This window comes from Colwellia sp. 6_MG-2023 (assembly GCF_030547765.1).
GTDB lineage: Bacteria > Pseudomonadota > Gammaproteobacteria > Enterobacterales > Alteromonadaceae > Colwellia.
Map to the genome: position 1 here is coordinate 57,672 of NZ_JAUOPP010000017.1, position 46,977 is coordinate 104,648.

The 46,977-nt window shown below is 35.0% G+C and carries 36 protein-coding genes and 2 pseudogenes; 24 read left to right on the forward strand and 14 right to left on the reverse strand.

What is annotated here, in order from left to right:
* The first annotated feature begins 177 nt into the window (after positions 1–177).
* Positions 178–987: an exodeoxyribonuclease III gene (gene xthA, locus Q4503_RS11895; RefSeq protein ID WP_215972784.1), complete on the forward strand. Its 810-nt coding sequence runs from the start codon at positions 178–180 to the stop codon at positions 985–987.
* 55 nt (positions 988–1,042) lie between these two features.
* Positions 1,043–1,852, forward strand: coding sequence for a 23S rRNA (guanine(745)-N(1))-methyltransferase (gene rlmA / locus Q4503_RS11900; RefSeq protein WP_215972783.1), 810 nt, complete (start codon positions 1,043–1,045; stop codon positions 1,850–1,852).
* A 64-nt stretch (positions 1,853–1,916) separates the two neighbouring features.
* Here rlmA and yfbV read toward each other — a convergent pair whose 3' ends face one another.
* The gene (yfbV, locus tag Q4503_RS11905; protein ID WP_303602402.1) at positions 1,917–2,387 is read right to left on the reverse strand and encodes a terminus macrodomain insulation protein YfbV; all 471 of its coding nucleotides are present in this window, start codon (positions 2,385–2,387) and stop codon (positions 1,917–1,919) included.
* 329 nt (positions 2,388–2,716) lie between these two features.
* On the opposite strand from yfbV, the gene Q4503_RS11910 reads away from it, so the two are divergent.
* The 5 genes from Q4503_RS11910 to Q4503_RS11930 all read left to right on the forward strand — a co-directional run bounded on the left by Q4503_RS11910 (position 2,717) and on the right by Q4503_RS11930 (position 5,822).
* Positions 2,717–3,097 carry an ACT domain-containing protein gene (locus Q4503_RS11910; RefSeq protein ID WP_215972781.1) on the forward strand — a complete coding sequence of 127 codons (381 nt, stop codon included), beginning with the start codon at positions 2,717–2,719 and terminating at the stop codon, positions 3,095–3,097.
* Positions 3,098–3,152: 55 nt separating this feature from the next.
* A complete protein-coding gene (locus tag Q4503_RS11915; RefSeq protein ID WP_303602403.1) occupies positions 3,153–3,524 on the forward strand; it encodes a Spx/MgsR family RNA polymerase-binding regulatory protein in 372 nt (123 codons plus the stop codon).
* A gap of 66 nt (positions 3,525–3,590) precedes the next feature.
* Entirely contained in the window at positions 3,591–4,772 is a 1,182-nt protein-coding gene (dapE, locus tag Q4503_RS11920) for a succinyl-diaminopimelate desuccinylase (RefSeq protein WP_215972779.1), read from the forward strand.
* Entirely contained in the window at positions 4,769–5,524 is a 756-nt protein-coding gene (locus tag Q4503_RS11925; protein WP_252727451.1) for a M15 family metallopeptidase, read from the forward strand. The genes dapE and Q4503_RS11925 overlap by 4 nt, the downstream gene beginning before the upstream one ends.
* A gap of 103 nt (positions 5,525–5,627) precedes the next feature.
* Entirely contained in the window at positions 5,628–5,822 is a 195-nt protein-coding gene (locus Q4503_RS11930) for a hypothetical protein (RefSeq protein ID WP_215972778.1), read from the forward strand.
* Between the two features lie 87 nt (positions 5,823–5,909).
* Here the strand turns inward: Q4503_RS11930 and bamC are convergent, their stop codons facing one another.
* Positions 5,910–7,031, reverse strand: a complete 1,122-nt coding sequence (gene bamC / locus Q4503_RS11935) for an outer membrane protein assembly factor BamC (RefSeq protein WP_215972777.1) — start codon at positions 7,029–7,031, stop codon at positions 5,910–5,912.
* 251 nt (positions 7,032–7,282) lie between these two features.
* Here bamC and Q4503_RS11940 point away from each other — a divergent pair, with 251 nt between their 5' ends.
* The 7 genes and pseudogenes from Q4503_RS11940 (at position 7,283) to bcp (Q4503_RS11970) (ending at position 15,346) form a co-directional block, all read left to right on the forward strand.
* Positions 7,283–7,810, forward strand: a complete 528-nt coding sequence (locus Q4503_RS11940) for a glycine cleavage system protein R (RefSeq protein WP_215972776.1) — start codon at positions 7,283–7,285, stop codon at positions 7,808–7,810.
* Positions 7,811–7,844: 34 nt separating this feature from the next.
* Positions 7,845–8,180 (forward strand): annotated as a pseudogene (gene bcp, locus Q4503_RS11945) (thioredoxin-dependent thiol peroxidase); the annotation flags it as partial.
* Positions 8,181–8,271: 91 nt separating this feature from the next.
* Complete coding sequence (locus Q4503_RS11950; RefSeq protein ID WP_303602404.1) at positions 8,272–9,669, forward strand: site-specific integrase; 1,398 nt, start codon at positions 8,272–8,274, stop codon at positions 9,667–9,669.
* Between the two features lies 1 nt (position 9,670).
* Positions 9,671–12,049, forward strand: a complete 2,379-nt coding sequence (locus Q4503_RS11955; RefSeq protein WP_303602405.1) for a hypothetical protein — start codon at positions 9,671–9,673, stop codon at positions 12,047–12,049.
* A 13-nt stretch (positions 12,050–12,062) separates the two neighbouring features.
* Positions 12,063–14,261 (forward strand): hypothetical protein, encoded by a 2,199-nt coding sequence (locus Q4503_RS11960; protein WP_303602406.1) that lies wholly within the window; start codon positions 12,063–12,065, stop codon positions 14,259–14,261.
* Complete coding sequence (locus tag Q4503_RS11965; RefSeq protein ID WP_303602407.1) at positions 14,258–14,743, forward strand: hypothetical protein; 486 nt, start codon at positions 14,258–14,260, stop codon at positions 14,741–14,743. Before Q4503_RS11960 ends, Q4503_RS11965 begins: the two co-directional genes overlap by 4 nt.
* 135 nt (positions 14,744–14,878) lie before the next feature.
* Positions 14,879–15,346 (forward strand): thioredoxin-dependent thiol peroxidase, encoded by a 468-nt coding sequence (gene bcp, locus Q4503_RS11970; RefSeq protein ID WP_303602424.1) that lies wholly within the window; start codon positions 14,879–14,881, stop codon positions 15,344–15,346.
* Positions 15,347–15,696: 350 nt separating this feature from the next.
* Here the strand turns inward: bcp (Q4503_RS11970) and Q4503_RS11975 are convergent, their stop codons facing one another.
* From Q4503_RS11975 to Q4503_RS12020, 10 genes are all read right to left on the reverse strand, one after another.
* The gene (locus Q4503_RS11975; protein WP_303602408.1) at positions 15,697–16,539 is read right to left on the reverse strand and encodes a hypothetical protein; all 843 of its coding nucleotides are present in this window, start codon (positions 16,537–16,539) and stop codon (positions 15,697–15,699) included.
* Positions 16,526–18,484, reverse strand: a complete 1,959-nt coding sequence (locus Q4503_RS11980) for an AAA family ATPase (protein ID WP_303602409.1) — start codon at positions 18,482–18,484, stop codon at positions 16,526–16,528. Before Q4503_RS11980 ends, Q4503_RS11975 begins: the two co-directional genes overlap by 14 nt.
* Positions 18,485–18,538: 54 nt before the next feature.
* Positions 18,539–21,886 carry a type I restriction endonuclease subunit R gene (locus tag Q4503_RS11985; protein ID WP_303602410.1) on the reverse strand — a complete coding sequence of 1,116 codons (3,348 nt, stop codon included), beginning with the start codon at positions 21,884–21,886 and terminating at the stop codon, positions 18,539–18,541.
* A 17-nt stretch (positions 21,887–21,903) separates the two neighbouring features.
* Positions 21,904–23,301 carry a hypothetical protein gene (locus Q4503_RS11990; RefSeq protein ID WP_303602411.1) on the reverse strand — a complete coding sequence of 466 codons (1,398 nt, stop codon included), beginning with the start codon at positions 23,299–23,301 and terminating at the stop codon, positions 21,904–21,906.
* Positions 23,302–23,306: 5 nt separating this feature from the next.
* Positions 23,307–28,394, reverse strand: a complete 5,088-nt coding sequence (locus Q4503_RS11995) for an AAA domain-containing protein (protein WP_303602412.1) — start codon at positions 28,392–28,394, stop codon at positions 23,307–23,309.
* Positions 28,395–28,526: 132 nt separating this feature from the next.
* Positions 28,527–31,796 (reverse strand): hypothetical protein, encoded by a 3,270-nt coding sequence (locus tag Q4503_RS12000; RefSeq protein ID WP_303602413.1) that lies wholly within the window; start codon positions 31,794–31,796, stop codon positions 28,527–28,529.
* Positions 31,797–31,801: 5 nt separating this feature from the next.
* Positions 31,802–33,313: a restriction endonuclease subunit S gene (locus Q4503_RS12005; protein WP_303602414.1), complete on the reverse strand. Its 1,512-nt coding sequence runs from the start codon at positions 33,311–33,313 to the stop codon at positions 31,802–31,804.
* Positions 33,303–34,919: a class I SAM-dependent DNA methyltransferase gene (locus Q4503_RS12010; protein ID WP_303602415.1), complete on the reverse strand. Its 1,617-nt coding sequence runs from the start codon at positions 34,917–34,919 to the stop codon at positions 33,303–33,305. Before Q4503_RS12010 ends, Q4503_RS12005 begins: the two co-directional genes overlap by 11 nt.
* A 7-nt stretch (positions 34,920–34,926) precedes the next feature.
* Positions 34,927–35,838, reverse strand: coding sequence for a WYL domain-containing protein (locus Q4503_RS12015; RefSeq protein WP_303602416.1), 912 nt, complete (start codon positions 35,836–35,838; stop codon positions 34,927–34,929).
* Between the two features lie 109 nt (positions 35,839–35,947).
* Positions 35,948–36,262 (reverse strand): helix-turn-helix domain-containing protein, encoded by a 315-nt coding sequence (locus tag Q4503_RS12020; RefSeq protein ID WP_303602425.1) that lies wholly within the window; start codon positions 36,260–36,262, stop codon positions 35,948–35,950.
* A gap of 188 nt (positions 36,263–36,450) precedes the next feature.
* Between Q4503_RS12020 and Q4503_RS12025 the strand changes: the two genes are divergently transcribed.
* The 5 genes and pseudogenes from Q4503_RS12025 to Q4503_RS12045 form a co-directional block, all read left to right on the forward strand.
* Complete coding sequence (locus tag Q4503_RS12025) at positions 36,451–36,981, forward strand: hypothetical protein (RefSeq protein WP_303602417.1); 531 nt, start codon at positions 36,451–36,453, stop codon at positions 36,979–36,981.
* The gene (locus tag Q4503_RS12030) at positions 36,978–38,411 is read left to right on the forward strand and encodes a DEAD/DEAH box helicase (protein ID WP_303602418.1); all 1,434 of its coding nucleotides are present in this window, start codon (positions 36,978–36,980) and stop codon (positions 38,409–38,411) included. Before Q4503_RS12025 ends, Q4503_RS12030 begins: the two co-directional genes overlap by 4 nt.
* A 3-nt stretch (positions 38,412–38,414) precedes the next feature.
* Positions 38,415–38,969, forward strand: coding sequence for a hypothetical protein (locus Q4503_RS12035; RefSeq protein ID WP_303602419.1), 555 nt, complete (start codon positions 38,415–38,417; stop codon positions 38,967–38,969).
* Complete coding sequence (locus Q4503_RS12040; protein WP_303602420.1) at positions 38,956–39,207, forward strand: hypothetical protein; 252 nt, start codon at positions 38,956–38,958, stop codon at positions 39,205–39,207. Before Q4503_RS12035 ends, Q4503_RS12040 begins: the two co-directional genes overlap by 14 nt.
* Before the next feature lie 338 nt (positions 39,208–39,545).
* Positions 39,546–39,686, forward strand: a pseudogene (locus Q4503_RS12045) (thioredoxin-dependent thiol peroxidase); the annotation flags it as partial.
* Between the two features lie 143 nt (positions 39,687–39,829).
* On the opposite strand, the gene Q4503_RS12050 reads toward Q4503_RS12045, so the two are convergent.
* Both Q4503_RS12050 and Q4503_RS12055 read right to left on the reverse strand, forming a co-directional pair.
* Positions 39,830–40,900: an AI-2E family transporter gene (locus Q4503_RS12050; protein ID WP_215972774.1), complete on the reverse strand. Its 1,071-nt coding sequence runs from the start codon at positions 40,898–40,900 to the stop codon at positions 39,830–39,832.
* Between the two features lie 49 nt (positions 40,901–40,949).
* Entirely contained in the window at positions 40,950–41,174 is a 225-nt protein-coding gene (locus Q4503_RS12055; protein ID WP_215972773.1) for a sulfurtransferase TusA family protein, read from the reverse strand.
* Positions 41,175–41,408: 234 nt separating this feature from the next.
* On the opposite strand from Q4503_RS12055, the gene Q4503_RS12060 reads away from it, so the two are divergent.
* The 5 genes from Q4503_RS12060 to Q4503_RS12080 all read left to right on the forward strand — a co-directional run.
* Positions 41,409–42,875: a M48 family metalloprotease gene (locus tag Q4503_RS12060; protein WP_252727450.1), complete on the forward strand. Its 1,467-nt coding sequence runs from the start codon at positions 41,409–41,411 to the stop codon at positions 42,873–42,875.
* Between the two features lie 29 nt (positions 42,876–42,904).
* Positions 42,905–43,246, forward strand: a complete 342-nt coding sequence (gene arsC, locus Q4503_RS12065; protein ID WP_215972772.1) for an arsenate reductase (glutaredoxin) — start codon at positions 42,905–42,907, stop codon at positions 43,244–43,246.
* Positions 43,247–43,278: 32 nt separating this feature from the next.
* Positions 43,279–43,680, forward strand: coding sequence for a DUF2069 domain-containing protein (locus tag Q4503_RS12070; RefSeq protein ID WP_303602421.1), 402 nt, complete (start codon positions 43,279–43,281; stop codon positions 43,678–43,680).
* Between the two features lie 36 nt (positions 43,681–43,716).
* Positions 43,717–45,618: a hypothetical protein gene (locus Q4503_RS12075; protein ID WP_303602422.1), complete on the forward strand. Its 1,902-nt coding sequence runs from the start codon at positions 43,717–43,719 to the stop codon at positions 45,616–45,618.
* Between the two features lie 337 nt (positions 45,619–45,955).
* Positions 45,956–46,977, forward strand: a 1,022-nt coding sequence (locus Q4503_RS12080; RefSeq protein ID WP_303602423.1) for a cache domain-containing protein, incomplete at its 3' end; no start/stop codon positions are given.

The window sequence follows — 46,977 nt, forward strand, 5'->3', positions numbered from 1 at the left end:
TTATAACAATAATACAAAAAAGCTCAATAGCTTAAAAAAACTAAATCGGTAACAATCTATTACAAAAGTTAAAAAATAAACATCTTTGAGTAAAAATAGTAAGATCAGGTAATAATTAGGGTTTTTAAAAAAAGTTTCTGTTAGCATATTCAACAAATTTTTTACTGAGTCTGTTTTATGAAAATTATCTCTTTTAACATTAATGGCCTTCGCGCTCGTCTTCATCAATTACAAGCCATTATTGATAAACACCAACCCGATATTATTGGCCTACAAGAAATCAAGGTTCACGATGAGATATTCCCACTTGAAGCGGTTGAAGCCATGGGATATCACGTATATTTTCATGGACAAAAAGCCCATTATGGTGTGGCAATGCTATGTAAAAAACCTGCAATAAAAGTTCAAAAAGGATTTCCTACTGATGATGAAGAAGCGCAACGCCGAATGATCATGGTAGAAACCACTAATGATATAGGCGAAAAGATCACCGTTTTAAATGGTTATTTCCCACAAGGTGAGAATATTAACCATGAAACTAAATTTCCTTATAAACGTAAATTTTATCAAGATCTAATGACTTACTTAAATGAACATCACACCAAAGATGAGAAAATTGTTGTGATGGGTGATATCAATATCTCTCCACTCGATTTAGATATTGGCATTGGTGAGATAAATCGTAAGCGTTGGTTAAAGTCAGGAAAATGTTCATTTCAATTAGAAGAACGTGAATGGTTAGCCAAATTAATGGCTTGGGGCTTTATTGATACTTTCCGTCAACTTCATCCTGAACAGACTGAAAAATATTCTTGGTTTGATTATCGTTCACGGGGTTTTGATGACAATCGTGGTTTACGAATTGATGTTGTACTAGCAACACAAAGCTTAAGTGAACAATGTATTGAATCAGATATTGATTATGAATTACGCGGTATAGAAAAGCCATCTGATCATGCACCAATTTGGTCTACTTTTAACCACTAAATATTTCTATAAAATATTAGCATTAACTATTATACGTTAATGCTAAAGGTAAACTATGTCTCAATTAGAAAAATACCTCTGCCCTCTTTGCCAGCAACCATTATCTCTTATCGGTAAAACTTATTGTTGTGATAATAAACATAGTTTTGATCAGGCTAAACAAGGTTATGTAAATTTGCTTCCTGTGCAATTTAAACACTCAAAAGAGCCAGGTGATAATAAAGCAATGGTTGTTGCCAGAAGAGCTTTTCTTGATAAAGGTTTCTATCAACCATTAGTTGATAAAATGCTTGAGCTTTATCAGCAATATGGCAATACAAGTGCGCCTTTACTTGATGCGGGTTGTGGAGAAGGTTTTTATACTCATCAACATAAAAATGGTACAAATAATGTGTACGGTGTTGATATTGCCAAAGAAACAATAAAAATTGCCGCTAAACGTTATAAGACCTGCCACTTTAGTGTAGGGACATTATCTAAATTAAGTTTTAGTGATAATTACTTTGCTTGGCTTGTATCTGTGTATGCGCCAATTTTAGAAACGGAATTTACACGTATTCTTAGTGAAAACGGCTACCTTTTAACAGTGACCCCGGCTGAAAAACACCTATTTGAATTAAAAGAACTTATTTATGAACAAGCTAACCAGCATGACACGAGTAAGAGTCCTATTGAAAATTTAACGCTCATTGAAGAGCAGAAATTAACATACCCAATGCACTTTAGCAGCAGTGAAGATGTCTTAAACTTATTAGCGATGACACCCTTTGCCTTTAAAGCCTCAAAAGAATTAATGGCACAAATTAAAGCAATGGATCAATTTACTTGCCAGGCAGACTTTATTTTACGTTTATACAAAAAGTAAAAATAATACTTATTCTTTCATTAAAATATAAGTATTAGTGATAAAACGCTTATATGACCTAAAATTATGTATTTCGAGAGGCGTAAGTAATATGCAACAATTGGGCTAAATCAATATATCTTGGGTTTGACGTGGCTAAATCATTAAGGTGTTTATTACTTCCTTGAGTTAATGCTTTTTCTAATCCGCTCCGATACCAAGATGCTAAAGGCGGAGGTAAAATTTTATCCGCTTTAACGCCTAACATCACTAAAGCTTGCACAGGAATAGATAATAAAAAGATTCCATACACTAAAGCTTGGGGTAATGCGTTAATCGCATTATTGATATTACCATTGCCACTAAAAAAGCCAGACGCAAAATAAAGCTGCATAATAACAGTAAATAACGACAATGCAGGGAAATAGCGACAAACAAACCGTGCACTTTGTACCGCACGATAATCAGAAAAATACCGAGCTAATTCGGCTTTTTCAGGCCAAAGCTTACAATATTTTTGACCTAATTTAATGAGGTCTATTACAGATATATTCATATTTAAACTATAGCACTAATGTACAGCCTGGAAAAGTGACTCGAAAATAAACTTAGCATGACAAACTAAAAAAATTATTTTATAGCTTGCATTTTCAACGTTAATAACATCCACAAATGAAGCGCAATCGAGAAAACTAACGATGTGTTAAAAAACAAACACAGCATTAAATCCATTACAATCAATACCTTAAACTTTACCCACATAATTACACACAAAGATGTCCACAGGTTTTGTGGATGTTATCACTACTGCAATATTTTGTCCTTTGCTAGAGTTCATACTAAAAAATAGTTATAATAACGCCTTTAATAAAATATGGATTTACAATGGCTTTAACCTTAAAACGCTTAAATGAATCTTTTACTATTCATCGCTTATCTAAAGAGCGTGACATACCCGATCAAGTTTTTACCGCACCTATTTATTTTATTGCGAAAACGTTTAATGAAGTCTCTATCGTTTTACCTGAAAACATTAAAATTAATAGCGATGCAATTGAAACTAATTGGCAAGCATTAGAAGTTGTTGGCCCATTAGATTTCTCGTTAACAGGAATTTTATCACGCATTGCCACTTTGCTGGCTAATGAAAGCATTAGCATTTTCGCTATTTCTACATTTGATACCGACTACATATTAGTAAAAAAAGAGGCTATTTCGGCAGCAATCGAAACACTTAAATTAAACGATTACAACGTGATTGAATAATTAATTTTTCAGCTACAATTCAATTTTACATTAGGATAATCAACTAGTAACTATTATGACTAAAAAATTAACACTATACGGAATCAATAACTGCGATACAGTTAAAAAGGCTTTAAAATGGCTTACAACAAATAATATCGCGCATCAATTTTACGATTTTAAAAAGCAGCCACTGACAGAGGCTCTATTAACTAAATTTGTTGAACTTAATGATTGGAGTACTCTACTGAATAAACGTAGTACGACTTATCGCAACTTAAGTGATGATATTAAAAATAATCTCACTGATGAAGTCGCTTTTGAACAAGTTATTGCTCAACCTACTTTGTTGAAGCGACCTTTGTTGTTAATAGAGTCATCTGATGAGTCAAGTCAACAGTTACACTTAGGCTTTAAAGCTGAACTCTACCAAAGTATTTGCCAATAAATATCAAATTACCTGTGCAAATTACCTATGATAGCTATGTAAATTATTTATATTTCAAGGATCCTTATGTCTGACCAAACTAGTGATGTGATCAAGCTAGCAATCGATTTAATTTCGCGCCCATCAGTAACCCCTGAAGATGCGGGTTGTCAGCAATTAATGAAAGATAGACTTGCAAAGCTTGGTTTTATTAACGAAACAATGGTGTTTGAAGATACGACTAACTTATGGTCTAGACGTGATGGTAAAACGTTAAATGAAAGTGACCCTATATTCTGTTTTGCAGGTCATACTGATGTTGTTCCCGCTGGAAATTTAGAACTATGGCATACACCACCCTTTGAGCCAACCATTATTGATGGAGTTCTCTATGGACGAGGTGCTGCAGATATGAAAGGCAGTCTTGCTGCAATGCTTGTGGCAACAGAGCGATTTGTTACTGATTACCCTCACTATCATGGCGCTATCACCTACTTAATAACGAGCGATGAAGAAGGCCCTTTTATTAATGGTACCACTCGTGTTATTGATGCATTAGAAGCACGAAATGAAAAAATAACTTATTGTATTGTTGGTGAACCATCAAGTACCGATTTTGTTGGTGATGTGATAAAGAATGGTCGTCGAGGCTCTATTTCGGCAGATGTAGATATTAAAGGAAAACAAGGACATGTTGCCTACCCTGAACATGTTATCAATCCAATTCATATAGCAATGCCTGCTTTAACAGAGCTCAGTCAATATCATTGGGATAATGGAAATGATTACTTCCCTGCCACAAGTTTTCAAATATCAAACATTAATTCAGGTACCGGTGCGACTAATGTTGTCCCTGGGCATTTAACTGCGTTGTTTAATTTACGTTATAGTACAGAGTTAACAGATCAAATTATTGTTCAACAAGTTGAATCAATTCTCAATAAACATCAATTAGACTACGATATAAAATGGACATTTAACGGCAAGCCTTTTATTACCGAACTGGGTAATGAAAAAGGTGATTTTCTAACATCAGTAACACAAGCTGTCAGCTCTGTTACCGGTATAGCACCAAAACTTTCAACATCAGGAGGGACTTCTGATGGCCGTTTTATTGCACCAACAGGTGCAAAAGTAATAGAGTTAGGGCCATGTAATGCAACTATTCATCAAGTCAATGAATCGGTTACATGTGAGGATTTAGAAAAACTTTGTGATATTTATTATACTTGTTTACAGCAAGTATTACTGCAAGATAAAACTGAATGACTGCTATGAGCCCTGGAGTAACTAATAAAAAAATAAGTGGTCAATTTTCAGCGCAAGCACTTGGCTTAACTGATCAACATATCGATTTTTTTGAAAATGCTACGTCACTTAATACAGATAAACCGGCTAATGCAAAAGTATTAGGCATACATAAACTGATGCAAAACGATTACCAAGCATTAGTAGACCATGCAGCTAAAGCAGGTATTGAAATACAACTTGCAAGTGGCTTTCGCTCATTTGAACGACAATTGTTAATTTGGAATAATAAATTTACCGGTAAAACGGCCATTAAAGATATTGATGGTAAAGTAATAAATATTAATAAACTTTCTGAATTTGAGATAATGAATGCTATCTTACTATTTTCTGCTCTTCCAGGTGGAAGTAGGCATCATTGGGGCTGTGATATTGATATTTATGCACCCAATTTATTAGGTGATGATAAATTACAATTAGAGCCATGGGAGTATGCTGCTTCAGGTCCTTTCGCTAAGCTGTCATCTTGGTTAGTAGAGCATGCTGAACAATATGGTTTTTATTTTCCATATGATCGTTTCCGAGGTGGTATAGCAGAAGAACCGTGGCATTTGTCTTACGCTCCACTTGCTAAACAATATCAAGCGATATTGAGTATAGAGTTACTACAAAACTTATTATTAGAAACCGATATCGCAGGCAAAGATACTATAATTGAACATTTACCGGTAATTTTTAAACGTTACATCAATAACGTTAATACAATTTATTGATTGAATAACATTATTTTGTTGGAGACATTGCTAAAATAAACTCAGTAAAGCTTATGATGATCTTATCAATAGCATCTTGCATAACAAATACATAGGATAATACATGGAAAATTGGTTAGCGATTTTAATTATAGGTGTCACGATTGCCTTACTTATTGGTAATTTCAGTACCTTCTATAAAAGCACCAATCATAAAATGCGTAAAAAAGCGTTAAATGATCGAGAAGAAACATTACCAAGAACAAATAAGTCTGAGCATAAAATGCCGACGATTAAGCAAGATCAGTTTAAAAAGTAATATTACGTAAACTAAAAATAATTAAAAATTAAATTTAAAAAAAAAGCGCTGAACCATCAGCGCTTTTTAATATGCAATAGTCTATTTTTAGTAAATATTTTTAAAAGATAACCCTTTTTCCATCACAGGAAATATCAGTTCTAATACTGATAAAGGTAAAGGCTCACCATTAGCATCATAAATAGTCACTGATGTTCTTAGGCTATCGTCTTCAATAGGTGCAAGTACAAATTGATACTTAGCATCATTTAGTTCAATAACAGGTCGATCGTCTCCCCAAATACTAGCCCAAAGACTCATAGTTGGTTTGACAAAATCTACATAATAAATTTTATCATTTTCATTTAAATCGGTAATTGTGAAACCATGATTTTCGAAAAATATAGGCATATTATCCCATAAATTATCTAAACTCATTTCAACAGCATAGGCATTTTCGGCTGCTCTATTTTCACTAATCGTGACCAGTTTTTGGTTCGCACGTACTAAGCGACTTTCTCGCTGTTGTAAGCGATAATTATAATCAACTTGTCCGATCACTTCATTTAACATCGCCATTTCAACACGTTGTTTATCAATAGGATCAATAGTTTTAGTACCACCACGCATATCAGTTTTCATATAATCAATTAAAGAAACTTTTAAAGATAAACTACGGCCATGTGGTTTAAGGTAAAACTCATAACGAAAGCGCATGCTGATAGATTGTTCTATTTCTTTAAACAACCAACCTGTTTCAACTTCTTGATGATACCATTGCGATTCAATGATTTCAGTCGTGCCCCCTACTTCATCATTCTTTTTAGGATCAACATTAACGGTATTATAATTAACACCATCTGAAGTTAACTGTCCAATAAGAGCATCTTTAACAAAGGTAAGTAAGCTTCTATCTTCAAGTACTTTATCAAACCAAATGATAGGATCCGCTGATTCAGGGATCGTTCGTGAAGAATCAGCTAGCGGCAATACCAAAGATGGCGCTCTGATATCCATCTCTTCACCAACAGGGCCTCGAGTATTTACAATACTCGTAATAGCAAATTGCTGTTTTCTTGTTGGTTTATCCAAATTTTCAGGGACAACAAATTCTTTAGACTCTTGTTTTTTTGCATAATCAAAATCTCCCTGCGCCCGCTTACTATCAACACTACTACATGCAGATAATGTTAAGCTGATAACAGAAAAATAAAACAATTGGCGATTCATTAAAACTCCTGAGAAATCCCACTTGGGTATATAATAGTATTCATTTGATGGTTTAAAGCGTAATTGGTTCAATTGTAACATTAAAAAATATTGAGTTTAAAACACATCGATTTATTAGCGCACCATGGTACTTGCCTGTTTTTGCAAACACAAGCCTATTATTATGATTCGTGACGGTTATTTTCCCTATATGGGTACGCTATATTAATTAGATACGTTATAATCTCCCTTTTCACCGACTAGGCAAATAAATGTCTCAATATTTAGTGTTAACCGCTATGGGTTCTGATAGAACAGGCTGTGTTAGCGAATTAACTAAATTAGCAAGTGAATGCGGCTGTAATATTTTAGATAGCAGGATGGCTATATTCGGGCAAGAGTTTACGTTTATAATGCTTTTGCATGGCGATAACCGTGCTATAAATAAGATTGAAACTCGGCTTCCCATGGTCGCTCATGCGCTAGATTTAATCACAATGATGAAACGCACTTCTGGTCACAAAACTTATGACCTTGTTGAACATTATCAAGCGGATTACACCGGTACTGATCAACCCGGTCTACTCAAGGCAATGACTGCGTTTTTTGCCACAAGAAAAATCGATATTTCCTCATTGAAATCTGAAATAGACCCCAAAACTAGCATTATAAGTGCGAGTATTTCCATTGCATTAACGCAAAAAATAAGCATTAATGATATTGAGAATGATTTTTTACGACTTTGCGAGCAATTTGGCGTACAAGGGTGTATAAAAGAAACAACTCACGGGCTTGTATAGTTATTTAAACAAAATTATTTAAGAAAGGATAAATATGAACACCTTAACTATTGGTGATACTGCGCCATTATTTACGTTAAAAGATGAAAATGAAAACAAGGTTGCATTAGCAGACTATATTGGTAAGAAGCAGGTATTGGTTTACTTTTACCCTAAAGCGATGACCCCTGGTTGTACAGTTCAAGCGCAAGCCCTACGTGACAATAAAAGTGAATTAAGTAATCTAAACACTGTTGTTTTTGGTATTTCTCCAGACGAACCTAAACGTTTAGCTAAATTTTGCGAGCGTGACCAACTTAACTTCACCTTACTTTCTGATGTTGATCATAAAGTAGCTGATGAATTTGGTGTTTGGGGGTTAAAGAAATTTACCCCTGAATATTTTTCATGATAGATAACCTTGATTTAAATTTATGATAAACTATCTTTGATATGTGGAAAACATATTAAGGAAACTTGTTGTGATAAAAAGTCAAACAGAAACCTATAATGACATTTATGAAGACTTCCAACTACTTTCAATAAAAGTTGACACCTTAGCAAACATTAAAATTTCAGAGTGCGTTGATAACGATACTGGTGAAATTACTCTTAAGCCACACCTATCCCCATCTAACCGTCAGAAATACCGTAGGAAAACAGATATTATCATTGCACCTGATGGCAGTGTTGTTTACCCACAATCCCTTTACCTTGTTTCTAAATTAAGAGGCGAAGCCGCTGTTAAAGATACCAAGAGTATTGCTAAAGCATTACTGATGTTTACTCGCTATTTAGACTCTACACACTACTCTCAATTTGATGAAAATAATAATGAGATACCGCCTGAGTACTTAACTTATAAAACTCTGAGCAAGTACGAAGAAGAAGGTGCACCTTGGCGCTTTGCTGAATACCTTCTTGCGAACTGTCGTCATGCAAACTCCAATGGAGATGAAAGTTTAGCTCTTAGTACTGCTAGAACTTACATGGGGGCTGTCATAGGGTTTTATAAATGGATGCAAAAATACGGCTATATAAAAAATGATGAAACACATTTAATGACTCACTTTACCGAAGTTGAAAGGTTTATTGGTGTTGATCAGCACGATATGCTTGCTCATACCAAATCAGGTATGAAGCGAGAATATGAAATATCAAACATAATGAAAATGTTCCCAAAGGCAGAGTCCACCCCTCCACATAAAAAATTGAAACCGATGACCTTTGATCATCGAGAGTTATTTGAAAAATATGTTGAACAGTTACCTAAACCTTTCCCTCTGATGTTTAAGTTAATAGTTAGTTCGGGGCTTCGAATTGAAGAGGTAACTCATTTTCCTGCACATGATATTGGCAAAAGTGATTACAGCGGACTTGATGTTGTCCCCACTCCCATAATAGTTACTAAAGGTGGCAAGCCTCGTACTGTCGAAATTCCAGTTGAACTCTATGAAGAGCTAGAGCAATACAAGGAAAGTAAACAACGTGAAATAAACCTAATCAAGAGAAATAAATTGATTGAATCTGGTGAAGAGCGTGATTCTACTAACTATCTTTTTATATCAAATAAAGGAAAGCAATATACAGAAAACACACTAGAAAAACACTTCTCCGCATTACGCACATTGATTCAAGAAGTAGATGCTAGTTGGTATTACCGAGTCCATGATGGGCGTTCAACTTTTGCGACTCATTGGCTTTGGAAAGAGCACCAAAGCAGAGGTGTTGATTACAACTTTCTGATGGATGAATTAGCAGAACTTATGGGGCATTCCAATACAGGCATAACACAGAAATACGTGATATTCATGGATAAACGAGACCATCAATTAAGCATAGCAAAGAGCAAGAACAACAAAATTAACGGAGGTTGGTAATATGGCAAAAAGTCCGCTAACTAAAGGCTCTAAAAAAGCCAAGCCCGTTAGAAATAACAAAAATGTTGTTCCACTCAATTTAACAATCTTTTATAAGGAGTCGATAGATAATAAAATCAGAGAGCTCGATGTCTCACACTTACTGTATCTTGGTGCAGATAAAAATAACGACAAACTTGAAAACCGTACTCCTTACCTAAGAAGCTTTTGTAAAAAAGCTAAAGAATATGTTAATAATGGCAATTCATCAAAAACAGTGAGTAATGTTTATAACGCTTTCGATTCCTATATCAGATTTTGCGATTCAGTTAATGTTAACCCTTTCTCAGAAGTCGGCTATTTAAAGTATGCAGGGAACGATGGTGAGCTAAGGCATCGTGTAAAAGTATATGTCCCATCTAAAAAACTATGGGAAAGACAAAATGGTGATGAACTTGGTATCAAAGAATCAAGTGCCTCGATCATACTTACAGCACTACGCGAAGCTCTATCATGGTGTGGTTTACCTGCTAAGCATTGGATAGTTCTACACAAAGGGTTCTCAGCCATAAAAAATCCAACTAAAGGTTATTCAGATGATGAAGAACAGCTCCTAGTTTCACGCTTAAGTGCGTTGTTTTTCGCTTTAGCACCACAATTAATAGCAGCAAAGGAAGATCACTTAGCGTTACCCAAGGAATTAGCTGTGACTATTGATTTATGTGGGCATCAGGAAGTCATTTTCATTCCAACTAATCTAGAAGCTATTCTAGGTAAAAATAGCAAGAAAGACTGCTTCGTCAAAGCAAGTGCAGCCTTCAACATGGCTATGGGTGCAGCGTATCATCTAATGTGTTTCTTCACTTCACTTAACGATACAAATGTAAGAGCTATCGCTCACCCAATCACAATCCATACCGATGAACGTGATAAAAACCTACAAACAGTAAAAGTGTCTAGTTTTAAAACGAGGTCAAATAAGCACGTTGATGCCATTCTTACAAACTTAACTGATAAGTCACTAGTTAAGTTTGATGTTGATAAAAGGGATGGCGTGACATTTATTAAGACATTAGAAAAATTATCGAGGCTTTATGGAAGTGACAAAGAAGGTGCAGAGTTATTTTTCACATTAAACAACAAAGGTGGAACATATGACAATTTTAATTTAGCCACAATTAATAAGTACCTAAGTTTACATTTGAATCTTGTGTCACCATACCGAGAAAAATGCCTACCTTGGTTCAAAGAGTTATTTTATACCTACCGTAACCATCAATATATAAAACTTAAAACAGTCAAAAATGAGTTTGGAAGATCCGAAGTTAGTAAAGTGATTAACCCAATAAACGTTAAAGCTAAGGCGACTCAAGGAGCAATAAGTGCAAGTTACTGTATTTTATCTTGTTACACAGGTTTATCACTAAAAGGAATCTTACTTCCTCTCTATTATTCAGAAAAAAAACATGACGGTTATGTCACCATCTCATTCAAATATAAAAATGGAACTAATGGCAGCTTTACTATTCCTGCTGTAGATAAAAAACTAATCCAAGATATTGAGAAATTAGCAAATGAACAAGCAGATAAACAACAAAGCAAAAAGAGCGTTAGGTTATTACTTAAGAGAGGTCCCACCAAAGAAGCCCCTCAAGATTGGAATGGTATTTCTCCTATATCATCAAATCTAATGGTAACTTGGTCAATTGAGCCAAACGACTATTTTATTTCACTTCAATCTTCTCGATGGAGAGAAATGACTAGTTCACAGGAGTACGATGATAGCAATATAGGGCGAGTTCAAAGCGCTCTTCAAAATACACTTAACACTATCAACAAACATTACGCGAACGGTGACCCTCGACTCAATCAAAATATACTCTCGCAAAGTGTACAAGTCCTTGAAAGAATGGCAAAAGGCAGCACTCTCGAAAAAGCCAAAAAATATGTTGCTACCATGCACGCTATCCCGATGCTTACACATGATAGATGGCTAAAAAACAAAAAAAACAATAAAGCTAAAACAAACCCAAACGGCATAACATGTAACGGAAAACAAAATATTGAAGGTGGTAACAACTCTCAACGCAAAACGAATAAGGCAATGGGAGTAAAGCTACTATGTGCTGAATATGATATGTGTTACAAGTGCAAGTCAGCCAAAGCGGTTGACGACGTTCAAGCAATCTACAAGCTCATTTCTTTTATTGATGCTTTGAAAGAAGTTTTAGACAGATTTCCTGATGTAAAAGAAAACGTTTTTGAAAAAATTGACGCTTATGAGTACACCCTAGATGGAGCAAGCATTAGTGTTTATGAAGAAGCTATGGCTTTATTCAACAAACATGGACGTCACGCCAGAGTCTCAATCAACCACGCCATTTTGTCTATGTATCGCTAATTAGGAGATTACCATGATAAAACTACATGATCTTGATCGCTTTGAATCTATCAAAGAAGCACAAAACAATGTTGGTGCATATAGTAATTATCTAATTGATGTATTAAAACCTGCTATTGAAAGTGGTATCTGGGATGAATTTGAACACCTTGATATTGGGTTTTCTGTTACAGGCGAGTCATTAGGTAAGATAGGAGATAATAATGCATGGAAGCAGCTTCAACTTTTTTTTGAGCCAAATAACACCGAAGTACTCACTATAGATTTCACGTTAAAAGGAAGTGTAATTGAACGTTCCCTCAGAAATCAACTAAAAGCACTTGCCCTTCAAATGATGTGGTTATCTCCTCATAATTACTCATTTGGAAGTATTTATGGAACTGTTACTGGTTTAAAAAAATTAATACAACCTCTTCTAAATAGTGGTTACAACAGTTTTGAACATCTTGATTTTAAACTTATAGAGTCATGGATATTAATCGACTCTACGGATATAGATTTTGAAAGAGAAAGTATCTATGTAGCTTTAAATAAACTCCTTACCGAAGCAAGAAGTTTACCTTTTGATGTCGCTCTTAAAAGAAAATTAGACCCTGCTCATTTTGGTTTATCACTTAAAGAAGCAGAGCAACACTCCGTTATCCCTCAGCGTTTATATTATCTAGGGTTAAAAAAATCCGAAGAGCTAATTAATAAATTTTATCCATTAAGAAACGAACTTAGCAAGCTGTCTAATTACATTACTACTTACTTTGACAAACTGTATCAAGGGTATGCATCATACCTCATTAGTGATGATTCAATTAGAGTCAACGGTACAATTATATGGCTTATGGCCGCATCAACTAAAAAATCAAAACAAGTAAACACTGCATTTAAAGAAGCATTTTTGGCTCTAGAGTCGCCGACTGAAAACAAAATCAATGAAATATTAAAAATTTATAAGCCAGCTATTAAAAGTGAATATCACTATAAAATCCAGCCTTTACTGACTATAGAAATTGGTGACATAAAAATAACAGGCTTAAATATTGCTCTAACACTCTTTTCAGAGATTAATGGGGGCTGTTTATGGGGTTTACTATCTAGAACAGGCATGCGATCAGATGAAATTTATCATATTAACACAACTAAAGGGTGTACAACAGAAACCATATCAAAACAAACTATTTACGTTATACATGCTGACCTATCAAAAACAGTGAAAGGTATTCAGTCAAAGCAAGATGAATTTGTAACAACAGAAGTGAGTAAAAAGGCTTATGAAATACTGCAAGCTTTACATGAACCATTACAAAGCATTCATACACAAAGTAAATACTTTTTTCACAAAATTAAAGAAGATTACAGTTCCATCACTAAATCTTGTTTAAATAGACACTCTAAAAAATGGTTTCAGGTTAGTCTAGCCGATGAACTCACTCTAACAAACGAAGATATCATTGATTTAAAAATTTCCGACCCCAACCTTACCTTTAATGTTGGTGAAGATTATTGTTTCACTGGACACCAACTTCGACGTTCTTTTGCCTACTATCTTGTTGGGTACGAATTGCTTTCATTCCCTCAATTAAAACAGCAGTTCAGTCATGTATCCTTAGCAATGACACGACTTTACGCAAGAAATGCTAGTAAATTCCAAAAAATTAGAAAAAAAAAGAAAAACCTTGCTTATGCCATTGATGAAGAAAAAGTTGACCAAAAAGCTAAAATTTACCTAAATATTTTCAAAAAACTTGCAAATAAGGAACGAGTAGCTGGTGGTAAAGGCAAAGAATTTGCAAAAAACATGATGAAAACTGAACGCAACCTCTTTAAGGATAAAATTGACAATGACATGCTTTCTCTAAACTATTGGAAAAAGCAGATACGTGATCAAAAGCGTCATATTCATGCGGTAGCGCCTGGAGTTTATTGTACATCTACAGGTTGTAGCTTGCGAACACAGGTTAATCTGATGGAATGTGTTGATTGTAAGAATGATTACATTATCGATGCAGTTTTTGCAGAGGCAAAGCGCAAAGAAGCCGAAATAAATATGCTCTGGGATATTGAACATGATGAGTTAACCGCTCAGACAGCCTCAGAAGCCTACATTAAGATAACTGCAGCAGAACGTATCATGACTGACTTAGATATTGAATATGATCCTGTGGTGCTACCCAAACAAGTACAAGATCTTCTTATACCCTACATAGGAGTAACAGTATGAAGCAAGCAACAAGAAAGAAGTTCCTAGATGCCTTAGAGCGATTGATTAAAGGTGAGCCTGACAATCGAGAATTAAGATTAAAAGCTAAGGCTGGAAAGCTAAAAATCAATGACAGCACGGTGGAGCAAGAAGCAGGACTGTCGGTAGGTTCTCTTCGTAACCATGGAGATATAAAGACCATGGTAAAGAATAAGTCGCTCAATAATCGTGTTGAGCAGAGTAAGTCTACCCAATGCCCTATTGAGCTTTTACAAGAAGAAGTAAAAAAACTAAAAAAAGATAGAACTCAAGCAAATAAAAAGAAAACTGAGTATCACAAATTGGCTAAAAGCCATAAAACAGCCCTTGCAAATCAAGCAGCAAGTCATATAAAAATGGTACAAGTATTAATGGAAATGGTACCAGTTTATGAAAGGGAAAAGGCCATGGACAAAGTTGTAAGTACTCGAGCTGACAATGTGATTGACGGCAAATTCAGATAAAATCATCCTAGCTATTGTTTCCACTAGACAAGACATTTACAACCACCTAAAGTAGCCCTCTTTAACATATTAAAAATGTAGCAAATAGAACGGTGATAAATTACCGTAAAAGCAAACATTGAAATAAGGACAAATATTATGGCAATCGAAGCCGGACAGACTGCACCAGACTTTACCCTAAATGACCAAGATAATAACCCAGTTACACTATCTGAGCTGCAAGGAAAGAAAGTACTAATCTACTTCTACCCACGCGCTTCAACGCCAGGCTGCACTGTGCAAGCTCAAGGACTAAGAGATACCAAAGCTGAATTAGATGCACACAATGTTGTAGTTCTTGGTCTTAGCCCTGATACACCTAAAAAGTTAACAAATTTTATCAACAAACAAGAATTGAACTTCACCCTACTCGCTGATGAAGATCATGCGGTTTGTGAAAAGTACCATGTATGGCAATTGAAGAAATTTATGGGTAAAGAGAATATGGGCGTTGTAAGAACTAGTTTCTTAATCAATGAGTCTGGTGAAATTGAACATGTATTTAACAAGTTCAAAACCAAAGACCACCATGAAGTTCTACTTGACTACCTAAATAGCAAGTAACAGAAAATATGAATAGAGCCTTTAACATATTCAGCTGAAGGCTCAATTGAGCTACTAAAAAGGATTACCTTATTGGTCCTAGGTCAAATATCACGAGCCGAAACTGTGAAGAATTAGTCTCCCTATGTTTAAAAATGATAAATTAAATCTGTATAACTTAACGAGGAAATCACTAATAAGTCATTATAATAACTTGTGAAAACACACTGAGTTTAGGAAATAAATCAAGACCTATCCAAAAGATCAAATCTTATAAATCCTATGTTTTGAGTTAAAGCTACCCAACTAAAACTTTAAATTCAGATCACAGTAATAAAAATTATATATATGCGTATTTTCTGTACTTAATTTTAACCCATGCACTCATGAATAAAATCATCAGATGAGCCTAGTGCACGGTAAATAACTATCTGTCGATGGTTGTAACCTAAGAAGAGTTCTTGATCTTTACATTGTTCATCAATTTTATCTCCAATATTTATATCGAGTCCTTTAAACGACTTAATTGTAGCTTTCAATGTACTGATTATTCCACTACTGCTACCTCTAAACCTTTGCAAAAGATCAAGCTGTTCATAATGACTTTTAATCAGATTAAAAACATTATCAGTCACATTGTCAGGCTGTTCTAAATAGAACCGAGGCATCCAGTTAGCATCAAAATCTACTTTAAGATATTGTGATTGTGGTAAGTCATCTATAAACAAGTTTAAAAATAACAGTGAACCATCTTCCTTAGTATAGTTGTCTGATTTTTTTCTATTGCAAGCTGTGCAGCATGGAAACAAATTTTTTGGGTGAACAGAGTACTCAGGAAACTCAGTCTGACCTAGTACATGATCCATTGAATCAACTTCGTTTATTGTACAATTTTGACAAGTATTTAAAATATGTTCTTTATAATGAGGATGTTTAGTAAGCGTATTTTTTAAAGCCTGTATTCTTTGATTTCTATAATTATATAAAGACTTTAAGTTAACTTTATCATTATCACTGTATGGCATGCTCAGCATTAAAGCTAAAGAGTTCTTATCAAATGCATCATCGTAATCGTCAAAGTACTGAGATTGGGTATCAGAAATTGCTGCGAGCTGTTCTTTAATATCTGGTTTTGCTTTTGTCTTATTTTTAGACTTAACAATTTCTTTGTAAAAAGAGAAAGAATCTTCTTCATAAGCTTTAATTTTGAGCATTATTTTCAACCAAATTCTGTAAGTACAGTCGCACATTTAAACTTACCGGTAACTTATCTTTTTGTAATACTTTCAGTACTTTATCGTAGGACCCATAGTCCTCCACTAGTTTTTTCATCGTTGTCTCATAATACTTAGGAATTGATCTATTACCAAAAACTTCCTCCGTGATTACAGATAGATTTTCTCCAAACGATTCAACACCAATTTTATTAACCGAAGGGACATTTTCTTCTCTAGAGATAACTAAAACGTCTCGAGAAAACATCTCTTGAATAATAATTGGAGAGTGTGTGGCAATAATACAATAAGATTCAAACTCATTAATCAACTCTGCTATGCCGTTCATAAGTTGACTAATTGCATTTGGGTGAAGGTGAGTTTCAGGCTCATCAAATAATAACAAACTATCAAGCCTAATATTAGCGACAATTTCTGATACAACAAAGAGAACGATAGATTGTCCCGAACTTAGAAGTTCTCGAGCTTTATCAAAACCGTGCTTATCAAAATACAGCTTTATGCTATCTTCTGGATCTGGCTTAATAAATAGCTCTATTAATTCGGCATCTAAAAAATTAGAAATAACTTTTTTCCACTTTTCTAACCGTCCAAGCTTGTGAATTTTTTTCCAAGTATTATGAAACTTTTGCAGCTGCCCTAGCTTAGTTCTAAGCACTCCTTTTTCATCTCTTAAACCACAATAAACATAATTAAAATTTGATGTCTTTTTGGGTAATTCAAAATTATCGAACGTGCTATATGAAACCGCAATAATCTTGCTATAAATTGGTTTTTGAGGAATTAATAATTCACTATTTTCTTTTGCTATCTCGATCGGCAATGAAGTAAGTAGTTGCGTTTTTCCTGCTCCATTTTTGCCTATTAGAGCAATCATTCTTTTTGGTAAAGCGCCATCTGTTGAAAAGTGAAAAGGAACATCAATACTAAAGTCAGAATATTTAGGATGGAACTTATATGTAAAAGCATATAGTTTATTTAAATCAGCGCCAGAAACCATTGGTTTTGCTATTCTATGTATTCTTTCAGCTTCATCATCTCTAGTTAAAGAGCTTTTAAACACATCCAAATTTTCAAACTCTTCAGAGATTTCAGTGAAAAAAGCAGCATCTTTTAATGAATAAAGTATCGATCCAATATTTTTACCAAACATTTCATGTAAGTTATTGTAATAATCCTCATCTTGCCCTAGAGAAACAAATTCTTCCCCTAAAGAATAAAATTCAGATGGTAAAACTCTCATTGTATAGTTATTGTTATTACTCGCTATTTTCAAAGAACCTAAGATAACTTTATTACCATCATCAAAACAAACCAAGCCAAATGTAGTTTCATACTTATATTGGTCATCCCAATTATCAGCTATTAGAAGAAAGTAAGTTTTGGGTTTTTCATTATCTACTTTTAATTGATTAGCATAATTACTTATATTCATACTTGGGTATGGAATTACATAAAAAGGAATCTTGTTTATAGGAATATCGCTGGGTCTATCAAGAGTATCCATCTTCGTTAACTCTATAATAGGAAAGTCCCCCTCGTAACTTACCGTAGCGAGAATAAGGCCTTCTTTTTTTAAAATATCATTAATTTTTTCAGTAAAATAAGAGGTTAGTTCGAGAGTGCTTTGGTATTTAGGTAGTAAAAAAACTTCAACAAATTTAATAAAATAATTTTCATTTTCAACGAGTTTTAATCGTTGTTCAAATAACTCATGTAAATCCCAATCGTCATTGTTTATCGTATGCTGAATTACATCACCCTCAGCATCATTATATCTGCTATCTTCCGACGGCATTGATTTCAAATCCCATATCTCATTTAAGAATGGAACAATGCCGTCATCCCTGTTATTTGCAAAATCAAAAGCTGCATCTGTACTGATAATTAAGTCTAAAATTCTTTTTCTAGTTGATGCTTTCATTAATTAAGTAGTCCTTTAACTTGAACGTCTAGAGTTATCTTATATGTAAAAATATCACGCATCCCTATTCTCCTTAAAACTCTGCGCTTGTTCAAATATCTCTTTATAAACCTCATCGCGGCTTATTGGCGGATATTTAAACTTTGCCAGCAACATTATCAATTCAACTTTAAGCATGGATTTTATATCTTCTCGGTGATTCCAATCAGTGAATTTAACTTTATCATCCACAATTACTTTTACTGCTTTAGCTAACTCAATTAGCTTATCTTCTGGATAGCTAAAGTCATATTTAACAGAAAGTTTTTTCAATGCGTCGTAAAAGGCCTTTTCTTCGATATCAATGCCAAGCTCATCACCAGCATTCATTTCTTTTTTAACGCAGTAAATCATATCAACCATGCTTTCAGAGAAGTCATCTAGTACGTTACTTACAAGCACATCATCTTCTTTACGTTCGTTATAGCGTTCAACCAAGGCTTCAAAGCGTTTGGTAAAATCTATGCCTTGTGTTTGGTTTACCTTTTTTAACTCGCCAATAGCTTTTGCTAATAGCTGCTGCAGTAACTTAATTTTGGTATTAGGTAATTTTATTTTTTCTATTTTGGCAATATAATCTTCATCAAATATATCAACCTCACCACCTTCTTCATTACCAAGTTTGAAAATTTCTTCTACACCATCACTCTGTAATGCATCTGAAATCATTTGGCGCACTTTAGCATTCATCTGTTCAGTATCAGGCGCTTCACCTTTAGTGAGCTTATAAACAATAGAACGAATAGCTAGATAGAAGTGAATATGATTACGTTCGTCTTCATTAATTTGTTCACTACCACAACACACGTCATAAGCTGCTTTTAAGCGTTTCACTATATCCATAAAACGTTTTTGCTGTTTTTCAGTAGTCAGTACAAATTCAGCTGCATGATTTAAGCAGTTTAATTGAGCTACGGCTTGATTAGTGAAATAAGGACTTATATCAAATTGATGAAATAAACCTGCTAATAAATTTAAGTGGTTTTTAACTTCAATAACTGAGGCCGTTATATCTTCAAAATTGGTTTCATCCGTTTTCGAATATTGCGCAAGGGCTTTATTCATCTCAGATTTAATACCAATATAATCGACAACCAAGCCTTTATCTTTGTCTTTAAATTGGCGGTTTACCCGTGAAATGGTTTGAATCAAACTATGTTTTTGCAGAGGTTTGTCTATATACATGGTATCTAAAAACGGTACATCAAAACCCGTTAGCCACATATCAACCACAATGGCTATTTTGAAGTTAGAGTTTTTATTTTTAAACTGCTTATCTAGCTCTTTTCGTTCATCCTTGCCGCCAAGTAAGTTATATAAACGTTCAACATCATCTTTACCACGTGTCATCACCATCTTAACTTTCTCTGATGGTGCAGCAATACGTCCTTCGCTAATTGCGCGCTTTCTTTCGGTATCAGACAAACTCGATGCATTATCGGTATCGATAACATCAAACCAAGCAGGCCTTAATGCTTCTAATTCTTGATATAACTGATAAGCGATACCACGAGCACTACAAACAAACATTGCCTTTCCTGCGACCGTAGAGCCCTCCTCGACTCGTTTTTCATAATGTTCGACAAAGTCCATTGCTAATACTCTAATACGGTCAGGATCGCCTAATATCGAGTTCATACTCGCAGTAGCTTTTTTGCTGTCCTCTATTTGCAGTTCATTACTGCCGGCATCAGCGCATTTTTTGTAATAAGCTTCAATTTCAGCCAATTTACTATTGTTTAAACAAACTTTAGCTGCACGACCTTCATACACAATACGAACGGTAATTTCATCTTTAACCGACTCGGTCATCGTGTAAGAGTCAACAACCTGACCAAACACATCTAACGTTGCATCAACAGGTGTTCCGGTAAAACCAACATAAGTCGCATTAGGCAGTGAGTCATGTAGATATTTAGCAAAGCCAAAAGTTTTCCTAACACCAGCATTAGGCCCTTTTTCGATTACCGTCACTTTTTGATCTAAATTTACTTGGCTACGGTGTGCTTCATCAGAGATACAAATTACATTACAACGATCCGTCAACAGTTCTGTATCTTCAGTAAATTTGTGAATGGTTGTTAAGAATAAACCGCCACTGTTACGCCCTTTTAATAATTCACGTAAATGCGTACGGCTAGTAACCGTTTCAATGCTATTGTCGCCAATATAGGTTTTAGCGTTACCAAACTGTTGTGATAATTGATCATCTAAATCTGTTCTATCGGTGATCAATACAATGGTTGGACTTTCTAACTCCACACTCTTCATCAACAACCGAGATAAAAATTGCATAGTAAAACTTTTACCACAGCCCGTGGCACCAAAGTATGTACCGCCTTTACCGTCTCGAATAGGATCATCACTGCTATGCGACTTTAAGTGCCTTTTAATATTTTCAAAAAGTTTTTTTGCGGCATAATATTGCGGGTAACGGGGAACAATCTTAATCTCCTTTTTACCACTATCGGGAAAATAGATAAAGTGTCGCATTACATCACGTAAACGCGCTTTATCGAATAAGCCTTGCAACATGGTATGTAAGGAGTTTATGCCATCTTGTGCGGTAAGCTCTTGACCCGTTACTTTGCCCCAAGAATAGAAAAATTGATAAGAGGCAAACAAGTTACCCATTTTATTATTCACACCATCGCTGATCACACACAAGGTGTTAAATACAAATAACTGCGGAATAGCGCGACGATAACGAATAGTTAATTGTTCAAATGCTTCAAATATTGGCGCTTTTTCGCGTATAGCGCTTTTAAATTCAAACACCACCAGCGGTAAGCCATTAATATACAAAATACCGTCAGGAATACGCTTTTCACCCGTAGCCCCCTCTATTTCTAATTGGTTTACAATGCGGTAAATGTTTTTATCGCTTGAATCCAAAGTATACTCAACGGTGCTTTCAGCCACCATTGCTAATTCTGCATGAAGTTCAGTTTGTGTTTCAGCTGCCGTTTGGTTTTTCAAACCTAATAAGCTTTGCTTTACTGCTTCTTCTACGTTGTCAAAATCAAGCAGTTGAATATACAAATCTTTTTGAGAAGCACTCCCTGCAGCACTACCAGACTCTCGCTTTAATAAAAAGCCATCGCTAAGCCACTTACAAAAGGTTTTATTACTGTCGTATAAATCACTGGCAGGCAAGGTTTCCAATTTGTGAATAATCGACGTTATTTCACCTTCGGTTATGCTCGCACTTTGATAACGTTTAGCTAAAAATGCACGTATATCGTCTTTAATTAATACTTCTGAATTATTACGACTTAGCTCTCCACCATTTAAATGTGGATAGCCTTGCTCGCCTAACAGCTCAATAATGGCTTGCTCTAATTTGGCTTCAGTGAATTTCATATTCCAGTCTCTGGTAATTATCTATTAGTGTTTAAAGAACCAATTAAGTTAGGTTTATCGTGTGCAACAGAGCCATTAAGAAAGCTAGTAACTACATTTGAAATACGTTGCACTAACTGTTTATCTTTAGTGAAAAATCCTAAAGGGATATGCACTGGACTTAAGTCTGGCATTGAAAGGTGGTAACTAACTGCAGCAAATTCATTTTCCAATAAAATCACTTCAACACTACCGTCAAACAACCCATTTAAAACACCTTCACATGAAGATAAATTACCTAGCTTTTGCTTCCATTCACGAATAGCTTTTTCTTTAGCTTTATATTGGTCATCGCATGGTAAATACATTGCCAGTTGGTAGTTATTACCTTTACCAGTTTTTTGATATGCCTGCAGACTTTCTTTTGCTTTATTGAAGCTTTCACTTATGCCCCAATATCGCGTATTAGCACCGACCCAACTTAGCTCTTTTATTTTAGCTTGTTGCTTTGTCGGTTTTAACCGCTTCAAAAATTGCTCTATTTTTGTCCACGGTTGACTACCATAAAGAGGTCCTATCAAGAGCTCATAAGGTTTATTTCCAGAAGTGTCCGCCATTTCAGCAATCATTCCCCGAAAATCAATTTCGTCAGCCTTTATAAAGCGAGCGACCGACATATCCTCAAAAGTATCCCATGCCTGTTTAATAGTTTCGGTATTGTTTCCTAATCGCAGGGTATCAGTATCTTTAGAAATAGCATGACTAATCTCTTCGTCATTCTCATATGTTTTATTTATATAGAAAGGCTTAATTTTATTATCAAAATCTATTTCAAACGTTCTCTTTATCCTATGTGCAATAGTTCTCTTTCGTTTAACTGCATCTACAGAATAAAGACTTGGTAGCGAGTTATCATGAGTTCTTATATTACCTAAGTCACCTGCCTCAACAAAACGTTGAAAGTTCTTTGCAAACATACTCCTAGCATGTTGTTCACTCATGCTTTGAACTTCATGGTTAACGTCGAGCCTTAACCCGGTGTTCCACCCGCCATGCTGATTAGTGACTTTATTAAAGCAGATTAAATCAAATGTAACATTTGACGTTCTTGTCTGTGGCTTTTCAACCATAGGTTTAGCTTCTAAATCAGAAAAATAGCTTTTCGCTAAAGCCGTCAGGCATAACCTTCCATCTTCTAGGTAAGACACCTCACTTTTACTAATTGGCTCTTCTATAGCTACATTTAGTTCTCGTTGATTAAAACCAAAAAATGAGGCTAATTCAAACTTAGATAAGGGTGATATATATAAAGTTCGAAGTAAAAAATCTTTAGTAAAGGGGAAGCCCTGCTTACTTAAATAGGAGTACTCAATATTATATAATTCAGATGGAACAATGTAGTCCACTTCATTAAACTCAATGTGATGATTTTTCATAATAATCAAACCGCCTTATTATTGTGAGTAGTTACATTAACAAAAGCATATTTGCCATCACTGATATTTTCTTCCATAAATTTAATGACACGACCAAAAGGTAGATCACTATTTTTCCCTTGCCACATTCGTTTATCTCCCACTATAACAAGGCGATCCATTGCTCGTGATAGCGCAACATTGATTCGGTTAGGTAATCGTAAAAAGCCTGAGCTCTGTTTCGGTTCTGAGCGGGTCACTGATAAAATGATAATGCGATTTTCTTTTCCTTGATAACTATCTACGGTATCAATTTTTAATAAAGCGACAAGTCCTTCGGATAGTCCACTATTTTTTACTTTTTTCAGTAGGTGTTTTTTTTGTTCTGCATACATACAAATCACACCAATTGCAGCTTCACCTTCTTTAACTTGTTTAAATAAACCATTCACAAAATCTTCTTTACTGTCTATTTCTTGTAATAATTTTACAATAGCATCTGATTCTACATCGTTATAAAGCTTATACTTTTGTCGTTCTTGGTGATGTGATTTTTTACCCAACAATGACGTATCTAGCCAAGTGGTTTGGGCTCTTATCTGCTCAGGAACATTATTATAAATGTCAGGTATAATGCGTTTTCCGTTTTCTAGCTCTCCTTTATAAAAACACTGTGAGACTAAAGTACCAATTGCTGGAGCCATTCGGTATTGTACTAATAACTTAGCTCCTACTTGTTCACCGTAATGAGAATTAAAAGCTCGAGAAAAATCACTTTCAATAAATTCATCAATATCATTTCTAGATTTTATTCCTAACCTTCTAGCAAGCGCATCTTTGTGTGGATCAGTATAAAGTGGCGGTAGTTGCTTATGATCACCAACCAATAAAATCCTTTTACCTACTTGCATTGCAATTGCTAACTCACTAGCAATGGACCGAGCGGCTTCATCTATAATTACCCAGTCATACTGATTACTCGCGATATCAATATGCCAATTACCAACACCTACACACGTACCTGCTACCAATTGTCGAGAGCGCGCTAAAAATTCATCAAAGTTGGCGTTGCCAGAGTTCATCACTTTTATCATATCTTTCGACAGATCAATTAAGCGCCTTACACTGCTTGCAATATTAGGCTCAATAGCAAATTCATGATTCAACTTCGTTATAATAGAATCACCAATGCTAGGTAAATCATCATACCAATCTTTATCCGCTTTAATTTCTTTTGGTAATCGGTTATTAATTAACGACTTTCTCTCACCAATTTGTTTTTTTAGTTCTTTTCTTTCTTTACCCTCTAATTTTTTATCATCAAGCTTTGTTAATGCGTTAATTTGCTCAGAAATAGGCGTCAATATTTGTTTGTCTAGTTCTAGAAATGCTTCTAAATAATCCTTTGGTGCTTTCAATGATTTAGCTAAAGACATCACTCGATATTTCAACTGTGAAGAAAATTGCTCGGCCTTTTTACTAACAATGTTACTTGAAAATGCATCTTGCAGTGCGCTTGACACCTGTGACTCTTTTCGACTAAATCTAACCACGTCAAGCGATGTATCAAGACGATTACAATGTTTACGAATTCTCTCAGCTGCGGTATTTACAGCTTCGTGTGATTGACTCACGAGTAAAATCCTTTGTGTGCCTAGCTTCTCTACCAAATAATGCACAAATGCAGCAATGAACTCTGTTTTACCTGTACCAGGAGGACCTTGTAACATTGAGAGAGGCCCGTATTTCAACAACTTCTGAAAAGCAATTCGTTGCTTGTCATTCAGTTTAATTACATTGCCATTGTCATCTTTACGGTCATAACGGGAAAAATCTTTATCGGTAACAGTATGCTCATAATCTATAGGGTCATGCAGGCAAGCTGGGTCAAAGTAATCGACAAGATTTTCAATAACAGAATCATTTTCAATAATTCTGGTTACTGCATTTTTACGTTTATTAAAAGATGATTTATCTGCCTTACTTCTAAAGAAAATAATATCCTCTTCTTTTAGTCGATGTACTCGATTAGCACAACGTGAAAGCATTGCTTTATTCAGACCAGATCTTGTTAGATTGACTTGCCCCATAACAAAGTCATTTTCTCCATCGACAATATAGGCTTCAACATCATCTTTTGCGGTAAAAGCATCAAGTGGATCTTTCTCTGCTTCATAAGGCAGTACAATAACGTCTTTGTTATCTTTGTACTGCATCGCTTCGCCTGTCAGCTGAACATAAGGGTGTGATTCAGACTCGGTTTGAATAATCGCTTTCCATAGCTCTTGTGTAGAAATAGGTTTAACGCTATTTTCATTATCTTCCGCTTGAAAGGTAGGATTTAATTCACTAACTTCAGTCCTATTAGAGACTTCAGCAAGGGAAGCTTTAAACACTTCAGAAAAGTTACGATTTTCAACTACATCTGGCTTTCCAATTTGAGAAGAGCTTAATGGTTCGCCACCATTATCAACGTCAATCTGTTCAACAGCCTTAGGTAAAGGCTTACTCGCTCCTTTACGTTTAAGCAAAAATTGTTGTATCGCATTTTCAAAACTGTATAGCTGTTTAACACGGCGATTTAAGTTACCTAACTGACTAGATCTTCCATGTGTAATACGGAGAGCAAAAGGTACTTCGAAGTCCGCTTTTTCTATTGCCCATTTAGGTATGCCATCAAGTTCACTTTTTGAAGGTTTCATCCCATGTTCAAATTCAAAACGACTTTTATCGAAAAATAATGATTGGTTACCACCGATACCACAAAAATTTAGGACTAAACTCGACGAATTATTTCGACTTTCTTCTATTGATACATATAACCTACCGTTGTCAGGGTAAATTGTTATCGGCTTAAAAGCATCCCGACCACCAATTTCAATATTTATCGTTTCAATAGCAACTTGTAGGCTTTGCTCAGGATTAACAACAGCATCTTGAAAGCGGGTTAATTCTTTAAAGCCATAATCAACATCTTTTAATTCTTCAATTATTGCCGTGCTAATCGCTGGATGGCTTGAACTTTCTTGGCCCCATTCAATGTGTAATAGTTCTGCACATATTTTCATGACGGCATAATTATCACGCTCAAAGGCAGAGCTATTTTCAACATTTACAGGACTATATTCGGAGTTATATACATCTTCAGCATCGTGATGAAAGTCTAAAACATCAATAATATAAACCTCACCAGTATCGGTGAGAATGATATTTTCAGGCTTTAAATCACCATGCGAAAAGCCAAGTGAATGCATATGCATTACTTGTGAAACTAATTGTTTAACAACTTCTTCTGTACCTCTACGCCTTACTGTTGGGTCAATTGGTTCGCCAGATATCCACTCAGTAACCAAATATAAAGCACTATCTCTTGAGGTTATGCCTATATCTACAACTTTAGGTACAAAGCTTAAATCAAGGCTCTGTAATTTTTCGACACGTTCCATAAAGAACAAAGTACGCTGGCCAAGCCCAGCACTAACTTCACTCGGGTTTATGTTGTTCCATACTTTCACTAAACCCGTTTCAGCTTTATAAACTTCTTTACTGTCATTTTCAGAAACAAACTCAACTTCAGGGTGTAAACGGCTAATTTTGCTATGTTTTACAAATCTTTCAAGTTGCTCACCTGAAAACGTAAAGGCTTCTTCTTGGCTTGGCGCATTTTTCACTAAGGCATCTAATAATTCACCTGCGTCAGTGTATTTTTTGCCATTAAAAGCGTTACTTAGAACAGGAGTAAACCACTCATCACAATCAGCAAGCTGGCTAACAATATTTTTTTCAAATATGGGAGTTAACCGTTCAGCTTTAATAATCGCCCATGCAATAATGGCTAACCGAGAAACGTCGTAATGATAATGACTTTGAAAGCTACCTGTTTGCTGATTTACCGACAACTCATCACGTATTTCACCAACAGTTTCTTTTTTACGTTCAAAAGCAGAAATAAAATTAGAAAGCGCAACACGTTGCCCAGTACTAAGCCAAACACTATGACTACCAATATCTCTGTGAGCTAAATGCAATTGGTGCAAGTCAGCAAAACGGGCTATTAAAACCTTCACTAAGTTTACCCGCTCATCAATCGACAGATTCTCTCCGTAAGTGATTATAAAGTCGTTAAGACGTTCTTGCCCTAGAGGAAGCTCAACAACCTCATTGTATTGAGAAGTTATTTTGTCTTTTGATGGAATGGTTAACGATGGAACACAGTGGTCATATAAACCACGGTTCTCACGTTTAATTTTCGTTAATACTTCACGCTCACGTGAGACTATTTTAAAACGTCCATCGGGCGTTTTTGCTTCAATATTTGAAAGTTTGTCAAAGTCCCAACAACGGATAATTGCTTTATCATTTTTATCTGACTCACTCTGGGCATAAAATTCTGAGTAAATTTCATTCGGATGGTTAAATATTTCTTCTTGGCCAATCCAACCATCAACTGTTAATGGTTTTGATTCTACCTTTTTATCATTCAATAAATACCTTTCTATTAAGGGAATATCCTTTAATAAAACTTTTGATTTAGAATGCGGTTCAAACCTCTTATTGAATGTATCCACGTTTGCGCATAACTTACAAAAGTCAGGTAAACTCATTGTCTCAGCAAGATCATTTTTTTGTAGGCCAGAAAAACTACTTGTGCCTGTCATCACTACTAAGAAGTAAACTCGCGGTGTATGGTTTTCATTACTAAACTTCCCTCTTAAAGGATTTAGTAATTTTTCTAAAAGAAATTTTTTATTACGGGTTATTTCAACAGGCGATTTACCTCTGTCGTCATTACCAAAGAACCATTTACCATGATTTGATGTTATTGGTAATTCGTTCCAATCTTTCAATTCAACAATTAAAATATTGCAATGTGTAACAATCAATAAATCTATTTCGCCTTGCTTATTTTTATTAACAAAACGAAAGCCTGCATAACCTTTCCATCCCGCATTAAAGGGTGTTTTAAGCGCTTTAAGGGCATCAAAGCCTTGGCCTTTATTCTTATGGCTATTCTGTGACTTCGGTGTTTGTGGTGTACTTAAAACGTTTTTAATTTTTTCTATTGCGTCTATTTCGTGACGTTCAAGGCCGCCTTGCCAATATTTGATATCCATATTTTACTTCTTAATATTATTATTTTGTAATTAAGCCAACTGGCTTAATCTATTAATTATTATGCTATGCACTTAATAAACGAGCTCGTATTATTGGCAAACTTTGCTTTAATTTTGCTTCAGTGAATTTAATTATTCTTCATCCTTGATGTTCAAAATTGTTTTTATACAAGGTTGATTTTCGGCTAAGGTAATATTCATCCAATAGTTTAATGATAATGTTCCTATGCTCTCATTATCTTTATTTGGTTTAAATGAAACCTCAACAAATTGCTTGTCAGCAATTTTTGAAAACTCTATAGATTTAAATAACTTCTTCGATGTTAGCAATGAATAATTGATATCAGAAAATCTTAAACTATAGACCTCGATCTCACCTATATGGCAAATATAATTAGGGCCGTAACCATCATAGAAATAAATATTAAAATTGTTAGCTACTCCTTCATTGTATCGAGCTTTTCGTATATCCATTCTGAAATAATTATCACCAATAAATAAGACTGGATCATTAATGTCTTTTGATAGTGTTATCAGATCACTTATGTTTTCTTTAATTGAATCAAAAGTTTTAGTTTGAGTAATTTCAGCCCCTAATAATGAACGTAAAATATTTACTTTGATATTATCGTTTGAGGCGCTTTCAAGCCATTCATCTTCATTAATGGCTCGATTAGCTTTAACATCTACAGCTATTCTTTCTTTTAGGTAATCAATGATATTAACCTTAAAGGAATGCTGTGAATCGCAGTTGGTATTAGTACCTATGTTTTGAAATAAATTAATAGGGTAATTAGTTGTAGTATGCAAATTATTCAATTGTTTTGAGCAAACTTGCCCAAAATGCGTTAACAGGTCATGATCAACTTCAGCTGATGTAATTACTTCGACCTGGTGTTGAGTGATTTGCTCAATAACTAATTTGATTGATGATTTAAAGTTCTCTAAATTGTTTGTAAAATCATCTTCAGGCACAATTAATGATTCTGTTATTTCTTCTGATATTTTCATCCAATCATTAAGGTCACTCTTGATAGAATCTCGTTCAACATGTGTAAAAGCATCAGATAAAATAATATCTATCCATTTGTGACCTAATTGCCATTTACTTTTGGAAAGTGAAATTGCTATTTCAATATATGACTTGCTAATACTTCTTGGATCATTAACCCCCCAACCAGAATATATCCGTCCCGAAACCCTTCGTTTTTCGTTTACTCGACCAAAAGATTCAAGAACTTGAGTAAGCCATGCACCGTAACCACCTTCACCAGAGCCATAATCTCTATGCCTGATAAACGCCCCTAATAAATCATTCGCTGAGTTTAGAGATTTATGGTTATTATCAGCCCCTCCTGTAGAATGAATTTCAGTTCCCTTAAGTAACGCATCAATGTAAGATTTTATTTTCTCATCATCTTTCGATTGAGGTTTCAGCAAAAAATAACAAGCGGTAATTATTCTAATGTCGAAAGCGGCGTTAACAGCAGCAAGCTCGAAAGCAGCATCAGCCTTGAAGGCATTTCCATCCAAAATAGCTAGCCAAGTAGCATCATCAGCCGGTTTTGAAAGTAGGTTATGGGTAATTATCTCAGATTTCCATGAGTACTCTTCATGCCAGTGGTCTCTATGTGATAATTTTTCAATCCAATTATTTAACATATCTACACCCCAACCCGTTGCTTCTAGGTTATTAAACCTAAGGGCTGTAACCGGTGTATGAGCAGTATACTCTAGGTGTAACAATAAAAGTGGCAGCTCATCTATAGGGTTAGATGAGCGTTTTGATCTCGACTTTATATAATCAAGCCATGACTCCCATGAGCCTACAAAATCATACAGAACATCTTCATACTTATTCGCCATCCTTGGATCGCTTGATTCTGATGTATAGGAACGCCATTCCATTAAAAGAGGCCAAGTATAGTAACTACCTTGAATTAATGAACGAGATTCAACCTTAGTTAACCGCTTTCCTTTAACAAAAATCAGTTTATATAAGTGCATCACCTCATTATAAAATTCGATGTTTTCAGGTATTAACTCTACCGCTACTTTTGATATACGATAGTATTCAGAAAGAATTTCATTCAAATATGTTCTGCTAAAGAAAGTATGATTAGGTAACTTTAACCAATTATCATTTTCTCCATCATCATTTATAAAGCTGAAAGCGGAAGAAATTTCTGTATGCCACTCTACAATGCTACCAATAGCACCTTTAAAAGCATTGATATCTTTATCCCTAAGGGCATCTTGTGCTTCACCAATAAAACTCAGCATTACGGCTGTTAAATTATCAATATCTTTTGGTTTAGACACTTTAAAGCTAAAGCTTAAACGAACTATTTTTTTAGATATCCAGCCGAGTTTATCGCCAGAATACCTTATTAAGGAGTGAGTTTCTTCACTTGTGTTCCAAGCGGGTTGCACAATGAATTCAATAGGTTTTTGCGATTCTAACTGTGCATGTGCCCAGTCTATAACTCGACTCTTAAGCCATTTTATAACCAAAAGGTTAGCTAACCGATATCTTAACTTTGCTTTAAAGACAATTACTCTAAATACTAAATTTAATAATAAAAAAGATACATTTTTCACGTGTAATTCTTTATCACTTTTTACTGAAATGTCATTAAACTCTTCATCAGAGAAGTTGAAGCTGCTTACCTTTACAATACTCTCATCAGGTGAAGTCAAAAAACCTTGTTTTACTGCACCACCTAACAAGTTCTCTTTAATTCGGTTTTTGACATCAATTTCACCAAACTCATGAATACCAAATCGTAGAATCAATCGCGCACGTTTACTTTCATTAAGCATTAAAAAAGTAACCGCAAAAAACCAGCCTGTTAGTATGATGTTAAATGACAACCACATTGCTGAAGTCAAACAAATAGCGGTATAGGTTGATTGGTCAACACTAGCTCTTAAAAAATATCCTAGAATAATGAAAAGAGATAAAGCAAAACCACTAAAACCTGCCAACATGAAACCCGAATATTTTTGATAAATAGGTAACACTGTTTTCTTAGATGATTTATTTTGAAATAGAACGCCCACAAGACCAATTATTAAAGGGTAAACGACTGCTGCAATAGTCAGTTGTACTGCTAAAAACGTATCCTGCCACTTGGTTAACTCCTTCCAGTGCTTAAAGTACTGACCAAATGAATCAACAATCACCTCTTTCCAAAGCAGTAAGTTAGTTGAAATAAAGACAGCAAGTACAAACAATAAAGCAGTATACATAACGTAATGTTGAGCCCACCGGAGAATATTTTTTTCTGTAAAGTTCCATTTACTCGCTAAAAACACTTTGTTTTGGTAAATAGATTCATTGATATTTTTATCTACTTGGTACTGAAGTGTATTAAATATCTTCCCTATAAAATTAAACACGTTTTTTAAGTCTCCGAACTTAATTGGTTATCTGGTAGGGTAATTTCACCCGAAATCAATTTAGGTAATAAATAATCTCTCGTTTCGGTTAAGGTATTTATCTCTTGGACGTTAGCAGTTATACGCTGATAATTTGCTTTCGCAAATGCGGTGTAAGCATCAACCGTTTCTTTATTTGGGATAATAATTTGAATACTTTTGAATGTTTTTTTACTTATCTCGGCAAATGTCGTACCGCCAGAAATACTTTTAATTTCATCCATTACAGACTCTAACCATTGGATTGTATATTCAGAACTTAACGTTTTAGCATCTGTGATAGCAATGTAACCTTGGTTAATCGCGACTGGTATTTTAGCTAACGCCAAGTAACCAACAGGTGCTCTTGATGACATCAATACGGTATCAATTGGTAATAAACCAGATGTTATTTTTGTTAAACCCTGCTCAGTAATTTTTCGGTTTGTATCCAACATTATTTTTGTGTCATTACCAGACAAGTCTTTTGGAGACGTCCAGTGTATTTCACCACCGTCCCAAAAATCAGGGTTCTTCGTGCTTGGCGTTGAGCCACCTTTAATTTGAAATTCATTACCCGTGTTCGATAATGCCCAACCTTTAGGTATCCAGCCAGAAATACCGATTGTAGGATCGTCGGTTTGTTCAAACTCACTTGGGAAGTGTTTGTGGATATTCGTTTGTGAAGCTTCTTCCGATAACGTTTCTTCAGGTGACTTTACTTTCGAAGATAAGTTGGCAGATGATAAAGCGGTTTTCGCTTTATCATCTAACGCAAGTAAACGTTGTTTTGCGCGTTTTAATAGTGATTCAGGAAAGTCGCTGGCAAGGTTTTCTAGCTTGAAATCAGCTTTAGCTAATAGATTATCAAACACAGGATCAAAATCGATAAACCAGCTTTTGAACAAGGTCTGTGCCATCTGCTCAAGGGTTTGATTCGTTTGATTGTTGATGGTTATTTTTTTGTCTAAATTACTTACAACTTCTGATATTTTTTTTTGTATCGCCAGAGGAGGTAGGTCAATTTCAAATGCTTTTAAAATTCCTAAGTTAGTATGAGGTACACCACCCACTATGGCACTTTTTTCAATTCTCTTTTTAACTGAATCAAGTCTAAAATACGAAAAAACATAGTAAGGATCTGCCTTTTCTAAATCGACTGTGAGGCGCATTTGGCTTTGTGATACTACATAACGAGTATATTTTGGCTTATCCGGAATTAAAGCAACTTGCCCTAATGTGCCACGTTGTGTAAAAACTATATCATTCGCATGAGCAAGATTTCTATGTAGCTCATCTGCTTTCTTCTCACTAACGAAAACAAAGTTTTCCTCCCGGAAAACATCTCCTGACAAATTAACACCACGAATTATCGGAACACCAGAGTTTTCCACATAGTGTTTTCTTGAAAGAGATGAACCAAATGGTCCTCCAACACAACCATATTTCTGGACTGATTTTATACTATCTATATTTACTTTTTTCCACTTACTCTCCATAACCCAATGCCCCCAAGTTTTTACGGATTGCCTTATCTAACTCTTCTGCTTGGTTCATTTGGCTGTAAAGCGTTTGGCTGAGTTTGGTCATTTTAGTTTCAAATGCAATTCCATCGTCTTCAATTTCGGCTGCACCAACATATCGACCAGGGGTTAAGACGTAATCGTTGACTTTCATGTCTGCTAAAGTGGCTGATTTACAGTAACCCGCGATATCTTCGTACTCTTTGCCACTTTCTTGTTTTTCTGTATCTAATTCTTCACCACGCCAAATATGGTAGGTTTCGGTAATGTGAGCAATATCATCATTGGTTAATTCTTTTAACGTACGGTCAACCATGCTGCCCATTTCTCGGGCATCAATAAATAGCGTTTCACCTTGGCGATCACGACGCTTAAGCATGCCTTTTTCGTCATTGCCCTTTTTATCTTTACTGATAAACCATAAACACACAGGAATTTGTGTGGTGTAAAACAACTGCCCTGGCAAAGCGATCATACAATCGACTAAATCGTTTTCGATAATCTTTTGGCGAATATCACCTTCACCACTGGTATTAGATGACATTGAACCATTGGCTAATACAAAACCTGCGGTACCATGCTCACTCAATTTCGAGATCATGTGCATTATCCACGCGTAGTTGGCATTACCTGTTGGCGGTGTTGGGTAACCTGCCCAACGTGCATCGTCCACTAACTCGTTATCAGCACGCCACTGTTTTTGGTTAAACGGTGGGTTTGCCATAATGTAATCGGCTTTTAAATCTGGGTGTTGGTCTTTAAAGAAACTGTCGCCTGCTACATCACCTAAGTTGCCTGAAATGCCACGTACTGCAAGGTTCATTTTGGCGAGTTTATAGGTAGTGTTGGTGTACTCTTGTCCGTAAATAGATATGTTTTTTTGGTTGCCGTTATGGCTATTAATAAATTTAAGCGATTGCACAAACATACCGCCCGAGCCACAACACGGATCGTAAATTTTACCCGAGAAAGGTTCAATCATATCTGCAATAAGGGTAACAATAGATTTTGGCGTGTAGAACTCGCCACCGCCTTTACCTTCTGATGCGGCAAATTTACCTAAAAAGTATTCGTAAACACGGCCAACGATATCTTCTTCTGTTTTTTCATTCTCATTAGCAATGGTGTCGATGTTGTTGATGGTATCAATTAACGCAGATAGTTTGCTGACATCTAAACCTAAACGTGAGAAGTAGTTGTCTGGCAATGCACCTGCAAGGGCTTTATTGTTCTTTTCAACGTCATGTAAGGCAGAGTCAATTTTAACGGCAATATCGTCTTGTTTAGCGTTAACTTGAATGTGTGACCAACGGGCATCTTCAGGTAAGTAAAACACGTTTTCCATGGTGTAAAAGTCAACCATATCGACATACTCATTACCGTATTCGGCAATAATGGCGTTTTGACGCACTTCAAACTTGTCGCTGATGAATTTTAAGAAGATTAAGCTCAGCACAATATGTTTGTACTCGGCAGATTCTACGCTGCCACGCAGTTTGTTAGCTGCATCCCACAGTGATTCTTCAAAACCGAGTTCTGATTTTTCACTGGTTTTCTTAACTGCTTTTTTAGCTGTTGTCATGTGGTACTTATCCTTTAAAAATACTATAACCAGGTGCAATCGACATGCTGTCAATTCCCTGTAATTCATTTATGTTGTCGAGCTTAAGTTGATATTCTGCGCCAACTAATGTGTTGTGTAATGAGCAATCAACGTTCCATTGCCTCATTAAGTAACCTAATAACGCTTCTCTTACCTGTAATTCTTTTTTTCCACCTACCATTGCATAATCAAGTTCTATCGCTTCAAAATACTTAATAGACGGATGAGGCACTAAGGTAATTGAGTGAATGGTGTTCCATTGCTTATCAGCAGCTTTGTTTTGTGCTGTGGCAATTGGGTTTTCAATCGATTTTTCTATTGTTTTTTCAATGACGTTAACGTTGAGTAATCGCGTACAAACAAAGTCTCTAAACTGTTGGCTACTTCTGTCAAACGCCCTTACATGCCAGCGTTGTCCATTATTTACTAGAGTATGCGGTACTATTTCTCGGTGATTTAAACCAGACGATAAAGAAATATAATCACACGATATGGCTTGTTGATTATGAATAGCACGCATTACTGCTGAAATGATTTCGCTTTTAGGTAAAACTAGTTTTGTTGAGTCTTGGCAATATTCTGTTGCTTGGATTTCGTTTGACAAACCATCACCTAACCCTCGGCACAGAGCAGTTAGAATTGCTTCTGGATCATGTTCGAATATAGGTTGGAAGTTTTTAGTACGATGATAGTTTTTAGTTTGATGACTGAGTATTAAGTTTTTTGATGCTAACTCACGGTAAGTACTTAAATCGCGTGTGCATGCTGCAAGGCCTGTTTTAAAACGGCTAATGAGATCTGCTCGGGAAACATGCCCGAAATATTGAAGGTTAAAGTCTATGAATGCGAGACGTTCCTTCTGTGCATGTGTTAGCGAATCCATTGCTTTTTGAGGCATATTAACTAAATCTTTGGAATTTATATTAATTAATATACCATGCAATCATTATGAGTCAATCTAAATCATTGCACGATTGACCATAAATATTTACGTATTTAATTAACTATTATTTATTTTTATCACTGTTGTTAAGCGATTCAAGTAACTGTTTTTGATCATCAACTGAAAGTTGATGAATCTTACAATTTAGTTCAGCTATCACATCTGACTCGCAGAATAGATAAACTAAGGGAACATTCAATTCGTCAGCAATCTTTTTTAAGGTTTGAATGTCTGGAGTGTGTCGCCCTTTTTCGTAATGGTTCATCCTACTGCTCGCAGAATTAATATCCATTCCGATGCGAATTCCCAATTCTTTTTGAGAAATGTTGGCTTTTTGCCTAGCGGCTTTAATTCTAATTGGGATTGGGTTATCGAGTATTTCCAAGAGTGCATCTTTTTTTAGACCTGTAATAACTTAGATTTTCTAAGTTTAAATTATTATTGTATACTTAGGAATCCTAAGCATTGGTTTTTTGGTATTTAAAAAGGCGATTTTATCCTGATAATCTTTTAAAAATCCCTTAAGCCTTTGCTTAATTATCTGTTGTTCATCGATTAGGATTTATTTTGAAATTAGACCCGTTGGTTGCCAAAATTATCGTCGCAACAAACTTTGACCACTTCACTACAAGTGATGTCCGATCAGCATATATTGCCTTAAAAAAAGATCCTTCATTAGATCCAATTAAAGTTAGAAGAAATATATATGCTGATCTTTTAAAGTTAACCAAAAAAGGTTGGTTAAAAAGATTAATGTCAAATAAGAAAAGTTTCACTCGATTTAATAAAACCGAACTATTTGATGTTAATGAATTAAATTTACTGGCCGAGGTTAACGCTGCAACAGCTGTTCATACTGAGAGTGAATATAATAAACACGATAAGTTACTTTCGAAATTGAATCAGTATAAAGCAGAGTTATTATTAAATATTGGAGAATCTGAAGCCTACAAAGAGTTGTATTCAGAGTTTCCTGAATTGGTTGATGAGATACAGCCGGAATTTAATAAGGCGAGAGATAATAACACCCGAATACTAGGAAAGATAAGGGCTATTGAAGGCTTACTAGCACAAGACGAATCTTTAGGAAAAAAATGAAGTTAAGACAATGGCAAGCTGAGTGTATAGATTTAGCGATTAAACAGTATTTGAACGGTAAAAATCACTTTTTAGCCTTGGCAACACCTGGCTCAGGTAAAACAATGATGGCATCTGAATTAGCAGATCAGTTATTAAAAAATGATTTAATTGACTTAGTTATCTGCTTTTCACCTTCTTCAATCGTAGCGAAAGACTTCAGTGAAAGTCTTCATTTACGAACACAAGAGCGTTTTGATGGCTTAATTGGTGCTAAAGGCAGATCGCTTACTTATCAAAACTTGCAGTATCTTGATGTTAATTTTTGGCAGTTGTTTAAACGGTATCGTGTATTTGTGATTTTTGATGAAATTCACCATTGTTCAGGTTCAAATATTGATAATGCTAATGCTTGGGGGGAGCAGATAATCCTCAACATTCAAGATAAAGCTCAATTCACACTAGCATTAACAGGCACTCCTTGGCGCTCTGATTCTGCTCCTATCGTTCTTTCTAATTACATGCATCCTAGCAATAAAATATCGTGTGATTATGTTTATGGGCTTTCTGAGGCTATTAGTGACGATGTTTGTCGTGTGCCACAAATTATTGCTATTGATAATAATAATATTTCGGTAACTGATGATGAAGAGACAAAAACATTTACTAGCTTTAAGTGTTTATTATCTCAATCAATCATTCCTTATCAAGAAATTATTGAAAATGAAACGGTTATTAATTACGTAATAAGGTCTGCGCATGAGAAACTTTCTCAAATACGGTTGATTAACCCAGATGCAGCAGGGCTAATTGTTGCTTCATCGGTAGAGCATGCAAACCAAATTTCTCTGTTAATGAAAGCTAGCTTTAATGTAGATTCGATAGTTGTGACCTATAGAGAAAGTGATCCCACAAGAATTATTCAAAACTTTAGACACGCTAATACCCAATGGATAATTTCGGTAGGTATGATCAGCGAAGGAACCAATATTCCCCGTTTACAGGTTTGTTGCCACCTGACGAACATCAAAACAGAAATGCATTTCAGACAAATTTTAGGTCGAATTCTCAGAATGACAGGCTCAACAAATCAAGAAGCTATTATGTACCTGCCTGCTGAGCCCAAGCTATTGGAATATGCATACCGTGTTAAGCAAGATGTGCCTTTTGAAGCCGATGTGGTTAAGTTTGAAAAGATGAAAACCGAGGTAGCTGATGATATGAAAGGCAAGACTGTTGATGCGCTTACCTTTGGTAATGATAAGCCAACACCATTTAAAAAAGAGCTCATATTGAATGTTGCTGACCATGTAATTGAACAAGTAAGTTTTGATGGTTTAAGTATCGTGACTGACGATCACTTTTTAACGAATTCTTATGATAAAGTAGTGAATATATTTGGTCGATTTAAGCAAGAGACTATTGCTTTGGGCTTAAGCGGGTTGAGGTGATTTATGATTAGTGTTGAAGAATTAAAAATTAACTTAAAACGTCCATACCACCCAGATTCATTACATATTGCTGTTGATGCTAATGATGATAGCCAATTATATATTATATCTAATGGCGGTATGGCCAATATAAATTGTGCGCCTATTGAATCGTATACTGAAGAAATAAAAAACTGTGTGCGAGAGATGATTTCACAAGATGAGTTGTTTATTAAAGAAAATGAAAAATCCCTTCGCATTGGTTACGAGCGAAGTGTTTACAGTTACTCAGTTAAATCCAATATTGACGATTCAAAAGCTAACCTAGATAGTCAAAAATTGTATTTCTCAAGTACCTTTATTCGTTGGCAACGCAGTCATCAACTATCAGATGAAGTTGCCCGAGTTAAACTAGGATTAACCGCTGAGGAGTTTCATCAATTTAGAGAAGATGAACTAACCATCTCTGAAGATTTAATGGCTATACTTGCTGAAGTTACAGGCTCGTCCTTGCTGCTTTGGCAGAACCTAAAGAGTAAGAAAATCAAACGTTCTAAGGGGAATAATGAAAATATTTAAAACAGTTACTACCCAGAAAGTTAAGGCCTTGGTTTGTGATGGTTGTGGCTTAGAAGCAAAAGCTAATGATTATGAATTTCATGAGTTCATTTCCATTAACCATCGTTGTGGTTATAGCTCGATTCATGGTGATGGTAAGCAACTTGATATTGACTTATGCCAACAATGTTTTGCTGATATGTGTGGGGATGCTCTTAGTGCATATTCTCATGCATCGCGATCACCTAATACTATCTAAGCCGATCTCCTAATACCATCCATCGCGATCACTCAATACCATCGATGCCGATCACTTTTGGGTCAAAATGGTATTGAGTGATCGGCTTGAATAGTATCGTTATATTTTTATACTTCTTTGTCTAGCCAGGTGGCACTGTCACACATTATTCTCACTTCAAGGGATTTATCATAAAAATATGAAACACAGTCTTAATTAGCATTATATTTCTAAAAAGTATGATAAATGCTATAATAAACCTATAAACAGTTAATTAACCCACTAACCACTTGTTAAAGTTATTTTTTTCATAATTAATCATATTTTTTATCATAATCCATTTCCAAGGGTAAGTAACTATGGGTAAAGAATACGACGGCATTCACCGTTTAAGTTTTCTAATTGGCTTAGATGGTAAAATAGCGCATGTATTTAACAAGTTCAAAACGAAAGATCATCACCAAGTAGTAATTGATTACTTAACTGAAAACCAAGCTTAAGCGTTAATATTGATAAAGTCTACCATATGTTAATTATGGAGACTTTATCAATGAAAAGCGTTTATTTATCTATCACTATATGTAATATCGCTGGTTTCACAGCACAAACAACAATAGCCGCTTTATGTTACTTGCTAGTTAAGTTAATTTATAGATTCAAAGTCTTCCTGTGTTGAAGACCAAGCATTAATCACTGCTTTAACTAATGTTGCTAAAGGTATCGCGAAAAATATTCCCCAAAATCCCCATAAACCACCAAAGAGTATTACAGCAATAATTATAGTGACAGGGTGAAGGTTAACGGCTTCTGAAAATAATAATGGCACTATTACATTACCGTCTATGGCTTGAATAATCCCATAAGCCAACATTACATATCCTAGCTCTTGACTAAAACCAAACTGAAACAAGGCAACTAGAAAAACAGGAATAGTTACAATCGTTGCTCCAACATAAGGCACTAATACTGACAAACCAACTAATACGCCTAATAAAACAGAATATCGTAAATCAAGAAATACAAATGCGATAGTGGTAGAAGCGCCAACAATAAGAATTTCAATTACTTTACCGCGTATATAATTTAATATTTGCTGATTCATTTCTTTACCAACTGCAGTCGCCATACGACGCTCTTTAGGTAAGAATCGACTGAAAGTAGCAAACAAATCTTGCTTATCTTTCAGAAAAAAGAACACCATCAGAGGCACTAAAATAAGATAAACCATTAAGGCTACAATATCAGAAATAGAATTAAGAGACGCCTTAAGTGCAACTTCCCCCCATTCAAGGGACTTATCTTTAATTGTATTAATAAAAGTTTCAATCTGTGAAGCTTGAATAATATCTGGATATTTTTCAGGTAACGTTAATAAATATTTTTGTCCTTCAGTCACCATGTTTGGTACTTCTTGCAATAAATTACTACTTTGTTGCCAAATAATTGGCATCAAGCCAAGCAGAGAAATTAATGATATCCCGACAAAACTTGCTACAATAACAACGGTTGAACCAGTTCTGGAAAGTTTTAAAGCCACCAATTTATTGACAGGTAGATCTAATAAAAAAGCAATTCCTAACGCAACAAGTACTGGCATTAATAAATGACTAAATAAGGCGAGGAATAAAAATAGACCGAGCAAAATAACCACAAGCGTAACAGCATGAGGGTCTGAAAACTTACGGGTATACCAGTCGCTAAAAAGCTTAAACATATATTTCCTTTACTCCACTGTGTTTTATTATATTTTACATTAATTAAATTTAATTATTTTTAGATAACGTTATTTCTACAATGTTATTGCCAATAATATTTTGCTTAAAACCATACCCTAACTTAGACAATAATTTAGGTATACTTTCTTTAGAGCCTGAATCACGTATTTTTAACACACAAACATCATCTTTAGTCATTTTCTTCAAAATCAAGCGTAACTGAACCAATGGAAGTGGACACTTTTCTTGACTAGCATCATATTGAAAGATCATTATTTAGTTCTTTTTTTTAACAAGGTAATCTGAGACAATCAGTTTGATATCTTATCTTAACTGTTCTTATATAAATAGCTAAATGAACAGCTTACTCAAACAACTTAATTTATAATAATTTAATTTTTAACCGAATCTTTCTTCATAATCGGTGTCAAAGAATGATGGGTATTTAGCATTAATATACTGCTTTTATTTATATCATTCTCATAAAACTAATTACAGGATTACATATTGTTTAACATAAAACCTTTATTAATAGGCATTGCTATCACCACGTTAATAGCAAATACGTTTAATTTAGATGCCGAGGCCCATGGGCAAAACAATAAAAACAAATTACCTGAGATAGGTATTTCGGGTTTTAGTGTCCTCTCTTTAGATAAAGAGGGACAAATAGGTACAGCAATGATGCGCCAACTTCGTGCCACTCAGCCTGTCATTCAAGATCCCGTTTTAATAGAATACATCAATCATCTAGGCAATCAACTAGTTAAGAATGCTAATGATGTTAATTATCCGTTTGAATTTTTTTTAATTAACAATGATGAACTCAACGCATTTGCTTTTTTTGGTGGTCATGTTGGTATTCATAGTGGTTTATTAACAACTGCTGATAATGAAAGTGAGCTTGCATCTGTTATAGCTCATGAAATATCTCATGTTACACAACGTCATTTAGCACGCCGTTTAGAATCACAAAGTAATAGCCAATCGTTAACGATGGCAGGAATGGTTTCAGGTATATTACTTGCCCTAGTCAATCCTACCGTTGGCATGGCGGCATTAAGTGCTTCTATGGCTGCTTCTCAACAAGCCAGTATCAATTATACTCGTAGTAATGAAAAAGAAGCCGATAGAGTTGGTATTGCTTTGCTAGCAAACAGTAATTTTGATCCTCAAGGTGCTCCAAGTTTCTTTGCTAAGATGTCTGAGAAATACCGCTACGCCAGTAAACCACCTGCAATGTTACTTACACATCCTTTACCTGAATCACGAATAGCCGACGCAAGACAACGTGCTCATAATTACCCAATACGTCGTTTAGCTCCAAGTCTCAACTTTGAATTAGCTAAGTCTAGAATTCAAGCTCGATATCAAGGTAACCCGAACGACAATATTGCCTATTTTGCACGACAATTACGAACGCAAAGTTATGCTGTAGAGGCTGGTGCAAAATATGGATTAGCGTTATCATATTTCGAAAATAAAAATTATGAACAAGCTAAAAGTATTTTAGAAGCTCTAAGGCAAGAAGATAAAAATAATCTATTTTATATTGATGCGCTAACTGATGTTTATTTATCATTAAAAGAATATGACAAAGCAATATCCATGTTAAGTGAATTAAGTTTATTGATGCCGAACAATCAAGTTATTAGTTTAAATCATGCTAATGCGTTACTTACTGCTGGTAAATATGAACAAGCTGCAAGTGTTCTTCAAGATTTTTTAATCGTTAGTCCAGAGAACTTTATTGCTTATGATATTTTAACAAAAGTTTATAGAAAACAAGAAAATAAAGGCTTAATGCATATAACAAACGCTGAGGTATTAGCTTTATTGGGTGCATATAAAAAAGCCGTAGATGAATTACAAACAAGTTATGATTTTATTGAAGGACAACCGCTTTTACAAAAACGCGTAAAAGCTAGAATATTACAACTTCAAGAACAAGAGAATAAGCTGAAACGTTTATAATACTAACCCTTACTGATTAAGAATATATTATGTTAACAATTTACCACAACCCAAGATGTTCAAAAAGCAGACAAACTCTTGAGCTGATTAAAGAAAATTCACAAAAAGAAATTAAAGTTATTGAATATCTTAAAGAGCCACTAACCGAAGCAGAAATTGAAACAATATTATCCTTACTATCTTGTACTCCTATCGAAATGATGCGAGTAAAGGAAGCTGAGTTTAAGGAGCAAAACCTAAGTAAAGCCGATGATAAAACACTGATAGCGGCAATGGTTGCTACACCAAAATTAATTGAACGCCCTATTGTAAGTGATGGTAATAAAGCCGTGATAGGTAGACCGCCACAAAATGCCCTAGCTTTATGCTAACTTTGCTCTAGATTAAAGGTTATAAGCAATAAATGAAAACTCAAAAAATCTCTACCCCAAACCTCAGAAAATTAGCCTTATTTGGCTATTTTTCTTTACTTATTTTTATGCCTTTATGGTTGCTTGTATTATCACCGAGCGAAAGTTTAAGCGCTTTAACAACATTTCTATTATTTATTTTGCCACTACTCTTCCCTATGAAGGGGATTTTACAAGGTAATCCATTTACCCATGCTTGGGCAAATTTCATTGTATTAATTTACTTTTTACACTCATTAACTACATTATGGGTCTTACCAAGTGATAGAATTTGGGCGCTATTAGAGCTTATATTTGCTTCTACTATGTTTTTAGGATGTAGCTATTATGCAAAATATAAAGGACAAGAACTTGGACTTGGTATTCGTAAACCTAAAACGGATAAAGCTGATTAACTTGGTTGTTTTATCTGCACTTAAAGGATTCAAAGCATGACATTTAAAAATACTTTCTTACACTTAACACTTTCATCAACACTCATGTTGTCAGCTTGCGGTGGGGGAAGCTCTCAATCTGATAATACTAATAATGTTGATACTATAGGAAGTATTTTGCAACTTGAAGACTCACTTTCAATAAACCAAGGTGTAGATTTAATTTTGTACTTCCCTGATGGTGACTTAACCAATATACAGTGGCAACAAACAGCTGGTGACGCTGTAGACTTGCTTGCTCCTAAAAGTAAAGCTATAGGGTTTACACCTGCTAGCGCAGGAGAATATAGTTTTTCGGTAAGTTTTAATAATGATGGTGGTGCAAGTCAAACATTAACAAAAACTATCACGGTAACAGGGGAATCAAGTTTAATCACCACACGATTAGCACATGAAGTACGTAGCGGTAATAAAGTATCCTTAAGAGCTGAAATTAATGAAGACATTGATAGTAATTTATTAAATTGGGAACAAGTTGCTGGTCCTACTGTGACATTAACTGATAGTGACACTAACGGAAAATTAGCAATTTTTTTCGATGCACCACAAGTTAATAAAGATACTTATCTGAGCTTTACAGCCTCAATTTCCTCAGATGGAGTAAAATATAGTGATACAGTAACAATACTTGTTGAATCAGCTGATACGATCAGCAATAACGCTTATTTTGAGACACGCGTTGCTAAGGTATTCTCTTACAATGAATCTAGCCCTTATAAAGATGATTTAGTTGATTGTGTATACTCAAATGCCTTAACGAGTTCTTGTACGCTAAATAAATTACCTCTTATTGCGAGTGAGGTTCAAAACGCTGCAGATATTCCATCTGTAGATACCATTATGGATCGAGTTGTTGTATCCCACCAATGGATGGGGGAAAAGTTTAAATCGTTTTTAATTAATAATGATCCTCATGATGATATAAAACGCCTACTTAGAGCAACAACTGCAATTGTTATCAGCTACGATGTTCGTCCCTCATTTTACTGGGCGGCAACAGGTGCTATTTATCTTGATGCCAATAATTTTTGGTTAACTGCGCAAGAGCGAGACACAATAAATGAAGCTCCAGATTATCGTGCTGATTTTGGAAACGATCTTCAATTTGTAATGCCTTGGCGCTATGTAAAAGATAATGATTACGCTTATTCTACTATTCCTAGTTCAGTACGTACTGACCGAACCGAAAATGATGGTCTGTATCGACTTACATCTTTAATGTACCATGAATTAGCCCATGCAAATGATTTTTTTCCTAGTAGTCGATGGTCAACCTACTCTTCTTCACAACGTATATTAGATGCTGCTGTTAGCAATAATACAGAATCAGACAACTTGTCTGTAGCGTACCCTCTGCAAAGTCAAACGATGCGTGATTTGGCTCAAGTTAGCTTTGCTGGTGAAAGTGCCACCAATACACAAAAATCTTATTTACCAACAGATATAGAAATAATTTTTAGCACTGATTCTGCCACCGACTTTTATGCTTATTCAAGTTTACGAGAAGATTACGCCATGTTGTTTGAAGAATTGATGATGCAAAAACGTTTTAATATTTTTAGAGATGTTGCAATAACAAATCAACCTATTGGTGATACTATTTCCAGTAGTGATTATAAGGTTACCTGGGGTCAACGCGGTAGAATAGGCGAACAAGATATTAAACCTAGAGTATTATTTAGTGCTAGCCGAGTATTACCTGAATTTGATAGTGAAACCGCTTTACTAAATGTACCTACCCCTATTCAAATGACAAGTGGTAATGATTGGATAGAAAATTTAACCATAGGCCCGATACAATCCAATAACCTTAAAAATGCCAAACGTGTATTTACAACGAAACAAGATCAACAAGCTATCCCCTATTTGTATCATCATAAGCCATTGCCCAAGCATTAATTTAAACATCAAACTTTGACATCAAAAGCAGTAAGAAATATTATTAGAGAGCGTAAATAATAGTAATATTTCTTACAATTCGCTAGAATCGACTAAGTAAAGTATGTGTAGATTTGGTTTAGTTCACATCACTTGTGATTACCATTTTGCTCTTCTTTTAGAGTTTACTCTAATAATAAAACAAAAAATTTACACTCACTTCTTTGTAGAAATAACTAATTTATCTATACTCCTTGATAAATAAAAAATTATTTAAAAATAAGCATGTAAGGGCTTCCAATCGATTTAAGGTTAGCTTTACCTTCTTAAAAAAACACTCTAACTGGTAAGGAATATCATGAACACACTCAGTATTAAGCAAAGGATTTTGTTGCTTTCAATTGCTCCTATAACAGTCGCTGTTCTAGTGGTTATGTTTTTGGTCAATATCCAACTTAAAGAACTTGGTGAAGAACAAGTTCAAAATACTAAAAGTACAATGATGGAGGATAAACGAGCAACCCTTAAAAATTATGTTGATATATCATTGTCTGCCGTGAGCAGTTTAGTTGAACAAGCGAGTGGGATTAATGATGAGCAAATAAAAAATGTAGTTGCCGGCTATTTACGTAATATTGTTTTTGAAGAGTCTAAAGATGGTTATATTTTTATTTATAAATACGATGGTATAAACATTGCTCATAAAGAAAAGCCGGAGCTTGAAGGCAAAAATCTTTATAATTTAAAAGATCCAAACGGTGTGCTTGTTATTAAGGAATTAATAGATAAAGCACAAGATGGTGGTGGCTATGTAGAATATATGTGGCATAAACCATCTAAAGATATGGAAGTAACTAAATTAGGTTATGCTAAATCTATTGATAAATTTCAATGGATGGTAGGTTCAGGTTTCTATATTGATGATATTGAAGATGAGATTGCTAGTATTCGTTTAAAAGTGAATGCTAGTATTAATAAAGCCATGTTGCTCATTGGGACTGTCGGTGCTTCGTTAATTGCACTTGTAATTTTTATCAGTCTTTATATCTCTGCTAAAATCACCCGACCTTTATGTGACACCGCACTTGCATTAGACGATATTAGCCAAGGCGAAGGTGACCTAACCCGCCGCTTAAAAATATATGCGGAAGATGAAGTTGGACAAGTATCAAAAGGATTCAACTTATTTGTAGATAAAATGCAACAATCAGTTTTAGAAGTGAAGAATGGTATTACTGATCTGAGTAGCTCTTCACATCAGATGGAAACAGTCGTAATAAGCACGAATGGTAATGTCGAAAATCAAAGACAAGAAACAATCCAAGCAGCAACTGCTGTACATGAGATGGCTGCAGCCACACAAGAAATAGCAACAAACGC

Coding starts and splice junctions, on each gene's coding strand:
- Q4503_RS11960 (WP_303602406.1), top strand. CDS start 12,063: ATGATAAAACTACATGATCTTGATCGCTTTGAATCTATCAAAGAAGCA.
- yfbV (WP_303602402.1), bottom strand. CDS start 2,387: ATGAATATATCTGTAATAGACCTCATTAAATTAGGTCAAAAATATTGT.
- dapE (WP_215972779.1), top strand. CDS start 3,591: ATGTCTGACCAAACTAGTGATGTGATCAAGCTAGCAATCGATTTAATT.
- Q4503_RS11985 (WP_303602410.1), bottom strand. CDS start 21,886: ATGAAATTCACTGAAGCCAAATTAGAGCAAGCCATTATTGAGCTGTTA.
- Q4503_RS11955 (WP_303602405.1), top strand. CDS start 9,671: ATGGCAAAAAGTCCGCTAACTAAAGGCTCTAAAAAAGCCAAGCCCGTT.
- Q4503_RS12040 (WP_303602420.1), top strand. CDS start 38,956: ATGAAAATATTTAAAACAGTTACTACCCAGAAAGTTAAGGCCTTGGTT.
- Q4503_RS11925 (WP_252727451.1), top strand. CDS start 4,769: ATGACTGCTATGAGCCCTGGAGTAACTAATAAAAAAATAAGTGGTCAA.
- Q4503_RS12010 (WP_303602415.1), bottom strand. CDS start 34,919: ATGACAACAGCTAAAAAAGCAGTTAAGAAAACCAGTGAAAAATCAGAA.
- Q4503_RS11975 (WP_303602408.1), bottom strand. CDS start 16,539: ATGCTCAAAATTAAAGCTTATGAAGAAGATTCTTTCTCTTTTTACAAA.
- Q4503_RS12050 (WP_215972774.1), bottom strand. CDS start 40,900: ATGTTTAAGCTTTTTAGCGACTGGTATACCCGTAAGTTTTCAGACCCT.
- Q4503_RS11995 (WP_303602412.1), bottom strand. CDS start 28,394: ATGGATATCAAATATTGGCAAGGCGGCCTTGAACGTCACGAAATAGAC.
- Q4503_RS12015 (WP_303602416.1), bottom strand. CDS start 35,838: ATGCCTCAAAAAGCAATGGATTCGCTAACACATGCACAGAAGGAACGT.
- Q4503_RS12005 (WP_303602414.1), bottom strand. CDS start 33,313: ATGGAGAGTAAGTGGAAAAAAGTAAATATAGATAGTATAAAATCAGTC.
- xthA (WP_215972784.1), top strand. CDS start 178: ATGAAAATTATCTCTTTTAACATTAATGGCCTTCGCGCTCGTCTTCAT.
- Q4503_RS11980 (WP_303602409.1), bottom strand. CDS start 18,484: ATGAAAGCATCAACTAGAAAAAGAATTTTAGACTTAATTATCAGTACA.
- Q4503_RS12055 (WP_215972773.1), bottom strand. CDS start 41,174: ATGATCTTTCAATATGATGCTAGTCAAGAAAAGTGTCCACTTCCATTG.
- Q4503_RS11915 (WP_303602403.1), top strand. CDS start 3,153: ATGACTAAAAAATTAACACTATACGGAATCAATAACTGCGATACAGTT.
- Q4503_RS11990 (WP_303602411.1), bottom strand. CDS start 23,301: ATGAAAAATCATCACATTGAGTTTAATGAAGTGGACTACATTGTTCCA.
- Q4503_RS11940 (WP_215972776.1), top strand. CDS start 7,283: ATGTCTCAATATTTAGTGTTAACCGCTATGGGTTCTGATAGAACAGGC.
- rlmA (WP_215972783.1), top strand. CDS start 1,043: ATGTCTCAATTAGAAAAATACCTCTGCCCTCTTTGCCAGCAACCATTA.
- Q4503_RS12070 (WP_303602421.1), top strand. CDS start 43,279: ATGAAAACTCAAAAAATCTCTACCCCAAACCTCAGAAAATTAGCCTTA.
- Q4503_RS12030 (WP_303602418.1), top strand. CDS start 36,978: ATGAAGTTAAGACAATGGCAAGCTGAGTGTATAGATTTAGCGATTAAA.
- arsC (WP_215972772.1), top strand. CDS start 42,905: ATGTTAACAATTTACCACAACCCAAGATGTTCAAAAAGCAGACAAACT.
- bamC (WP_215972777.1), bottom strand. CDS start 7,031: ATGAATCGCCAATTGTTTTATTTTTCTGTTATCAGCTTAACATTATCT.
- Q4503_RS12035 (WP_303602419.1), top strand. CDS start 38,415: ATGATTAGTGTTGAAGAATTAAAAATTAACTTAAAACGTCCATACCAC.
- Q4503_RS12075 (WP_303602422.1), top strand. CDS start 43,717: ATGACATTTAAAAATACTTTCTTACACTTAACACTTTCATCAACACTC.
- Q4503_RS11930 (WP_215972778.1), top strand. CDS start 5,628: ATGGAAAATTGGTTAGCGATTTTAATTATAGGTGTCACGATTGCCTTA.
- Q4503_RS11910 (WP_215972781.1), top strand. CDS start 2,717: ATGGCTTTAACCTTAAAACGCTTAAATGAATCTTTTACTATTCATCGC.
- Q4503_RS11965 (WP_303602407.1), top strand. CDS start 14,258: ATGAAGCAAGCAACAAGAAAGAAGTTCCTAGATGCCTTAGAGCGATTG.